We start from the raw sequence: 55,932 nt of genomic DNA on the forward strand, positions 1-55,932 counted from the left end.
GGTTCGACATGATCAGGTGTCTCGCGCATCACGGTATCGTAATCGAGCGGGATATGCATATGGGTCAGGATCGCCCTTTTGGGAGAAATCCGTTCGATCCAGTCCAGCGATTGCTCAAGCGACAGGTGGCTCGGGTGATAACGATACTGCAGCGCGTCGATCACCAGCACATCAAGCCCGGAAAGCTTCGGCAGCGTTTCAGCCGGAAAATCGCTGACATCGGTGCAATATGCGACGTTCCCGACGCGGAAGCCCAGCGAATGCACGTCGCCGTGCTGCTGCATGTGGGCGTGGAAGGCGATCGGCCCGCCGGCGCCCTTGATCACCACCGGTCTAGTTATGTCTTCGATCAGATGTGGCTGAACGATAGGCGGATAACTGCTGCCCGGCGGCGTTTCCAGGCAATAAGCGAAACCCTCGCGGATACGCTTCATCGTTACCGGATCAGCCCATATGGGAATGCGGCTTTTCTGGATGGCGAAATAGATGCGCAGGTCATCGATACCGTGAAGATGGTCCGCATGTGCGTGCGTATAAAGCACCGCATCCACGGATTCCACTTTTGCAGCGATCATCTGTTCGCGAAAATCGGGGCCGGTGTCGATGACGACGATGGTTTTTCCACCATTCGGCGCGATCTGTTCCACCATGAAGGCGGCACGCGTTCTGCGATTTTTCGGGTTGTCGGGGTTGCAGGCGCCCCAGTCACCGTTGATACGCGGTACGCCGGGCGACGAAGCGCATCCGAGCACGGTAAAACGGCGCCGATAGCCTGCCACGCCTTACACCCTAGCCATCTTGGAAAAGCAACGGAAAGCATTTTCCGTGGTGATCTCGGCCATGCGCTCATAGGAAACGCCATGCACCTCGGCCAGAACCTCCGCCGTATTGACGACGTAGGCTGGCTCGTTGCGTTTGCCACGCCAGCGCTTCGGCGCAAGGTAAGGCGCATCCGTTTCCACGAGCAGCCGGTCAAGCGGTACGGTCGCGGCGATATCTCGGATATCCTGCGATTTCGGAAAGGTCAGAATGCCGGAGAAGGAGACGTAGCCGCCCAGTTCCACACCCGCTCTGGCAAGATCGGGACCAGCCGAGAAACAATGCAGGATGAAGGGGAATGCCCCCTTCCCGCTTTCCTCGGTCAGGATCGCGATCATGTCGTCGTCGGCGCTGCGGCTGTGAATGACCAGCGGCAGTCTGGTGACGCGGGCAGCATCGATATGGCGTAACAGGCCGGTTTTCTGGTCTTCCGGCTTCTGCGTATCGTAGAAATAATCGAGCCCAGCCTCTCCGATCGCCACGATCTTGTCATGGCTGTTCGCCAGCCGGATCAACTCGTCTGTCTGGATGTCCAGTTCTTCATCGGCATTGTTCGGATGCGTACCGACCGAACAGAAGACGGACGGGTATTTCTCGACGATCTTCAACAGTTCAGGAAGACGCCGCACCCGTGTCGAGATCGTCACCATCTGGCTGACGCCGGACGCGTGAGCGCGGGCGATGATGTCGTCGCGCTCAGCCTCGAAGTCGGCAAAATCCAGATGGCAATGGGTATCGATCAGCATGGCGCTCAAGCCTCGGGCGCCACGTAACGCGGGAAGACCGGCTTCGGCGCTTCAAGCGGCGTGCCCGGCACCAGGCGGCCAGCCTCACCAAGCGCTGCGAAGTCGCGCTTGTCCGCCGGTGCGGCCACCAGATCGAGCAGCTTTTCGCAGGAATCCGGCATGAACGGCTGCAGCAGAATGCCGATCTGGCGCACCACCTCTGCCGTTACGTAAAGCACGGTACCCATGCGCTCCGGGTCGGTCTTTTTCAGCGCCCAGGGCTCCTGGCTAGCAAAATAACGGTCTGTTTCCGAAACGACGGCAATAATCGCTGCAAGCGCGCGATGGATAAGCTGCTTGTCCATTTCCTCACGGCAGATCGCCAGCAGACCATCGGCAGATGCCAGCATCGCCTTGTCTTCATCGCTGAAAGCGCCCGGCGTTGGGATCTGGCCGTCGCAATTCTTGACGATCATGGAGAGCGAGCGGCTGGCTAGGTTGCCAATACCGTTCGCAAGATCCGCATTGATGCGGGTGGCGATGCCCTCTTCGCTGTAGCTGCCGTCCTGCCCGAAGGAAACTTCGCGCAGGAAGAAATAACGCACCTGGTCCAGCCCGAAATGGTTCACCAGATTGACCGGATCGACCACGTTGCCGAGCGACTTCGACATCTTCTCGCCCTTGTTGAGCAGGAAGCCGTGCGCATAGACGCGCTTGGGTAGCGGCAGACCGGCGCTCATCAGGAACGCGGGCCAGTAGACCGCGTGGAAGCGGATGATGTCCTTGCCGATGATGTGAACGTCGGCCGGCCAGTATTTCGCGCGTGGACCGTCCTTGTCTTCGATGTAACCGGTCGCGGTGATGTAGTTGGTCAGTGCATCGACCCACACATACATGACATGCGCAGGATCGTTCGGCACCTTGATGCCCCAGTCGAAGGTCGTGCGCGAGATCGACAGATCCTTCAGGCCCGATTTGACGAAGGAAACGATCTCGTTGCGGCGTTCGGCCGGACCGATGAAATCCGGCTGGTCTTCATAGAGCTTGAGCAGCTTGTCCTGATATTCCGACAGCTTGAAGAAGTAGCTCGCCTCTTCTACCCATTCGACCGGCGTCCCCTGCGGTCCGTAGCGAACGCCGTCGGCGCGCACTTCGGTTTCGTCTTCGGCGTAATAGGCTTCATCGCGAACGGAATACCAGCCGGCATAGCTGTCCTTGTAGATGTCGCCGCTTTTCGCCATCAGGTTCCAGATGTTGCGCGACGTCTCGTGGTGACGCTCTTCCGTTGTGCGGATGAAGTCGTCGTTCGAGGCGTTGAGCAGCTTGCCCATTTCGCGGAACTGGTCGGAGTTGCGCTGCGCCAACTCTTCCGGCGTTATACCTTCGGCGCGGGCCGTCTGCTGCATCTTCTGGCCGTGTTCGTCCGTCCCGGTCAGGAAGAAGACATCCTTTCCATTCAGGCGCTGAAAACGCGCCATGGCATCGGTCGCAATCAACTCATAGGCATGGCCGATATGCGGCTTGCCGTTAGGGTAGGAAATTGCGGTGGTGATGTAGAAAGGTGTCTTGTCTGTCATGACGCTCGATCGGCTTTGCGGACTGTTTTTTGGATAGACCGCTCTTAAACCATTGTTCGCACCAGCGAAAGCGAAAGCCGCACGATTTGTACGATCTGTTGGCTTCAGACGTTGCGAATGTCTTCGAGGATGGACAGTACCATCTGCTTCTTGTCGAGGTTATAGGCCGTCGCGACCGTAATGCGCTCCGAAAGCGTGGAGGAAAGCCGCGCATGACGTTCTGCAGCATCGATATCACCGGCCATTGCCAGCGCCCTCGCCCGATCCATCAACGCTTCGGTGGCGTGCTCCATGAAGAAGCCCAGGATGACATCGCCGTCCTTCTGCGCCAGCACTTCGGCCAGCTTGTGCATCAGCTTGCGCGCAGCCGGTCCCTCCGCGGTCATGACATCCGAAAATGCCTCCACGATATCGCTGCCGCCGTAGTTCACCAGCTTCAGCGCCTGCGCGACACTGCCTTTCGACGCTGCCAGCAGCGCCTCGCGCTTTTCAATGCTTCCGCTGATGCCCAGATTGTCGAGTGCATGAACCATGTTCGCGTCGGACAGAGGCAACATGCGCAGCGGCATGCAGCGGGACCGGATCGTCGGCAGCAGCTTGCCTGGCGCGTGCGAAAGCACCAGGAAAAGCGCCCTCTTCGGCGGCTCTTCCAGGATCTTCAGGATGGCGTTTGCGGCGTTGCGGTTCAGATCGTCAGCCGGATCGATGATGACGATGCGCCAGTTGCCGGTGCCTGATGTCTGCGAAAAGAAGTGCCCTGCCCGCCGCACCTCGTCCACCGTGATGGCGGATTTCACCCGGCCGGTTTTTTCATCGACCGGGCGTGTCAGATGCAGAAGATTATGCGAGGCGCCGGAGGTGATCTGGCGGCTGACAAGCGATTGGGGATCCGGATCGACCATCTCGGCCGGTGCAAGCGCCGGGTCCGGGTGGCTCAGCACATGATTGGCAAACCGGAAGGCAAGTGTCGCCTTGCCGATGCCTTCAGGGCCTTCGATCAGGATGGCGTGGTGGCCTTTGCCTGAACGATAGGATTGCGCCAGAAACGCCTCCGCTTCCGCATGGCCGAACAGTTTCGTGTTCTGCTGCGGCGCGATGGCGCCGTCGAGAACGCCCTGAACCTCGCTCATGGCGCTTCGCCCGCGGCTTCCTTGAAGCGCTCCAGCAGAGGCTCGACGAAGGACATGACGTCTTCCGAAACACGGTCTTCCGGCTGATCAGCATTAACGATGCGGCAACGCCGCGGCTCGGCGAGCGCAATGTCGAGATAGGCTTCGCGGCGTTTTTCGTGCGTCTCGATCTCTTCTTTTTCGAACCGGTCGGGCGTTGCCCCCTCATCGGCACGTTTTCTGGCGCGTGCCAGCCCCTTTTCAGCGGCAATGTCGAAGATCAGCGTCAGGTCAGGGATCACACCATCGATGGCGATACGCTGCAACGTCTCGATGAAGTCCGGCTCAAGATTGCCAGTGGTACCCTGATAGACACGGGAAGAATCAAGGAAACGGTCGCAGAGTACGACCGCGCCCTTCTCAAGCGCCGGACGAATGACCTCTTCGACGTGATCGTTGCGCGCTGCTGCGAAAAGGACGGCTTCCATGCGAACGCCGAATGATTCCGCAGCGCCGGACAGCAGAACATGGCGTACCGCCTCAGCCCCGGCAGATCCACCCGGTTCTCGTGTCACGATCACATCGAAACCACGCTTGCGCAGTGTCTCGGCAAGCGTGCGAATCTGCGTCGACTTGCCGGCTCCTTCGCCGCCTTCAAAGCTGATGAACAATCCGGTCTTTTCGGACAAAGCGATTTCCTGTGCAGTCTTCTTTTTTGAATCCGGGTTCTGTTTAGACCATATCGCCGACTTGTAAAACAGCCGCCTTCAAAGCCAGAAGAGCAGCAGTTCTTTAAGGGCGCCCGTTGCATTCTGGGTCAGGGTACCCTTGCCCACCGCCGAGGTGGCGTAAAGCGGCACTTCGCGCAGTAGGCGCTCACCTGAAAAGACCCGGAGCGTGCCGGCATTGGCACCGTTTTCCAACGGCGCGCGAAGCGGCCAGTTATAGACGATGCGGCCGGAAAGCCGATCGGGATTGTTGACCGGCACCAGCACGCTGACCTCTTCGGCCGGTGCGAGTTCGATGTGCGAGACATCGCCGCCATAGACGCTCACGGAACCGACGGCCTCACCCTTCGCAAAGAGGCGACGCTTTTCGAAGTTCGTCAGCCCCCAGTCAACCACGCGGCGGGCTTCTTCCTGACGGGTCTTTTCGTCAACAATGCCAGCGAGCGCTAGATAGACGCGCCGTCCATCACGCGCGGCCGAAACCACAGCGGCATAACCGCTGCCCTCGGCAAAACCGAGACCCATGCCGTCAATGCCGACGCCGAGGGCAAGAAGCGTATTCTTGTTGCGCTGAAAAATCCGGTTCCACTCGAAATCTGGCTTGGTGAAAAGCCCGTACTGATCCGGATAGGTATCATGCAGATGCTGGGCGAGCCGCACCATGTCCTTTGCCGTGGTCTGGTTGCCGGGATCGGGCAAGCCTGTCGAATTGGCAAAGACGCTGCGGTTCATGCCAAGTTCTGAAGCACGCGTGGTCATGCGCTTCGCAAAGGCCGCATCCGATCCCGCCATGCCCTCGGCGACGATGATACAGCCGTCATTGGCGTTCTGCACGATGATGCCGGTCAGAAGGTCGTTGATGCCGACGGAGGATTTGAGCTGCGCGAACATCGTCGAGGTTCTGGAAGGCGCCCCGCCCGTCCGCCAGGCATACTCGGAAACCGGATATTGCGTCTCGGCGGAAACCTCGCCTTTCTTGAGGGCATCCAGCATCACCTCCACCGTCATCAGCTTGGCAAGCGATGCGGGAGGAAAGTTCTGGTTTTCGTTCTGGGCCAGAAGCACCGTGCCGGTTTCGGCATCGATCATGTAGGCCTGTTCGGCCTTGGCAATGAAGGGTGCCGTCTGGGCGCCAACGCCCGTGCTGCTCGCAACAGCGACGGCAAGCACAACGGAAAGCCGGACGAATGACCGTTGAAATGCCTTGCCAAGATCGCCGCGCATGTCGCCCCGCATGGCCGCCGTTCAGATAACGGCAGCAGAAAAACCAGTCTGACCGTCAGCGCTTCGCGTTCTGACGCTTTACGTAAGCGAGAATGGACTCTTCGTTGAGCGCGCCGCGATCGGTCAGAACGCTGTCGAAGGCCTGAGATGCCTTGGAAACGGACGCTTCCTCGGAATAGGCGGCGGCATATTTGGACGATGGCGTCGGAACGCGCAGGTAATGACCGCCGGGATCGCTGGGCGCACGAAGGAAGTCACCATCAGGGCGCTCGGCTAGGAACGGACCGATTTCCGGCAGAACGGCGAACTGCTCAAACGTCTGCGGCGCGCTGTTGACCAGCGGCATGGCCTGCAGGGCGGCATTCTTCTTGGAACCCACCAGTGCCGTCTGGGTCGAGCCGCTGTAAGAAGGGCTGGACGCCGGAACCGGAACGAAATTCGGCGAGGCCGAAGCCACCATAACGCCGGTCGCGATCTGGCCTTCAGGTGCGACGCCCGGTGCGCGCGACCCCTTCGGAATGTAGGAAGCCATCAGGTAAGGCATGTCGTGTCCGTCAAGCGGCGCACGCCCGGCATATTGCACGCGCACATTCGCCGTACCTGTTCTCTTCATATCGAGGAGATCGGCAGTTTTGCTGGATACGTCGATCAGGCGTCCTTCGTGGAAAGGTCCCCGATCGTTGACGCGAACCAGAACCGAGGAGCCGTTTTCCATGTTCGTGATGCGGGCATAGCTGGGCAGCGGAAATGTCGGATGCGCGGCAGACAGATGTTCCTTGTCGTAGACTTCGCCGTTCGCCGTCAGGCGTCCGTGGAATGCGGAGCCGTACCAGGATGCAAGTCCGGTCTTGTTGTAGCCCGGCTCTTCCTTCGGGAAATAACGACGTCCCTTCACCGTATAGGCGTTACCGACCAATTCGCGGCCGCCGCCCTTTGGAATATTGTGGCCATCAGCCACACGTGGGCTGGCCTTCACGCCGTATTCCGATTCAGAGAAGTACTCTTTGCTGCGCTTTTGTTTCGGCTTGGTTTCTGAGGTCGTGGTCGAGCATGACGCCGCCGCGGCGCACAGCACGGAAATCGCAAGCAACTTGACGCCCGACTTGGCGTTGATGCCGAGTTTCTTAACTGTAGAATTCAAATCGTCTGTCCCACGCTGCTTGCGGGTCGGCGAACCGCCCCCTCTTTTGCCTCGATTGCATTGCCCCTGCCATCGAAGCACCTAACAGTCGTTTAATCTTGTGCATAACGTGGCGAAAATGCGAGCGGCTTCTGCAAAATCGATAAAATTGTAATGAACGTGGTTAACGATACATTGCCAAGCGAGCCGCCTCAGCCATGGCGGCTCATGCATAAAACCCTACAAAAACAGTCAGTTTGGAAGAATTGCAGCCTATTCCGTTATCCCAGCCGACCGGACGGGATTTCTCGCCCACACAGAGTGGGATAGGGCTGGCGACGCCTTATTTCGATGTCGCGGCGTGAAGACGGGCCACCAGATAGTCGTAGCTTTCCATCACCTGCACACGGTCGTTCGGCCCACGCACGATCATCGCTCCCTGCGCCAAAGGCAGGATTTGCAACACGTGATCGAAATTGATAGCGAACTTCTGATTGTTGCCAACAGCGGTGACTTCAATCCACATAAAAATCCCAACCTTTCGAGAATCACATTTCTCGGAGATTTATAAAGGCAGGATCAAAACTCTCAAACGGTTATCATCGTTGCCATCGCGGTCATCCTGCGATTGTTTCGACAGTTGGCGATAACCGTCAAAACGGGGGTTCTCAGGTCATCGATGACAGTGAGTTTTAGCGACACGTTACAGATAATCGCCAGCGCTTCACGCAAATTACCGTAGTTCGGATTGTGAGAAGTGGCGACGGCCGGCTCCAAACATCGTCGTGATGGCTGGCGGATGGGGTGGGATTCGAACCCACGGTAGGCTCGCACCTACGCCGGTTTTCAAGACCGGTTCCTTAAACCACTCGGACACCCATCCCGTCGTGGTGAGGCTTTATAGCGTTTTGAAAAAAGCCGTCAATCCCGATCGCGACGAGGTAGTCCGGTAGTGTTACTGCGCAGGTGCCGTTTGCGAAGGAAGGAGCGAGCCGTCCTCAGCTGGAATCGCTGGCAACTGCGGACGACCCTCAAGGAAAGCGAGGCTCAAAACAATCGCGACCAGCACAAGCAGCAGCCCCACAAAAAATAAGCCCGACTTGTCGATCCGTCTGCGCATGGCAAAAATTGTAAGTTTAAATGTGTGAAAATAGAGGCGACGGAACAAATTCCCGTACAAACGCCATGCCCGACGAACGGTTCAATCCTCTAGGGCGTCACTTCGTTCTGGTTGGCCGGTTTGCGGTTAGAAACGGGCTTAGATGCGAGATAGAGAACATATTCATCGGCGGCATCCGCCAGTGCAAGCGCTGCCTCCTCCTCTCGCCAGCCATTTGCAACGGCGTTGACGATAAGCGACCTCGCGGCGGCAACAAACGTCTCGCGACATTCGGCGATCCGGGCCGTCTGATCAACTGCAAAACGTGGGGGTTGAATTTGCTGCATGACGGCAGATTGCCATTAGTCCCGCACTTCCGCAAGCCATTGATTAAGCGTTAGTTAATATATCAAATTGCGACACATAGTTGTTTCATGATGGGACACAGTCATACATCCCATCGCCATACGGCAAGGCCTCGAACCACAAAGGCACATCCGCGGAAACCAGTCTTGGTGGATGGAGCGGGTCTGCTGACATGTTTTTTAGCGAAGCGTACCGATTGGGACGGATGTGACCTATCTCGGCCGCGACATAATGGGGTATTCATCATTCATCGCTCCCGGGCATTGCCCAACTTTCCCCGAGCGATCAACCTGCCCCGCGTTCCGCGGGGCTTTTTTATTTGGAACGCCTGGCTCCGGTCAGCCAGCACCTTATACGTCGATACCCGGCCTGTGACCGTCGTCGCGCAGAATATCCTGGAAAAGATCGATAATGGCAGGTGGCAGGACATCCGAAATCTCAGCGATGATCTCGGTCGCCCGGTTATAGGAATAGATCGCGCAGAGCGTCAGAACCAGAAGCACGATCCACGGCCACAACGGCTTCTTTCTTGGTTGCCCGGGATCAGGCGGGCCTTGCTCGATAGCCATTCTGCTATGCCCTTCGTTCAGTAACGATTATTGCGCCCTTGCTCGCGGTTCGCCGCCCGGCGCATAAGCCGTCCTTTGCAGGAAGCGGAATATATTGCCGCATTGCCCACAGCGTATCATAAATTCCGCCGGATTGCCCGAGGAGCGCTCCGCACGAAACCCTCTCGGCATCTCGTCAACGCGAAAATCCACATCCGGCGACCTTTTGTCATCGGACTCCGAGGCCTCGGCAAAACCCTGATGACCACACTTCGAACACTCGAGCTTTCGGGAATATCTGTCGCGCGCCGCCATCTGTCGTCCTTTTTACTACTGAAGGTCAGGTAGCAGTGACCAAAAGGCATTTCAATGTCTGCAGGTAAACCTCGGCAGTAAAAACGCCGTATCCTGCGCCTGACGAAGTCGGCGAACAGGATGCACCGGTCCAGGGAATCGGATATTCCGGCACAGATGCATAACGACGCACCATTGATGTCTTTCCGTTTCCGTCGCGCGCTTGCGGGTCTGGGCGGATTGTTCGTGACCATTGTTGTCGCAATCTGGCTGGCGGCCGGATGGTATGGCGAAAAAATCAAGAGCGCCGGATACACCACCTCAACAGACCCCGTGAGCATTACCATAGGCAACGACAGGCTGGTGCTCGCGAAAAACACCATTCGCGTTCCCTCTCAACGAGAGAATGGAGACGCTGAGCGCGTTGATCTCTACCTGACATGGCCTGACCTGCAAGGATATGGCAACGACAACCGCAGCCTGTTCGACGACCCGCAAAAAAACACGAACCTGATATTCGTCCAGCTATCCCGAAGCACCATGTCTGAGGATATGTCCGGGCGCTTCGCCCCCATCTATTCGCGGTTGGCGGAAGGTGAGCCCATACCTCTGCGTTACGGTTTGTCGTTGCATAGGCTGAGAGCCGATTCCGGTTACGGAAAGGAAGTCATACTGACCGCCAGACGCGACGGTGAGAGCGATTACGTCGTACGCTGCCTCCTGCCGGAGACACCGGACGAATCGACCGGCAACGATTGCCAGCGGGATATCCGTGCCGGACAGGATCTCACGGTCTTCTACCGTTTCTCCGCGCACCAGCTGCCGCAATGGCAAACACTCGACGCAGCCCTGAAGAATTACGTCGAGGCACGCCTCAATAAAGGCTGAATGGTAGGGGAATTCCCCCAACCGCAATGCGCTGGAAAAGTCGCATTTTAGGGAATCCGGACACCATTCATAAACCACTTGGTAACGCCATCTCGATAAAGTTCTTTCCCATGAGCGTTTGGGCGGGGCGTGCCCGGACGAATTGTGAATATGCGATTGAAGAGTTCAGCGGTGTTGAAAAGTCTATCTGGAGCACATGTGCGCAAAGCGGGTGTGAAGTCTTTCGTCAGGTTTGTTGCGTTGACCCTTGCTGCGGCGTTCATGGCCGCAACAACCGTTCAGACGGCTCAGGCAGAACCGAAATATGCCGGCATCGTCATCGATGCGAAAACGGGCAAGGTTCTGTATGGCGAAGACCCGGATGGTCTGCGCTATCCGGCGTCCCTTACCAAGATGATGACGCTTTATCTAACGTTTGAAGCGCTGTCGTCGGGCCGCATCTCCCTCGATTCGAAAGTTCCGGTGTCGGCCAATGCCGCCAAGGAACCGCCTTCCAAGCTCGGTGTTCGCGCCGGTGGCAGCGTTACGGTTGAACAGGCCATCCTGGCACTTGTCACCCGCTCCGCCAACGACATTTCGACGGCTCTCGGCGAGTATCTCGGCGGCTCGGAAGACCGCTTCGCCCGCATGATGACGGCAAAGGCCCGTGCGCTTGGCATGACCCGCACAACCTATCGCAACGCCAACGGACTGCCTAACACCGCGCAGATGACCACGGCGCGCGATCAGGCCCGCCTCGGCATCGCGCTTCGCCAGCACTACCCGCAATATTACGGTTACTTCAACACCCGCACCTTTACATTCGGCAAGCAGGTCATCGGCAACCACAATCGTCTGGTTGGCACGGTCAAGGGTGTTGATGGCATCAAGACCGGTTATACCCGCGCTGCAGGCTCCAACCTTGCGACCTCGGCACAGCTGGATGGCCGTTCCATCGTTGCGGTTGTGCTCGGCGGACGTTCTAGCGCTGCTCGCGATGCCACCATGCGCAAGCTGGTCGCCACGTATCTGCCGCAGGCTTCGCGTGGCGGAAACTCCAACCTGATCGCCCAGACCCGTTCTGCACCGATTGAAGAGCCGGTTGCCGTTGCCGCGGCTGTCCCCTCCGCTCCGGTTGCAGCTTCTGCCGGTCTGCCGCAGGCTGGCCCGGTTCCGCAGGCCCGTTATGGCGAAGAAGCGCCGGTCAGCGCCTTTGCAGGCTCCTCCTCCAATGCCGCCGTCAATGCCATGGAAATGGCGACGACCCGTCAGAAGGGCAAACAGGCACCGGTTCCCGTTGCACCTATCGCGCCGGATCGCAGCCTCATCACGAATTCCACCAAGGTCGACAACATCGTCACCGCTTCCGTTGCAGCATCCACGGCAAAGCCGGCCATTGCGCCAAAGATGGAAGCGCCGGCAAGTGGCTGGGTCATTCAGATCGGTGCGTCACCTGATGAAAACTCGGCTCGCAACCTGTTGCAGTCGGCTCAGGAAAAAGGCGGCGCGGCACTGCGCTCTGCCAAGCCCTTCACCGTCGCTTTCAACAAGGATGGCTCGCAGTTCTACCGCGCCCGTTTCGGTGGCTTCGATGGCCAGAATGCCGCGGTCAATGCATGCAACGCATTGAAGAAGAAAGGTGTGAGCTGCTGGGCCTCGGCGCAGTAGTCATCACCATGAAACGGGTGGCGTCTGAAATGGCGACGCCTCCCAAATCCCCTCGAATTTGTATTGTGTAACGAGGCGTTCAAAGATGGCAATCAACGAGAACTTTTCGGACATTGCAGCAGTAAACGGACAGGGCAGTCTTTCCGTTCTGCATCCCATTCATGAGGCCGCAATGCGCATCGCCGATATCGGCCTCAACCGCTCCCGGCATAAGACACGCGATCTGGTCAACCTTCTGCTCTCGCACGGCGCCCGCGCCTGGCGCAGCAATCAGCCGGAAGCGAAGATCCATCTTCACATTTCCAGCCGCTCGGGCCGCGCGCCCATCCACATGAAATTGCGTTGACGCGTTGATCAACGGGTGACAGCCAAAACCCCGCGGCGCCATCGCTCCGCGGGGTTTTATGTTTCGAGAAATCACTCGCGCAATGTATCTGCGACAAGGGCATTGGCATGACCGTGGCCCATGCCGTGCTCCTGCTTGAGCCATGTAACCAGCTCCATGTTGCCACCCTCGCTGAGGATGAGTTCCTTCCACTCCGCAATGGGACGGCCATATCTGGCTTCGATGGATGGAAAATAGGATTGGGGTCCTTTCACCGGATTGGTTGCCATGACACCTCCCGATAGCAACGTTTCGTATGGAAAGAGATACCATGAAAGCGGAAGATGTCACCGTGTGCGGACGCAGGTAGCTCTTATAGGAACCGCCACAAGATAGCAGAAACCCCGCGGCGCCATCGCTCCGCGGGGGTTTATTTTTCAGACATTGAGAGACGGCTGGCTTACACGTCGCCTTCCGGCTGCTCGGTGACCTGGTCTTCGACCTCGGTACCATTGCCGTTTTCAGCGTCATCCTCGCCTTCCGGCTCGTTGATGCGCTCCACCGAAACGACCTTTTCATCCTTGGCCGTCGAGAAGATCGTGACGCCCTTCGTAGCGCGGCTGGCGATGCGGATACCCGCGACCGGCACGCGGATCAGCTGGCCGCCATCGGACACGAGCATGATCTGGTCATTGTCTTCAACCGGGAAGGCTGCAACCAGTTCGCCGATTTCCGCCGTCTTGGAGGTGTCCGTGGCGCGAATACCCTTGCCGCCACGGCCGGAGGTGCGGAAGTCGTAGGACGAAGAACGCTTGCCGAAGCCCTTTTCGGAAACCGTCAGCACGAACTGTTCGCGTGCCTTGAGTTCCTGATAACGATCTTCACCGAGTTCGCCTTCTTCCGTCACTTCTTCGCCAACCAGCGCGATATCTTCTTCATCGACACCGGCTGCACGACGTTCAGCTGCGGAACGCTTGAGGTAGGCTGCACGCTCCCACGGAGCTGCGTCGCTGCTGCCAACGATCGTCATGGAGATGATGCGGTCACCCTCGCCCATGTTGATGCCGCGCACGCCTACCGAGTTGCGGCCCGCAAAGACGCGGACGTCATCCACCGGGAAGCGTATGCACTGTCCCAGAGCCGTCGTGAGGAGCACGTCATCGCGATCGGTACAGGTTTCGACGGAGAGGATTTCATCGCCCTCCTCGTCCAGCTTCATGGCAATCTTGCCGTTGCGGTTGACCTGCACGAAGTCGCCCAGCTTGTTACGGCGTACCGTTCCGCGCGTCGTAGAGAACATGACATCAAGGGTTTCCCAGGTCGTCTCGTCCTCGGGCAACGGCATGATGGTGGTGATGCGTTCGCCGGGTTCCAGCGGCAGCATGTTGATCAGCGCCTTGCCCTTGGACTGCGGCGTGCCGATCGGCAGACGCCATACCTTTTCCTTGTAGACGATACCACGCGAGGAGAAGAACAGCACCGGCGTATGGGTGTTCGCCACGAACAGACGGTTGACGAAATCCTCGTCGCGCGTTGCCATGCCCGAACGGCCCTTGCCGCCGCGACGCTGTGCCTTGTAGGTCGTCAGCGGCACGCGCTTGATGTAACCGAGATGCGATACGGTCACGACCATGTCTTCACGGGCGATGAGATCCTCATCGTCCATGTCCGGGCCGCCCTCGACGATTTCCGAACGGCGCGGCGTACCGAATTCGTCACGAACAGCAGCAAGCTCATCCTTGACGATCTGCTGGATGCGGACGCGCGACGACAGGATTTCGAGATATTCGCTGATTTCCGCGCCGATCTTGTTCAGCTCGTCGCCGATTTCATCACGGCCGAGGGCCGTCAGGCGGGCCAGACGCAGTTCGAGGATGGCGCGTGCCTGCTCTTCCGAGAGGTTGTAGGTGCCGTCTTCGTTGATGCGGTGACGCGGATCGTCAATGAGACGGATGAGGCTTTCAACGTCCTCTGCCGGCCAGCGACGGGTCATCAGCTCTTCGCGGGCAGATGCCGGGTCAGGAGCATGACGGATGACGCGGATGACTTCATCGATGTTGGCGACAGCAATGGCCAGACCCACCAACACATGCGCACGATCGCGGGCCTTGCGCAGCAGGTACTTGGTGCGGCGGCTGACGACCTCCTCGCGGAAGGATACGAAAGCGCGCAGCATGTCGAGCAGCGTCAGCTGTTCCGGCTTGCCGCCGTTCAGCGCCACCATGTTGCAGCCGAAAGAGGTCTGGAGCGGCGTATAACGGTAAAGCTGGTTCAGAATGACTTCGGCATTGGCGTCACGCTTCAATTCGATAACGACGCGGTAGCCCTGACGGTCCGATTCGTCACGCAGGTCGGAAATGCCCTCGATGCGCTTGTCCTTGACCAGTTCGGCCATCTTCTCGATCATCGTCGCCTTGTTCACCTGATAGGGAACTTCGGTGATGATGATCTGCTCGCGGTCGCCGCGCATCGGTTCGATGGTGGCGCGGCCACGCATGATGACGGAGCCGCGGCCCGTCTCGTAGGCCGAGCGGATGCCCGAACGGCCCAATATGAAGGCGCCTGTCGGGAAATCCGGACCGGGAATGATCTGCATCAGTTCCGGCAGTTCGATGGCCGGATTGTCGATGAGCGCGATACAGCCGTCGATCACTTCCGAAAGGTTGTGCGGCGGAATGTTCGTCGCCATGCCGACCGCAATGCCGCCTGCACCGTTGACAAGAAGATTTGGGAATTTGGCAGGCACTACGACGGGTTCGGACAGCGTTCCGTCATAGTTGTCGCGGAAATCGACGGTTTCCTTGTCGAGGTCGTCCAGCAGCGAATGCGCCGCCTTTTCCAGACGGCATTCGGTGTAACGTTCGGCCGCCGGCGGGTCACCGTCGATGGAGCCGAAGTTGCCCTGACCGTCGATCAGCGGCAGACGAAGCGACCAGTCCTGCGCCATGCGGGCAAGAGCGTCATAGATCGCGGAGTTGCCGTGCGGATGGTATTTACCCATCACGTCCCCGGTGACGCGGGCGCACTTTACGTATTTCTTGTTCCAGTCGATGCCGAGTTCGGACATGCCGTAAAGGATGCGGCGATGAACCGGCTTCAGGCCGTCTCGAACATCGGGAAGCGCGCGGGACACGATAACGCTCATGGCGTAATCGAGATACGACCGCTGCATTTCCTCCATGATGGAAATCGGCTCGATGCCTGGCGGAAGCTTTCCGCCGCCGGGGGGACTTTGGTCAGTCAAAACGGATCACATTCTCTGTTAAGAATCGGATGGATTTTTATAGCGGAAACAGCGAGGTTAAGCCAAGTTCCCGGCAAGTTTTGAACAGTCTTTTGCGTCAAATGCAAGACAAACAGTGCTTTTCTCGCCTTGATCGGGCAAAAGCGTCGCTCCTCACTTTCAAACAGGCATGGACTTGCGTAGGCTGGCGGTCAAAACAACGTAATTCGGGGAAAAAATGGCTGGCAGCGAAACGCTAATCAACGCGCTTACCACCCTTTTGGTCACGCTCGATCCACCCGGCCTCGCCCCCGTATTCCTTGCGCTGACGGTGGGCATGACCCGCGACCAGCGCAAGCAGGTGGCGTTGCGCGGCTCGCTGATCGCCTTCGGTATTCTCGCCGTCTTCGCCCTTTTCGGCCTTGCCATCCTTAATCTGCTCGGCATCTCTCTTGGCGCCTTCCGAATTGCCGGTGGCCTGCTGCTGTTCTGGATCGCCTTCGAGATGATTTTCGAGAAGCGTCAGGAGCGCAAGGAAAAGACCTCGGAGATCGCCATCACGAAGGACCATTTGCACAATCTGGCGGTCTTCCCTCTGGCACTGCCGCTGATTGCCGGACCGGGCGCCATCTCGGCCACCGTGCTTCTGGCCGGTTCGATGAAAACCACGGTCGAGATGGTCGTGCTCATTCTGATTCTCGCCTTTGCCATGGTGCTGGTCTATGCGGCGCTGATCGTCGCGGAGCGCATGGATCGTTTTCTCGGCAATACCGGCCGGGCTATCCTGACGAGATTGCTGGGTGTACTTCTAGCGGCGCTCTCCGTGCAATTCGTGGTGGATGGAATAAGGTCCGCCTTTGCCATTTGAACGATGGTTTCATCGGGACGTTTTGCAACAAAATCCCGCAATAGGAACACGGGCGGAAATTCCGTTCTTTGATTGAAACGCATGCCCGGGTTACAAGGCGGCCATCGAACAATCGGAAGTGCCTCCCATGCGATCCATGCTGCGCCGTCTCATCCCGGATGCCGCCCCACCCAGCGCCAAGGAGCGCCTGCGCGCCGCGTTTGGCGCCTTGGTCGGAATTCTTATCACCGGGCTTCTTGGCAGTATCGCCTATCGTTTTAATCCGGCACTGCCCGCCATGATCGCGCCGCTGGGTGCATCCGCCGTGCTGCTGTTTGCCGTACCCTCCAGCCCCCTCGCGCAACCTTGGTCGATCCTCTGTGGCAATCTGGTAGCGGCCTTCGTCGGCGTGACCGTTGTGCTTCTGGTACCGGATGTTTTCTTTGCGAGCGCGCTGGCCATCAGCCTTGCCATTGCGGCCATGATGGCGCTGCGTTGCCTGCACCCGCCAAGTGGTGCAGTCGCGCTGACCGCAGTGCTCGGCGGCCCTGCCGTTCACGATCTGGGATATGGCTTCCTGCTTTGGCCGGTCGCGGGCAATTCCCTGATCCTGCTCGCTGTCGCACTGCTTTATAACAACATCACGGGCCGCCCCTACCCGCATTCCATCAAGCCGGTGGCTTCAAGCCATGGCGATGGAAATCTCGGGGCGATCCAGAAGATTGGTTTTTCATCGAGCGACCTGGACGAGGTTCTGAAGGAGTACGATCAGGTTCTCGATATCGACCGTGATGAGCTGGAACTGATCCTGAGGAAAACGGAACTGCGGTCCTATCGCCGCCGTGCAGGCCATCTCGATTGCGCAAGCGTCATGACCCGTAACGTCGTTGCCGTCGCGCCGGAGGATTCGCTGGCCCAGGCCCATGCGCTGATGCGCGGCCACCACTTCAAGGCGCTGCCTGTAACCAATGACCGTGCCGAAATCGTCGGCATCGTCACACAGACGGATTTTCTCGAAAAGGCAAGCTGGAACAAGGGTCGCCCCGCAATCGGCTTCGGTCAGCGCCTGCGCCTCATTCTCTCCGGCGCAAAGGCGCCGAACGACACCGTCAAGGATATCATGACCTCGCCGGTGAAGACCGTCAGGCCCGATATGGCCGTGGAGGAAGCCATCATCCGTTTTGCCGAGGAAGGGCTGCACTACCTGCCGGTGACAGATCACAACGGCAAGATGGTGGGCATTGTTTCCCAGTCCGACGTCATGGTGTCAATGCTTGCCGACAAGGCCGCCGCCTGACCCATACAGGCAATAAAAAAGGTGGCAGCCCCTGGGCCGCCACCTCGTATTTCCGAGCCTGATAAATCCGGTTCTCAGAACGGGATATCGTCGTCCATGTCGTTGGAGAAGCCGCCCGAAGGCTGGCCACCACGGGCAGCACCGCCGCGCGACGGCTGCTGGTCGTAACCGCCACCGCCGTAGCTCGAACCGCCACCGCTGCCACCGCCAAACGAACCGCTGCTGCCGTAATCGCCGCCGCCGAAGTCACCGCCACGGCTGGAGCCGCCGCCTTCACCGCGGCCATCCAGCATCGTCAGGGTCGAGTTGAAGCCCTGCAGAACCACTTCCGTCGAATAACGGTCGTTACCGTTCTGGTCCTGCCATTTGCGCGTCTGCAACTGGCCTTCGATGTAGAGCTTGGCGCCTTTTTTTACATACTGCTCGACAACCTTGCACAGGCCTTCGTTGAACACCACGACAGTGTGCCACTCGGTCTTTTCCTTGCGCTCGCCGCTGTTGCGGTCGCGCCAGGTTTCCGAGGTGGCAATGCGCAGGTTTGCAATCGGGCGGCCATCCTGCGTCCGGCGAATTTCGGGATCGGCGCCCACGTTTCCGATCAGAATTACCTTGTTTACGCTGCCAGCCATCTCTTTATCCTGTCCGCCGGTTGTTTTGCCCGGCCTTTGCATTTCAAAAAATTCCGTTCACAATAACCACCACGGCCTCCGAAAGGCACCGCAGACGGGAAACTATCCACAACGAATAATCCCGTTCAGATCGACGCGACATTGCCGCTTGATTTTTGTTCTTTTTTTGTTCTATTAAACCCTGAAATTCGAGTCAAGAGAGCCCAAAAGCAATTGACCGATTGGGAATAGACCTCGACTCCTTCGGTCGCGTGCCTACATAAGGGACCGCCCCACCAAGCCCGTTATCAATGTCCGAGCCTTGTCATGAGTGAACTGAAGACGATTTCCATCCGTGGCGCCCGCGAGCACAATCTCAAGGGCATCGATCTGGATCTGCCGCGCAACAAGCTGATCGTCATGACCGGCCTTTCCGGCTCGGGCAAATCCTCGCTCGCCTTCGACACCATCTATGCTGAAGGTCAGCGCCGTTATGTCGAGAGCCTTTCGGCCTATGCGCGCCAGTTCCTCGAGATGATGCAGAAGCCGGATGTCGACCAGATCGAAGGTCTGTCGCCGGCAATCTCCATCGAACAGAAGACGACCTCGCGCAACCCGCGCTCGACGGTCGGCACTGTGACGGAAATATACGACTACATGCGTCTTCTGTTTGCGCGTGTCGGCGTTCCTTATTCCCCGGCCACCGGCCTGCCGATCGAAAGCCAGACCGTCAGCCAGATGGTCGACCGCATTCTCGCCTTCGAGGAAGGCACGCGCCTTTATATTCTGGCGCCGATCGTGCGCGGCCGCAAAGGCGAGTACAAAAAGGAACTCGCGGAGCTGATGAAAAAAGGCTTCCAGCGCGTCAAGGTTGACGGGCAGTTCTACGAAATCGCCGACGTTCCAGCCCTCGACAAGAAATACAAGCACGACATCGATGTGGTCGTCGACCGTGCGGTGGTGCGCGCCGACATGGCCGCACGCCTTGCAGACAGCCTCGAAACCTGCCTCAAACTCGCAGATGGGCTCGCCATCGCCGAATTCGCCGACAAGCCGCTGCCTGCAGAGGAAACGGCGGCCGGTGGATCCGCCAACAAGTCGCTGAACGAAACCCATGAACGGGTGCTGTTTTCCGAAAAATTCGCCTGCCCTGTCTCCGGTTTCACCATTCCCGAGATCGAGCCACGCCTATTTTCATTCAACAACCCCTTCGGCGCCTGCCCGACCTGCGACGGCCTCGGCTCACAGCAGAAGGTCGATGAAAACCTGATCATCCCGGAACCCGCCCGCACCCTGCGGGATGGCGCTGTTGCGCCGTGGGCCAAATCCTCGTCGCCGTATTACAATCAGACGCTGGAAGCGCTCGGCAAGGCCTTCGGTTTCAAGCTGTCCAGCAAATGGTCCGATCTTTCCAGAGAGGCGCAGAACGCCATCCTGCACGGCACGGAAGAGAAGATCGAGTTCCAGTATCAGGACGGCGCCCGCTCTTATAAGACGGTGAAGAATTTCGAGGGCATCGTTCCCAACCTCGAGCGCCGCTGGAAGGAAACAGACAGCGCGTGGGCGCGTGAGGAAATCGAGCGTTACATGTCGGCAGCCCCCTGCCCGGCCTGCGCCGGTTATCGCCTCAAGCCTGAAGCACTGGCCGTCAAAATCAACAAGTTGCACATTGGCGAAGTCACCGAAATGTCGATCCGGACTGCACGTGACTGGTTCGAAACCCTGCCGGCAACCTTCAATGCCAAGCAGAATGAGATCGCCGTCCGTATCCTCAAGGAAATCCGCGAGCGCCTGCGCTTCCTGAATGACGTGGGGCTGGACTATCTCAGCCTGTCGCGTAACTCCGGAACGCTTTCGGGCGGCGAAAGCCAGCGTATCCGCCTTGCCTCGCAGATCGGCTCGGGCCTGACCGGCGTTCTCTACGTTCTGGACGAACCGTCGATCGGCCTGCATCAGCGTGACAACGCCCGCCTGCTGGAAACGCTCAAACACCTGCGCGACATCGGCAACACGGTGATCGTTGTCGAACATGACGAAGACGCTATTCTGACGGCGGATTATGTCGTGGATATCGGCCCTGCCGCCGGTATCCACGGCGGTCAGGTGATCGCCGAAGGCACGCCGCAGGACGTGATGGCCAACCCGAATTCGCTGACCGGCAAATATCTCTCAGGCGAAATGGGCGTCGCCGTTCCGGCTGAACGTCGCAAGCCCAAGAAGGGCAAGGAAATCAAGGTCGTCGGCGCACGCGGCAACAACCTCAAGAATGTCACGGCCTCCGTGCCGCTTGGCGTGTTTACGGCTGTGACGGGTGTTTCCGGCGGAGGCAAGTCCACCTTCCTTATCGAGACGCTCTACAAGTCGGCGGCCCGCCGTGTCATGGGCGCGCGCGAAATTCCCGCTGAACACGACCGCATCGATGGTTTCGAATTCATCGACAAGGTGATCGACATCGACCAGTCGCCGATTGGCCGCACGCCGCGCTCGAACCCGGCAACGTACACCGGTGCCTTCACGCCGATCCGCGACTGGTTTGCCGGTCTGCCGGAAGCCAAGGCGCGCGGTTATGCGCCCGGACGCTTCTCCTTCAACGTCAAGGGCGGGCGCTGCGAAGCCTGCCAGGGCGATGGCGTCATCAAGATCGAGATGCACTTCCTGCCGGACGTGTATGTCACCTGCGATGTCTGTCACGGCAAGCGTTACAATCGCGAAACGCTCGACGTGCATTTCAAGGGCAAGTCCATTGCCGACGTGTTGGACATGACAGTCGAGGAAGGTGTCGAATTCTTCGCGGCCGTTCCCGCCGTGCGCGACAAGCTGCAATCTCTGTTTGACGTTGGCCTCGGTTACATCAAGGTCGGCCAGCAGGCGAACACGCTGTCGGGTGGTGAAGCCCAGCGCGTCAAGCTCGCCAAGGAACTGTCCAAGCGCTCAACCGGCCGTACCCTTTATATTCTCGACGAGCCGACCACTGGCCTGCACTTCCATGACGTGAAGAAGCTTCTTGAAATGCTGCATGCGCTGGTGGAACAAGGCAATTCGGTGGTGGTCATCGAGCATAATCTCGAAGTCATCAAGACGGCCGACTGGGTGATCGATATCGGCCCCGAAGGCGGCACGGGTGGTGGCGAGGTTGTCGCGACCGGCACCCCGGAGCAGATCGTGAAGGAAAAAAGGTCCTATACCGGCCATTTCCTGAAAGAGCTTCTGGAACGTCATCCAGCGGGAAAGCAGGTGGCGGCGGAGTAACCGTCGCCCCCTGAAAAGATCACAGGCAAGGCATTCCAGGGAGGAAGCACCGCATGGCCACGTCAGGCACAATCCGCACCGGCATAGGCGGCTGGACCTTCGAACCATGGGAAGGCACATTCTACCCTGAAAAGCTGGCGAAGAAGCGCCAGCTTGAACATGCCAGCCGGCAACTGACGGCCATCGAGGTCAACGGCACCTATTATGGCAGCCAGAAACCGGAAACCTTTGCCAAATGGGCATCGGAAGTGCCGGATGATTTCATCTTCTCGCTGAAGGCCAGCCGCTTCGTCACCAACCGCAAGGTGCTGGCCGAAGCGCAGGAGTCCATGACCAAGTTCCTGACGCAGGGCTTGACGGAGCTGGGCGACCATCTGGGGCCGATCCTCTGGCAATTCGCACCGACAAAGAAATTCGAGCCGGATGATTTCGCTGCTTTTCTCGCGCTGCTGCCGGAAAAGCAGGACGGCATAAAGCTGCGTCATGTGGTGGAGGTTCGCAATCCGACTTTCCAGGTGCCGGAATTCATAGAGCTTCTGGCGAAACACAACGTCGCGGTCGTCTGCGCCGACCATCACGACTACCCGCTGCTGCCGGACGTGACTGCCGATTTCGTCTATTGCCGCCTGCAGAAGGGCGAGGATGATATTCCGACCTGTTATACGCCTTCGGATATCGACCACTGGGCAAAACGCATCAAGACCTATGCGGCGGGTGGTGCGCCGGACGATCTGCCGATGATTGCACCGGATAGAAAGGCCGAAAAGAAGGCCCGTGACGTTTTCGCGTTCTTCATCACCGGCGGCAAGGTCAACGCGCCGAACGGCGCACAGGCGCTTCAGAAAATCGTTTGAGCTTCGGCAACTCGCCTGCGGCTTCACCTAGGAGGATACTCAAGACGTGCCGGGAAATCTCGTTAACCGGCCAGCTCTTTTGACGGATTGAAATCGATGGCCGCGAAGGCCGCCTCGATCACTTCCGCTCCGGCACCCGGACGGGTGGCGTCACTGGACAGGATTTGCCGGAACCGGCGTGCGCCCGGCATGCCCTGAAACAGTCCGACCATATGGCGCGTGACGTGGTTCAGACGCCCGCCCGCGGCAATGTAATCTGCGGCATAGGCCATCATGGTGTCGCGCAGCGCCATCCAGTCCGGCGCCCTTGCCTCTTCACCGTATATGCAGTGATCGACATCGGCCAGAATCGAGGTGTTGTGATAGGCGGCACGGCCGAGCATCACGCCATCCATATGGTGTAGATGCATCTCCGCCTGATCGAGATCGGAAATCCCACCGTTGATACCGATGAAGACATCTGGGTTTTCCCGCTTCATGCGGTAGACAAGCTCGTAGTCGAGCGGCGGAACCTCACGGTTCTCCTTGGGCGACAGTCCCTGCAACCACGCCTTGCGCGCATGGATCCAAACTGCATCCGCACCGGCAGCGATGACGCGCTTGAGAAAATCCGGCAGAACCACCTCCGGCTCCTGATCGTCCACGCCGATACGGCATTTCACGGTCACCGGAACCGAGGCGACGGTTTTCATGGCCGCCACGCAGTTCGCGACCGTTTCCGGCTCGCGCATCAGACATGCACCGAACGTGCCGGACTGCACCCTGTCGGAAGGGCAGCCGACATTGAGGTTGATTTCGTCGTAACCGTAGTCATCCGCAATCCGCACAGCTTCGGTAAGCTTTGCCGGATCCGAACCGCCCAGTTGCAGCGAAACGGGATGCTCCTCGGAATGATATCCAAGCAGCTTCTCACGCTGGCCATGGATTATGGCATCGGCCACGATCATTTCCGTGAACAGCAGCGCACGCCTCGACAGCTGCCGGTGCAAAAATCTGCACCTCGTATCCGTCCAGTCGATCATCGGAGCCACGGCGAAGATTTTTTCGCCGCTTGCGAGCGCTTGTTTGTACATGCGAATGTGAAACCTCTTTTGCCCGGCTTCTACATCAAAGCGCAACAAAAGGCCAGTTTGGCCGGCACCGCGATTTTTGAACTGGAATTACATCCGGAATCGCGGGACAAGACTGGCAGCAGATGTCAATCCGAGGAAATTTCCCATGGTCGCGACCGTCATTCCCACACCGAAACCCGTCCTTCTTCCGGTTGAAGGCACAAGCGAGACGTTTCCGGTGCGACGCGTCTATTGCGTCGGTCGCAACTACGCCGACCATGCCATTGAGATGGGCCACGATCCGTCGCGTGAGCCGCCCTTCTATTTCCAGAAAAACCCGGACAACCTACTGCCGGCCGGGCAGGATTTTCCGTACCCATCCCTTTCTTCCAATGTCCACTACGAGGTGGAATGCGTCGTTATGCTGAAGAGCGGCGGTGCGGATATTCCTGCAAGCGAAGCACTCGATCACGTCTGGGGTTACGCGGTCGGCATCGACATGACGCGCCGCGACCTGCAGGATGGCCTGAAGAAGATGGGCCGTTCCTGGGAAGGCGCCAAGGCATTTGAATTTTCAGCACCCGTGTCACCCGTCGTGCCGGCATCGAAAATCGGCCATCCATCCACCGGAACCATCTGGCTCGATGTGAACGGCGAGCGCAAGCAAACCGGCGACCTCGCACAGATGATCTGGAAGGTACCGGAAGTCATCGCCGAACTGTCCAAGCTGTTCACGCTTGCGGCAGGCGATGTCATCATGACGGGCACGCCAGCCGGCGTCGGTCCGATTGTACGCGGCGACCTGATCGAGTGCGGCGTTGAAGGTGTCGGAACGCTGTCCGTCAAAATCGCGTAACGTAATCCGGGAGGAAAAACGGATGCCGCTTTATCGCCTGGGGGAAAGAACACCCGAACCCCCTGCCCCTGATCGTTACTGGCTGGCACCCGATGCCAATGTCATCGGGTCAGTCGTACTTGGCGAGGATGTCGGCATCTGGTTCGGCGCGACGCTGCGCGGCGATAACGAGCCCATCACGGTCGGGCGCGGCACGAACATTCAGGAAGGTGTGATGGTGCACAGCGATCCCGGCTTTGCCGCGACGATCGGTGAAATGTGCACCATCGGCCATCACGCCATCGTTCATGGATGCACCATAGGCGACAACTCGCTCGTCGGCATGGGCGCAACAGTCCTGAATGGAGCGAAAATCGGCAGGAACTGCCTTGTCGGCGCCAATGCGCTGGTCACGGAAGGCAAGGAATTTCCGGATAATTCCCTGATCGTCGGATCACCGGCGAGAGCGATCCGCACGCTGGATGACGAAGCGATCGCGAGTCTTCGGCGGTCGGCGGAAAAATACATCGAAAACTGGAAACGGTTTTCGAAGGATCTGCAGCGTATCGAGGAATAGCAAGCGGCACATCAGGCCGCACCGGGCCTTTTAAGCCGCGCAGGCCGCGCAAAGGCCGCGAATTTCGATCGTCGTTTTTTCCGCCTTGAACTTGCTGTCCTTGACCCAGCGCTCGAGGCGATGATCGATTTCGTGATCGTGGAACTCCGTCACCTGCCCGCAGGATTCGCAGATGGCAAACGCAACGGTACCATGATGATGCGTGCAGCATTCCGCCTGTGTATGGGTGCAGGCAACGAAGGCGTTCAGGCTCTCCAGCCGGTGAACGAGCCCGAATTCGATGAGCTTCTCCAGAGCACGATAAACCTGCAGCGGCGCACGGAAACCGTCATCCCGCAACTTGTCCAAGATCATGTAGGCGCTGAGGGGAGCATGCGCATTGGAGAGGGCATTCATCACCAGAGTCTGGTTCTTTGTCAGGTTTTGCGCATTCATGACTTGCCTCCCTCGTCAGCCGCACGAGAGAATCCCGTTAACGGCAACAGGCTTACAACGAACAGAACGACGGCGGCAACCACGATCGATGGTCCGGACGGCGTATCGTATGTCAGGGACCCCATCAGCCCGCCGACAACCGCGATGGCGCCTATCAGCGAAGCGATGACCGCCATTACCTCAGGTGTCGCCGAAAAACGTCTGGCGGTCGCGGCCGGTATGATGAGCAGCGATGTGATCAGCATGATGCCCACCACCTTCATCGCAATGGCGATGACAAGCGCCATCAGAAGCGTGAACATCAGCTTGGCCCGCTCGGGTCGCAACCCCTCCGCTTCGGCAAGTTCGGCGTTCACTGTCGACGCCAGAAGCGGCCTCCACAATGCGATCATGGCAGCAATAACGACCAGACCGCCTCCCCAGATCAAGGCGATGTCCGTCGTGGTGACGGCAAGAATGTCACCGAACAGGAAGGACACGAGGTCAATGCGGACCCAGGTCATGAAGGCAACGATCACGAGGCCGATCGCCAGCGCCGAATGGGAGAGTATTCCCAGCAGCGCATCAGCTGAAAGCGCGCGTCTGCGCTGAAGAACGAGCAGCAGAAGCGAAACGACGGAAGCCACCAGAAAGACGCTGAGCGTCAGGTTGATCTGGAACAGCAGCGACAGGGCGACGCCAAGCAGCGCGGAATGCGCCATGGTGTCGCCGAAGTAGGCCATACGGCGCCAGACGACGAAACACCCGAGAGGACCGACGGTCAGCGCCACACCGATACCGGCGATCATGGCGCGAATGAAAAAATCGTCAAACATGCCGCTCCCCATGCTTTGTGTCGGAGGTTACGGCATCTGCCGAATGATCGTGTCCACAGCCGCATCCATCATGATCATGGTCATGGTGGTCATGGCCATGATCATGCTCTGAATGTGGATCATGATGGTGATGTCCGTCATCCGGATGGCAATGATCTGTCACGGAACCATCCGCATGCTGTACGCGGCCATCGGGCAGATGTGTGTGGTCGTGATGATGGCTGTACACGGCGAGAGCCTTCGCCGCGGCACCACCGAAAAGACGGGTATATTCCGGACTTTGGCTGACCGTCTGCGGTGTCCCACGGCAGCAGACATGGCCGTTGAGGCAGATGACGGTATCGGTCTCAGCCATGACGACATGCAGATCATGCGAGATTAACAAAACTCCGCAATCAGTTGAATTTCTGATATTTTTTATCAGATCGTATAAAGCGATCTCGCCGGAGAAATCCACTCCCTGAACCGGCTCGTCAAGAACCAGAAGGTCGGGTTTTCGCGCGATGGCGCGCGCCAGAAGCGCTCGCTGAAACTCGCCGCCGGAAAGATGTTGCACTTCTGCGTTGGCAAGGTGAGCGATGCCCGTCGCATTCAGCGCCGCATCGATTTCCCGCGCCGGAAGCGGCCCGGTCAACGTCATGAGGCGCCGTACCGAAAGTGGCATGGTCCAGTCGACGGAAAGTTTTTGCGGCACATAACCCACCCGCAATCCATCGATGCGTGCCACCTCTCCTTCAGACGGCTTCAACACACCGATCGCCATTTTCGCGCTGGTCGACTTGCCCGATCCGTTCGGACCGATCAGCGTCACGATCTCGCCCTTGCTGACGGAAAAATCCACGCCGCGCACCAGCCAGCGGCCACCGCGCTGAATACCGGCATTGGAAAGGGACACGAGTTTATCATTACCCTTGTGGGCAGAATGAAGCATGGGATTATCCGATTGGCGATGTTGCCTACCGCTATCGCATACGTTATAGCGTTACGCAATAAATGTAATAACATAACCATATTCTTCAAGTGGAGTGACCTGTCATGAGACAAATCCTGATCGCGCTTGCGGCGTCCGCGTCGATGGCGGCAATGGCTTCCAGCGCGATGGCCGCCCCCAATGTCGTGGTCTCCATCAAGCCGGTCCATTCCCTCGTTGCGGCCATCATGAAGGGCGTGAGTGAGCCACAGCTGATCGTCGAAGGCGCGGCCTCTCCGCACACCTACAATCTAAGGCCGTCCCATGCCCGCAGCCTTGAAAAGGCTGACGTGGTTTTCTGGGTCGGTCCTGGCCTGGAAGCATTTCTGGAAAAACCGCTCGAAACGATTGCCACCAAGGCGACCGTCGTGGAGCTGGATGATGCCGAAGGCCTCGAAAAACTTCCCTTCCGTGAAGGCGGCCCGTTTGAAGCACACGACCACGGTGATCATGCGGGACACGAGCACGATGCAGAAGAAGCCCACGCCCATGAAGGCGAAGAGCATGCCGAAACCCACAAGGATGACCATGGGCATGATCACGGGCACGACCACGCCCATGGCGAATACGACATGCACCTCTGGCTCGACCCGGCAAATGCCAAGGCCATGGCCCGCTCGATAGAGGCAGCCCTTATCAAGGCCGACGCAGGAAACGCCACCGCTTATCAGGAGAACACCCGCAAGCTGCTGGTAGATATCGACGCGCTCGACACGGAACTGGCGGAAACCGTGAAGCCGATCAAGGACAAGCCCTTCATCGTCTTCCACGATGCCTACCAGTATTTCGAACATCGCTACGGCGTTAATACGGTTGGCTCCATCACCGTCAGCCCCGAAACCATGCCGGGAGCGGATCGAGTCAGGCAGATGCAGCAGAAGATCCGGCAACTCGGTGCGACCTGTGTGTTTGCAGAACCGCAATTCGAGCCGAAGCTGGTCAACGTCGTTATGGAAGGCACGGACGCCAGGTCCGGAACGCTTGACCCTGAGGCCGCAACCCAGACACCGGGCCCTGATCTTTACTTTGAAATGATGCGTGGCATAGCCAAATCGCTCAAGGATTGCCTGTCCTGATACCGAAAGTGGCGCTCAGGGTTTGGGCGCCATCAAGGACCAAACCGGCTGGCTGACACTCTGTAGACGTTCTGCTGGCTCGCCATTGATGCGTGCCAGCAGAGCTCTGGCAAGCTCCCTGCCCGCCAGCTTGATGTCCTCGTTCACGGTATGAACCTGCGGCTTGATCCAGTTGAGGAACTCGGCCGACTGCTTGGACACGATGTCGATATCCTCACCGATCTTCACACCCGCCGCTTCAAATCCGGCCATCAGCGCGATCGTGCTGCTGCCACTGATCGAGACAATGCCATCTGGACGATCAGCCGACGACATCAGCTGCTTGCCGAAATCGCGCAACTGGTCGAGTGGCGTTTCGATCGTCACCGCATCCAGCGGAAACTCGGAAACACCGAAGTGCCGGATCGCCCGGGTAAATCCTTTGCGGGCATGGTCGTGGAACGAAAACCGTGAAGGCGGCACAACGATCGCGATCTTCTTGCGTCCGCACTGCACCAGCCGCTCCACGGCCTCGTAGGCATAGGCCTCATTGTCGAAATCATGATAGGCATGCGCGATGCCCATATCGCTGCGGCCATGCGTGACGAAAGGCATGTTTCGTTCCGTCATGAAGCGAACACGCGGATCGTCCGGCTGTATTTTCGAAATGATCACGCCGTCCGCCGATCCCGTATCGAGAATGTAGCGGATCGGAACCATCGAATCCTTGGCATGCGTATGGGGCGTGACGACGAGATGGTACTGGGTCGATGCCAGAACTTCCGTGATGCCGAACACCATCTGGCTGGTGAACCCCATCAGCTCTTCATCGACGCTCAGCACCAGCGCTATGACGTTGGTCTTGCCGGTACGCAGGCGTACGCCCGCACGGTTTGGCTGATAGCCGATCTGTCGGGCGATCAGCCGTACACGCTCCTTGGTGTCTGCGCCGATATCGGGAGCATCCTTGAGCGCCCGTGAAACCGTGGTGATCCCGAGGCCCGTCATGAACGCGATTGTCTTCAACGTCGGCCGCTCACCCGCGGGTATCGAAACGTCGTTGTTATCGGTTTTTCCAGTATCGTTCATGTCATTTCGCCACGCTTTATTGCTAACGATCATAGATAGCTTTTACCATCTTGCAAAGGCAGGCGGCGTGTGTCGCAAGCGGCGGCGCCGAGATTCTTTATTCGTCATACTGCAACGATATAGTTCGTTAAAATATATGCGATGCGCAAGAGGAAAATTGCCTTAACGTTGAAAGGCACTCACCAAAGGAACGGCATAAAATATAATAAATAAAATTAGAAAACGGATACAAACATCTGATTTATATTTTGTAATATACATATCTAATTTAGCCATTTTGTTCGGTTGGATTGCATATCGACAATAAACGCAGCGGCGACGGAAACGCATGACGTCGCACCATTTTTACGGTAACGTTGCCGTTGGGAGGACTGTCCGAAGATAACAAGAACCGGTTTTGCCGGTCGTCTTTTCGAGGATATCGTCGCCCGAGATTCAGATACCGGCTTGCATGACAATGCCGTGCACCACCGAAACGTGACTGCACGAAAAACAGGGTCCAACCATGGTTTCGTTTTCTTCGCCCGACACCCTCATCGATCTTTCCGGGCTTTGGTCACTGTCATCCGAGGAAGGAGATCACCAGGCCGAAATCCCGATACCGGGCGACATTCACACGGCGCTTAAAAATGCAGGTATCATTCCGGACCCCTATCACGGACGCAACGAAAATGCCGTGCAGTGGGTCGCCCACAGAGACTGGCTTATCGAACGGACCTTCGTCATCGAGGAGGTCGACGCAAGCTGGTATCTCGATATCGACTATCTCGATACGGTCGCCATCGTCTTCATCAACGACGTGCCGGTGCTGACGAGCGACAACTGCTTCCGCCGTTATCGCCCCGACGTTTCGGAAGCTTTGCGCCCCGGCGAAAACACCATTCGCATTCGCTTCCATTCCAATATTTTAGCTGGCGCGGAACGGCAGGCGCGGCAACCATTCTACATTCCTTATCACGAAGGCAATTCTCCCATCGCCAATGGCAACATGCTGCGCAAGCCGCAATGCCATTTCGGATGGGACTGGAACATCGCCATCGCCCCACTCGGCCTTTATGGCACTATTGCCTTGAAGCGGCTCGACACGGCACGGATCGAACATGTCGTGACGTCGCAGCATCACGTCGATGGCGGTGTAGAGCTGCATGTGTCGGTCACGCTTTTTGCCGATGGCCCGGCAAGCGTGACCCTGCACCTGTCGCTGGATGACGAACGGTTGCGGCTGGATTGCGGTGTCGGCGCTGGTGAGACGACGGTGCAGCATGTCTTCTTCCTTGAAAACCCCAGGCTCTGGTGGCCGGCCGGTAGCGGTGAGCAGGCTCTCTACACATTGACTGTCGAACTTCCGGATGAAACCGTCACGCGCCAGATCGGCCTTAGAACTGTAGAGCTTCTGACGGACAAGGACGAGGCAGGCAGCCGTTTTGCCTTCCGCATCAATGGACGCGAAATCTTCTGCCGTGGCGCGAACTGGATTCCTGCCGATGCTCTCCACTCCCTGACCAGCCGCGAAAAGACAGAGGATCTTCTCTGCTCCGCCGCGGAAGCCAACATGAACATGATCCGCGTATGGGGCGGCGGCTTTTACGAGCAGGACTGGTTCTACGATCTCTGCGACCGGCTCGGCCTGATGGTGTGGCAAGACTTCATGTTCGCCTGCAACCTCTACCCGTGCAGCGAGGATTTTCTGGAAAATGTCGAGCACGAGGTCACCTATCAGGTGCAGCGGCTTTCCTCTCATCCATCGTTGGTCCTGTGGTGCGGCGACAACGAACTGGTCGGTGCGCTGACATGGTTCGAGCAGTCCCGCAACAACCGCGACCGCTATCTCGTGGCTTATGACCGACTGAACCGAACCATAGAACGCGCTCTGAAGAAGGCCTCCCCCGAAGCGCTGTGGTGGCCCTCCAGCCCCGCCTCCGGTTATCTGGATTATGGCGATGCGTGGCATGCGGATGGCTCGGGCGACATGCATTACTGGTCGGTCTGGCACGAGAACAAGTCGTTCGACAATTACCGCTCCGTCAAGCCGCGCTTCTGCTCGGAGTTCGGCTTCCAGTCCTATACCTCCATGCCCGTCATCCGGACCTATGCGGAGGAAAAGGACATGAACATCTCCTCCCCGGTCATCGAACTTCACCAGAAGAATGCCGGCGGCAACGAGCGTATTGCCGGAACCATGTTCCGCTATTTCCGCTTCCCGAAGGATTTTGCGAGCTTCGTCTATCTCAGTCAGGTGCAGCAGGCCGTGGCGATCCGCACGGCTGTCGATTATTGGCGCTCGCTGAAACCGCATTGCATGGGCACGCTTTATTGGCAGCTCAACGACACCTGGCCGGTCGCGTCCTGGTCGAGCCTCGATTACGGCGGCAGCTGGAAAGCCCTGCACTACGCCGCACGTCGTTTCTTCCAGCCGGTCACGGTTGTTGCCATCCCGTCCGAAGACGGCAAGACGATCAGCTTCTCAATGGTCAACGACAATGGCGAGGACGTTGAGATCGATATCAACATTCTCGCGCTGACGATGGAGGGAAACCGTATCCCGCTGAAATCCGCCAATGGTACATGCGGACCGGATGCAGCAGTCGTGCTGACCGAAATAGACCTCACCAAGCTGCCGGACGGCGCGCTGCTTGCGTGGAACTTCATCGCCTCCAACGGCATGACGGGCGAAGGCCATCATGTTCGCGACACCTACAAGGCGCTCGAGCTTCGGCCCTCTGGCCTCACATTCGCCACCACGGCACTTCCAAACGGACAGTTCGAGATCGAAGTGACGGCGAAGGGACTTGCCCTGTTTGTCATGCTCGAAGCCGATCTGCCCGGTCGTTACTCGGACAACCTGTTCGATCTGGCGGCGGGCGAAACACGGCGTGTGCTGTTTACGCCGAAAGACGAGAACAGGCATGGCAGACAACCGCATTTCACCATTCTAGACCTTCAATCCTGCTAGGTCATCGACACCGTATTGAAGGTGACAGGCAAACACTCTAACCATTTCAATGACGACCAATCTCGCCTCACGGCGGGCTTGTCTCATCCAGTTCAAAGGTTGCCGGTGTCTTCGGCAACTCTCATCAGCAAGTGGAGGAAAGACATGGCTTGGCAACCGGCCGAAAACCGTTATGCGTCCATGAAGTACAATCATTGCGGCCGTTCGGGCCTCAAGCTTCCGGCAATCTCGCTGGGGCTATGGCACAATTTCGGCAACGATACGCCCCATCATACGAAGCAGGCGATCTGCCGCCGTGCGTTTGACCTCGGCATCACCCACTTCGACCTCGCCAACAACTACGGCCCGCCACCCGGCAGCGCCGAGATCGCCTTTGGCGAAATTCTGAAAACCGATTTTGCCGGATACCGTGACGAACTCATCATCTCTTCCAAGGCCGGTTACAATATGTGGCCCGGCCCTTACGGCGAGTGGGGCAGCCGTAAATATCTCATCGCCTCCTGCGACCAGAGCCTGAAGCGGATGGGCCTCGACTACGTCGACATCTTCTATTCGCATCGCTTCGACCCGAACACGCCGCTCGAAGAAACCTGCGGTGCTCTGGATCAGATCGTCCGCTCCGGCAAGGCGCTTTATGTCGGCATTTCCTCCTACAACTCCAAGCGCACCCGCGAGGCTGCTGCGATCCTGAAAGAACTCGGCACGCCGTGCATCATCCACCAGCCCAGCTACTCGATGATCAACCGCTGGATCGAGGAAGACGGCCTGGTTGATACGCTCGAGGAACTCGGCGTCGGCTCCATCGTCTTTTCGCCGCTGGCGCAGGGCATGCTAACGACGAAATATCTGGGTGGCGTCCCGCAGGGCAGCCGGGCGACGCAGGGCAAATCCCTGAACCCCGCCTTCCTGAATGACCAGAACGTCGAAAATATCCGCGCTCTTAACCGCATCGCCGAAAAGCGTGGCCAGACGCTGGCACAGATGGCGATTGCCTGGGTTCTGCGTGGTGGCCGCATCACTTCGGCCCTGATCGGCGCAAGTCGTGTGGAGCAGGTCGAAGATTGCGTGAAGGCTCTCGACAATCCCGATTTCACCGCAGAGGAACTGGCGGAAATCGATCGTTACGCCCGTGATGCCGACATCAATCTGTGGGCTAAATCCGCCGAGCGCAGCTGATTGAAAACAACGACCGCCCGGCTTTTCCGGGCGGTCTTCTCATCTTGAAAAGCCTCCAAACAAAAGATTAACAACCGCCAATAACCATCAACAATCATTACATAATTGTAATTTTAAATTCATTCTCCATTCATTCGCATATTCGTAATTTCCCCTCATCGAAACACGAGAGGAAATACCAATGAAAAAGTTCATCACCGTTCTTCTGGCAGCGACTGTTCTCGCTGCACCGATGGCTCAGGCGCAGAGCCGCCACGACGACCGTCATCGTAACGTCAGGATCGAACGCGAAGTCACCACCAAGAAAGTCATCGCCAAGAAGCATCGCTGGGATCGTGGTCAGCGCCTCTCCGCCGGTGAACGCCGCAACATCATCGATCGTCGCGATTACCGCCGCTACCGTCTGTCCGAGCCGCGCCGTGACCAGCGCTGGGTTCGCGTCGACAACCAGTTCCTGCTCATCAACGCCGTCAGCGGCCTGATCGTTGGCCTAGCTGCAGCACGTTAAGGCAAGCATCGGCGTCAAAAGAAAAGGCCCGCTTTCGCGGGCCTTTTTTTGTTGGTCATTTTCAGCCGATCAGAAAATGTCGGCGCCGCTGCCCCACGGGCCATGCGGCTTGTCCACACCGTCGGTGCGCTCAAAGCCGTGCGCCCCAAAGAAGTCACGCTGCGCCTGGATGAGGTTCGCGCTGCCACGGCCACGACGGTAAGCGTCGAAGTAACCGAGAGCTGAGGCCAGAGCAGGAACAGGCAGGCCGGACAGTACGGCATAGGAAACGACGCGGCGCAGAGGCGCATCGGTGTCCTTCACCATGGTGGAGAAGGCCGGAGTAACGATGAGGTTGGCCACATGCGGGTCCTTCGTGAAGGCCGAAGTGATCTCATCGAGGAACTGCGAGCGGATGATGCAACCAGCGCGCCAGATGCGGGCGATCGTCGGCATCGGCAGGTTCCAGTTGAACTCCTTGGAGGCTGCCGACATGATCGCGAAGCCCTGCGCGTAAGCACCAATCTTGGCGGCCAGAAGCGCGCTTTCCAGATCTGCAATGAAAGCCTTCTTGTCAACCGGAGAATCGACGAGGCCAGGCAGGCCGAAGATCTTCTCGGCCGCTTCGCGCTCGTCCTTCTGCGAAGACAGGATACGGGCTGCAACAGCCGCTTCGATAGCGGTGGCGGCAACGCCCATATTCTGCGCTTCGATGACCGACCACTTGCCGGTGCCCTTCTGGCCGGCCTTGTCGAGGATCAGGTCGACCATCGGCTTGCCGGTGATCGGGTCTGCGGCGCGCAGAACCTTCTCGGTGATCTCGATCAGGTAAGAGTTGAGGCGACCCTTGTTCCACTCGCCGAACACGTCAGCGATTTCAACGGCGCTCATCTTCAGGCCGTCTCGCAGGATGCCGTAGATTTCGGCGATCATCTGCATGTCGGCATATTCGATGCCGTTGTGAATGGTCTTGACGAAGTGGCCTGCGCCATCGTTGCCGAGCCATGCAACACACGGGTCTTCGTTGTACTTGGCGGAAATGGAGGTCAGAACCTTCTCAACGCGCTTCCAGCTGTCTTCCGTGCCACCGACCATGATCGACGGTCCGTGACGGGCGCCTTCTTCACCACCGGAAACACCCATGCCGATGAAGGTCAGGCCGCTGTCCTTGAGGTTGTCGAAACGGCGGATCGTATCGCGGAAGTTCGCATTGCCGGCGTCGATCATGATGTCGCCGTTGGCCAGGTGCGGCTTGAGGATTTCCATCTGCTGATCGACCGGATCGCCGGCCTTGATCATAATGATGATCGGGCGTGGAGGACGAATGGCGGCGACGAATTCCTCAATGGTTTCGCACGGGATCAACTGACCCTGCAATTCGCCGGCCTCGGCGTAAAATTTTCTCGTAGCGTCCGGGGTCCGGTTGAAAACGGCAATCTTGTTGCCCTTTTCCGCGATGTTCAATGCCAGGTTCGAGCCCATGACACCGAGACCGATCAAACCGATTTCTGCCTGTTCCACGGATGTGCCTCCATCTTGCTTTTTGAGTGGTCGTGTTGTGGCACTGTAATGCTCAAACGGCAAGGCTGAGCTGGGCTGAAACGATTAAATTTTGATGACGCAAGTCAGCTTTGCATATTTGCTTGAGGTCCATAAGCAAGAGCTATGGCGGGTTGGCGGCATCATGTCAGGACGGTTTCGGCCGGTCGTCACCGTCCTCGAGCACGCGCCACGCCGCTCCATCCATATCGTCATACTGACCCGCTTTCAGCGACCAGAGAAAGGCGAAAAGACCGAGACCACCAAGAAACAGTGCCACAGGTATCAGGTAGATCAGCATGTTCATGCCGCCTGCACTCCCCCTTCCATCGCCATGCTTTCTGCCCCTTTCCGTTCAACGAGTGTCTTATCCACTCCCGCAAGACGCAGGGCATTGGCGACGACGATCAAGGACGACGTCGACATGGCGATCGCCGCGATCATCGGTGTGGCATAACCGGCAATGGCAACAGGCACGGCAATGATGTTGTAACCGATCGCCAATGCAAAGTTCTGGCGGATCAGTTGCCCTGCCCGTCGTGCAGTTTCGATGGCGAAGGGCACGGCCTCCAGGCTTTCATGCATGAAGACGAAATCGGCCGCCTGCCTGCCGATATCGGCGGCGGTCGCCGGTGCCATCGAAACATGCGCCGCAGCAAGCGCTGGCGCGTCGTTGATCCCGTCGCCCACCATCAATACGCGTTTTCCCTCGCCCGCAAGCGTCACGCAACGCGCCGCCTTGTCCCTGGGCGAAAGCTCCGCGCCCCACCTGTCGATGCCAAGCCGCTCTGCCAGCAGCCTCACCGCAGTCTTGCGGTCACCGGACACGACTTCGCTGCTTATGTGCCAGGCACCGAGCCGGTCGAGTACATCAGCTCCACCGGGTCGCAGACTGTCCTCGAATGCGAAAGCAGCCAGCAATTCTCCATCCTGCGACAGCACCACCTCGGAGAGCGTCCCCGCATCGTCGCCCCCGATGTCGGAGGGGCATGCGAAACGGCGATTGCCGAGCCTGTAGGTGACGGATGCGGTGACGGCCTCCACCCCGGAACCCGGAATTTCGCTGACCGTGTCATATGAGGGAATAGAGCCCTGATGTGCATCGTAAAGCGCCCTGGACAACGGATGGTTCGAATGGGCGGCAAGCCCCGCAGCAATCGCCATCGTCGTGTCAGGCACATTGGTGGAACCGACGAGACGTGGCCTTCCTGATGTCAACGTTCCGGTCTTGTCGAACAGTACGGTGTCGATTTCCGCCAGTCGTTCCATGGCCGAACCGTCCTTGACCATCACACCGCGCCGGAAGAGACGGCCAGCGGCGACCACCTGAACGACAGGCACGGCAAGACCGAGCGCGCATGGGCAGGTGATGATGAGGACGGCAATGGCGATCAGCATGGCCTGCTTCCAGTCACCGCCGAAAATCCCCCAGCCGAAAAACGTCACGAGCGCCAGAAGATGCACGACGGGCGAATAATAGCTGGCGGCGCGGTCGGCGATGCGGCGATAACGCGCCCTGCCCCCCTCGGCCGCCTCCATGAGTGCAATCACTTCCGAAAGGAACGATTGTTTCGCCGAAGCCGTGACGCACGCTGTCAGTGAACCGGTGAGGTTCAGCGTACCGGCCTGCAGATGATCGCCGCTCTCCACGCGGCGCGGCGCGCTTTCGCCATTGACGATGGACATGTCGATATCGCTGCTGCCGCTTGTAACCGTCGCATCGACAGGCACCCGGTCTCCAGCCACGATCGCAATCGTGTCGCCCGGTTTGATCTCATCGAGTGCCCGGTAATCGCGCGATCCGTTGACGTTGACCAGCATTGCCCCACGCGGCGAAAGCCTTGCCAGCCCGGCAATGGCCGAACGCGCCCTGTCGCGCATGATGTGATCCAGCGTGCGGCCGATCAGCAGGAAGAACAGCAGAGACACGGTGGCATCGAACCAGGCATGTGCACCGTGATGGATCGTTTCCCCAAGCGAGACGGCGTAGGAGAGCGTGATGGCCAGCGCAATCGGGACGTCCATGTTGGTCCGGCCGTGTTTCAGCACATTCCAGGCCGAGCTGTAAAAGAAGCGACCGCCATAGATCAGCGCCGGTGCGGCAATCATCGCCGAGATCCAGTGAAACATGTCGCGGGTCGCCGCATCCGCACCCGACCAGACGGATACGGACAAAAGCATGATGTTGGCAGAGGCAAAACCGCAGAGTGCCACAGCCCGGATGAGCTGCTTGCGCAGTTCATCTGAGGCATCCAGACTGGCCGAAAACAGATGCGCCTGATAACCGGTTGACTGGATAGCGCCGACAAGCTCGGCCGGATCGGTCGTGATACCCGCAACGGCTTCCTTCCAGACGATGGCCACACGCCGCGAGGAAAGATTGACGCGGGCCTGCTCTACCGCTGGATGTCCCCGCAACACGCCTTCAATGGTGGAGATGCAGGTGCCGCAATAAACACCCGGCACGCTCAGATCCGTCTGACGAAGGCCATGCCCCAGATCGCGGCTTGCCAGCAACAGCTCTTCGGCAGATGGCGAACTGCCGCCATTTAACGCAAGGGAGCCTTCCGTTCCCGGTGCGCAGCAGCTCATTTGCGCCCCCTGACAATCGCGATGCGTGTGCCTTCGTGAACGATCACCCGGCCATCCCTGACGGCGATAACCTCGACGATCCATTGACCCGGCAACACGTTGTGAGCCCCGGTGAAGACGCCCCTCGAAACGGGTGTTAGCTCCATGTCGAAATTCTGGCGCTCGCCGACCGGACGACGGAAATGCGCCGTGATCGCGTCGGCTTCGACCGGACCGGTTTCGGGATGGAACACCTCATATCGAACGCTCGTATCGTTGACGGAAAGCTTGCCTTCGATGCCGGTCGCTGCCCTCACCTTTGCCGCCTCGGCCTTGCTGTTGAACTGTTGGCTGGCGACGTAGGTGTTCGGCACGACCAGACCGCTCCAGCTGGAGATGGCATTCCACGCCATGATGACGTTTACGGTGATGATGACGCCGAAAAACAGCACCATGACACCGGCCATGTGCCAGCCGGTAAAGACAAAGGCCGAGGCATGCGATTTCTGAACAGTCATTTCTTCACTCCCGGGCCGTTGAACACCGCGTCGTAACGCGCCGTTTCATGGCCTTGCCCATCGCTGACGATGAATTCGAAATTCTCCGACGCCCGCGAGACGTCCTCTCCCGGCAGGGTGACGAACACCTTCAGCGCCGTTGCCTCGTCCGGCTCCACCAGCACATCGAACGCGCGTGACGGCATAGTCTGCATGCCGTTGATCTTCATCACCGCATTCGGAATACCCTCGATGGTCAGGCTGACCGTGCGCGGCTCCGGCACCATGTTGAGAATACGCACCGTATAGCCGTTGCGGATCGAACCGTTCGATTCCAGCACATATTGCGGATTGCGGTCGTGCAGAACATTGACGGCCAGACGGTCGCGTGTGGCCAGCGCCACCAGCATGCCGATCCCGACCACAGCCCAGACAACGGTATAGAGAATGGTGCGCGGGCGAAAAATGATGCGCCAGTCGAACTGGCGAACGGTAGCATTGAAAATGCCATCCGCGCTCCGCACATTTCCGGGTCGTATCGCATGGCGTCCGCCACCGGTCGCCAGCGCCATGTTCGACTGGTATTCGGCAAGCGTGGCATAGGCGATCAGGCCGCGTGGCTTGCCGGTCTTGGCCATCACGCCGTCACAGGCATCGATGCATAGCGCGCAGGTGATGCATTCGAGCTGCTGCCCGTCGCGGATGTCGATGCCCATGGGACAGACCGCGACGCACGCGTTGCAATCCACACAGTCCCCAACCGGATCACCCCCTGCCACCGCCTTTTTCGCATGGCGCGAACGCGGTTCGCCGCGCCAGTCATTATAGGTCACGACCAGCGAATTCTCATCCAGCATCGCCGCCTGGATGCGCGGCCACGGACACATGTAGGTGCAGACCTGCTCCCGCATCAGCCCGCCGAAAACATAGGTCGTGGCCGTCAGGATCGCGACAGTTGTGTAAGCTATCATCGCCGCCTGTCCGGTCAGGAACTGCATCGCGAGCGTCGGTGCATCCGCGAAGTAGAATATCCATGCACCGCCAGTCGCAACACCGATCACCAGCCATATGCCATGTTTGAGGACGCGCTTGCGGAGTTTGTCGAACGTCCAGGGCGCGGCATCAAGCTTGATGCGGGCATTTCTGTCGCCCTCTACGGCACGCTCCACGACCAGAAACAGATCGACCCACACCGTCTGCGGACAGGTATAGCCACACCATGCGCGTCCCACCGCCGAGGTGACAAGGAAAAGCCCAAGCCCGGCCATGACAAGCAGCCCGGCTATGAAAAAGAACTCCTGCGGCCATATCTCGATAAACAGGAAATAGAAGCGCCGGTTGGCGATATCGATCAGCACCGCCTGATCCGGGGCAAAAGGCCCGCGATCCCACCTGAGCCAGGGTGTCAGATAATAAATGCCGAGCGTCACCAGCATCACAAGCCACTTGAAACGCCGGAAGCGCCCTTCCGCCCGTTTGGGAAAGATTTTCCGGCGTGCCTCGTACAGCGGTTTGCGGACTTTTGCCGAATTGACCGCTTCTGCCTCGAGCCTCTCTACGGATGGCCCGCCACGATCCTGTCCAGCGCGATAGATATTCATGATGCAAGACCCGTTGCTGCTTCTTGCCTTTTCCCATCTGGCCGGGGAAATATCCTTGACTTGCATCAAGCGAGGACAAAGTGGCGCAGGCAGAGCATACGCCGCAAAATGGGAGGCCCACATGCCCGTCATGCCATCGAAGATCGTTCACCTGTCGATCGATAAACCTTGGGAAGAAGTCTGCGACTTTGCATCCAATCCTGAAAACATGCCGCTCTGGGCGGCCGGCCTCGCCAGCGGTCTGACCCACGACGGCGACGAATGGATCGCGGATGGCGGCCCCCTCGGCTCGGTGCGTGTGAGCTTTGCCGCGAAGAACAATCTCGGCGTTATCGATCATGTCGTGACCATGCCGGACGGTCTGAAGGTCTATAACGCCCTGCGGGTCACACCGAATGGCGATGGTGCGGAAATTGCCTTTACCCTACTGCAACTTCCCGGCATGACAGACGATGATTTTGCACGCGATGCGGGTCTGGTGAAAGCTGATCTCGAGACGCTGAAATCGATCATCGAAAAGAGCTGAGGGAGGAGCAGATGAGCGAAACCGAAAACAACAGACGGATCGACTACGTCGAATTCAATGTGTCCGACATCGAAGTGAGCAAAACCTTTTACGGCAGCGCTTTCGGCTGGACCTTCAAGGACTACGGTCCGCAATATTGCGAATTCTCCGACGGACGCCTGACCGGCGGCTTCACGACGACAGCACCTGTTACCGCCAAGGGCGGACCCCTGGTCATTCTCTACGCGTCGGACATCGAGGCAGCACAGGGCCGAGTCGAAGCGGCCGGAGGAAAGATCAGCGCGCCGACTTTCGAGTTTCCCGGCGGACGCCGTTTTCATTTCACCGATGCGGATGGCTATGAACTGGCCGTGTGGTCTAAAGCCTGATCGGGAGATGCACTCAACATGACCGCGACAACACCGCCCTTCTCGCTCGTCGGCCTCGATCACGTTGTCTTCATCGTTGACGACATGGCGCGCGCCCTCGACTTTTACCGCGATGTGCTGGGATGCACCAACGGCTACACCTATCCGGCACTTGGCATGGAACAGGTTTGGTGCGGAAATTCCCTGATCGTTCTTTGGGATGTGACCCATCCCGGCGGCACGAAAGCGGCTCCCCCGGTCGCCGGTGGCCGCAATGTCGATCACATCTGCATTGCGACCGGACCGCTGAACCATGAGGCACTTCGCGCGCATCTGGCAAAATTCGACGTGACCATCGAACAGGAAGCCTACCACGGTGGCGCGCGCGGAATGGGGCACTCCTTCTATTTCCGTGACCCCTTCGGCAACAAGATCGAGCTGAAAGGACCGGCCGAGTATCCGGATGGCCGTGCTGCCTGACGATATCGACCAGACGAAAAAAGGGCGCTTGGAGCGCCCTTTCTCTATTCTATGGTCTGCTGCCTCTTATTCGCCGCCACCCAGCGAATGCACGAAGATGGCAAGCTGTTTGACCGCGATGTCGCCCAGACGACCGCCCCATGCGGGCATGACGCCGTGCTTGGGCGATCGGATCTGCGTGACGATGCCCTGCTCGCCCGCTGCTTTCAGCCAGATGGCGTCAGCAAGATCGGGAGCGCCGAATTCGCGGTTGCCCTTGGCATCCTCCCCGTGGCACGCAGCGCAATTGTCGGCGAAGACCTGCTTGCCTGGCTCCACCAGCGCCGGATTGGAAGGCGTGCCAGTCAGGCTGACGACATAGGCCGCCACCTCGCGGATTTCCGATGCCTCGAGAATATCGCCGAACGCCGGCATTTCCGAAATACGCGTATCCGCATCCTCGACAAACCGAACGCCGTGGTTGATGGTGGTGTAGATATCCTCAACGCTACCGCCCCACAGCCATTCGTCGTCATTGAGGTTGGGATAACCTTGGCTGCCTTCAGCACCCGAACCGTGGCACTGGATACAGTTGACCTTGAAGGCGGCGGCGCCACCCGAAAGCGCAAACTGCATCAATGTGTTGTCGGCCTGTATGTCGGTTAAGGACGCGCTGGCGATCCTGTCGAGATAGACACTCTGCGCATCTTTCGCGGTGGCGATTTCGGCGGTCATGTCAGCGCGGCTGCTCCAGCCGAGGACACCCTGCGTCGCATCGTTGATCAACGGCCATGCCGGAAATGCAATGGTGTAACCGATGGCCCAGACAATGGTGACGTAGAAGGTCCACACCCACCACCGGGGCATCGGATTGTTGAGTTCGCGAATGCCGTCCCATTCATGGCCGGTCGTTTCGACACCGCTTATTTTGTCAATGTTTTTGTCGGCCATAGCCTAGTCCTCCTTCAGAGGGATGCTGGCGGCATCGTTGGCCGCCTTCTTGCCGCCGGGACGCAGGGTGAAGAGCACGACGCCGACGAAAAACAGCGCCATGGCAAGCAGACCCCAGCTATCGGCGAAGTGACGCATGGCTGTGTAGGTTTCCATGGCCTCTCCTCACCGGTATCCGGCTGCATCGTCATAGGTCGAAAAATCGACCAGCGTGCCGAGCATTTGGAGATAGGCAACCAAAGCATCCATCTCCGTCAGTCTGGCCGGATCGCCATCAAAATCGCCGATCTTCGCCTTCGGGTAGCGTTGCAGCACGCCGTCGGCATCCGCATTCGGATCCGCCTGCGCGGCAAGGTCGGCTGCGGCAAGGTCGATCATCTCGTCGCTATACGGCACACCGACGGCGCGGTTGGCCTTTAGCTCCATCGAAACGTCTGCCACCTTGAGCGGCGTGGTCTTCAGGAAGGCGTAGGACGGCATGATCGATTCCGGCACCACCGAGCGCGGATCGGCGAGATGCTGTACGTGCCATTCGTTCGAATAACGGTCGCCGACGCGGGCCAGATCAGGCCCGGTACGTTTTGAGCCCCACTGGAACGGATGGTCGTACATGCTCTCGGCCGCGAGGCTGTAGTGGCCGTAACGCTCCACCTCGTCGCGGAACGGGCGGATCATCTGGCTATGGCAGACGTAGCACCCTTCGCGGATGTAGATGTTACGTCCCGCAAGCTCAAGCGGCGAATAGGGCCGCATGCCCTCCACCTTCTCGATGGTGTTTTCGAGATAGAAGAGCGGTGCGATTTCCACGATGCCGCCGATCGATACGACGAGCAGCGAACCGACGAGAAGCAGGGTGGCGTTGCGCTCTATGAGCTGATGTTTATCAAGAAGCGACATGGGTGCTCCTCCTTATTCGGCCGGCTGCGCAACGAGGGGATAGCTTCCTGCAATCGGAGCCTCTTCCCGTTCGTAACCGCGCGCGGTCATGTAGACGTTGTAGGCCATGACGAGGCCACCGCAGAGATAAAGCCCCCCACCAACGGCGCGCAGGACGTAATACGGGAACAGCGCCGATACCGATTCTGCGAAGGAATAAACGAGGAAGCCCTGCGCATCGTATTCGCGCCACATCAGCGCCTGCTGGATACCCGCGACCCATAGAACGGCGGCGTAAATGACGATGCCGAGCGTTGCGAGCCAGAAGTGCCAGTTGACCATGCGCAGGCTGTAGAGACGATCTCGGTTCCACAGCTTTGGCGTTAGGTAATAGACGGCCCCGAAGGTGATCATGCCGACCCATCCAAGCGCGCCCGAATGAACGTGGCCGATGGTCCAGTCCGTATAGTGGCTGAGCGAGTTGACGGCCTTGATCGACATCATCGGCCCCTCGAAGGTCGACATGCCGTAGAAGGCGATGGCAATCACCATCATGCGGATGATCGGATCGGTGCGGATCTTGTCCCATGCGCCCGAAAGCGTCATCAGGCCGTTGATCATGCCGCCCCACGACGGCATCCACAGCATGATGGAAAACACCATGCCAAGGGTCTGCGCCCAGTCGGGCAGCGCCGTGTAATGAAGGTGGTGCGGGCCGGCCCAGATATACATGAAGATCAGCGCCCAGAAATGGATGATCGACAGGCGGTAGGAATAGACCGGGCGACCGGCCTGTTTCGGCACGAAATAATACATCATGCCGAGGAAGCCGGCTGTCAGGAAGAAACCGACGGCGTTGTGGCCGTACCACCACTGCGTCAGCGCATCCTGCACGCCGGCAAAGGCCGAGTAGCTCTTGACGCCGAGGAAAGACACGGGAACCGCCAGATTGTTGACGATGTGCAGCATGGCAATCGTCACGATGAAGGCGAGATAGAACCAGTTCGCCACATAGATATGCGGCTCCTTGCGCATCAGGACCGTGCCGAGAAACGCCAGCAGGTAAGCGACCCAGACGATTGTCAGCCAGATATCGACATACCATTCCGGCTCGGCATATTCCTTGCCTTGCGTAATACCGAGCAGATAGCCCGTTGCCGCCATGACGATGACGAGTTGGTAGCCCCAGAATACGAACCAGCCGAGGCTACCGCCGAACAGGCGGGCGCGACAGGTTCTCTGGACGACATAGAAGGACGTCGCGATCAGCGCATTTCCCCCGAAAGCGAAGATCACCGCCGATGTGTGCAGCGGCCGCATACGGCCGAAATTGAACCACGGCGCTACATTGAGATCCGGGAAAGCAAGCTGCAGCGCCACAACCACGCCAACCAGAAAGCCGACGACGCCCCAGAACACGGTCGCGACCACGCCGTATTTCACAACTTCATCGAAGTATTCGGATTTGCGCTGCACTTTCGCCACTTGATTGACCGGCGCGAACGAAACACGGCGCAGCAAAAGAACGGTGCCGACGAGCAGCGTGAAGAACAGGACCCACATATGGGCCGCAAAAAGACTGTCATGGGCAAAGGCCGCCCCGAGCAGCGCGAGAAAGGCGCCAAAGGCGACCATCGCAATTTCCAAGGTGTAGTTCATTGTTGGTTTCCCCCAACGTCAAGCGGATCGACGCGAGGCGCGAGCGGCTTTCGAAGCGGAAAACGGGCCTTTGCGTCGTGTGGAGCATTGCCACCGACCGCAGGAAACAACCTTGATTCAGATCAACGGAAAAAAGCCGTGAGGAGCGGCCTAGCCCTTCATTTTGAGAGGAAGACCGGCGGCGATGAAGTAGACCTCGCCTGCGATGGCTGCGACGCGCTGATGCAGCCTTCCGGCATGGTCACGAAATTCCCGCGCCATCCTGTTTTCCGGTACGATACCGAGGCCCACCTCGTTGGAGACGAAGATCAGTTTCGCGCTGCTTTTCACGATCTGCGCCTCGAGATCTGCGAAGGCCGCGTCCATATCGGCCTCCTCCATCATCAGGTTCGTCACCCAAAGCGTCAGGCAGTCGATCAGAACGACATGATCCGGTCCATCGATGTCACGAAGCGTCGAAACGATATCGACCGGCGCCTCATGCGTGATCCATTCGCCGCCACGCCGTGCCTCATGATGCGAAATGCGGTCGCGCATTTCATCGTCCCACGCCCTGCCTGTCGCGACATAATGCGCCTGCCTGCCCGCCCCCATCACCATTTCCTCGGCGAATCGGGATTTTCCGGAGCGCGCGCCGCCAAGAACGAGAACAGTGCGGGAAATATCAGTCATGTAAACCGTGGGGGAAAGCAGAAAGAGCCAGTGCCATTGTGGTCATGCCGGACTGGCATACCACAAGCCGTTGACGTCACGCCATGAAAAGAGAACGATTCGTAGATAAGGAGGCGTTCTCCCGGTCGATCATGCCGGACAGTCACGATACCGCGTCATGAAGTCGAAACCCGCCCGCACCGTGCGGGCAACAAAGCATCGTCTTCGATAAAAACGGAAACACCGGACTCTTGCAAAAAAGCTAGGTCCGAAAGCTGGTTCTGTCAATCGGCCACGCGCCACGACGTGCCATAAGGGTCATGTCAGCTACAAAAAACACGCGTCAACGTCAGCCACTCTAACCTGTTGATTCGGTGCGTCGTTCCAGTGAAACCGATTCCGGTTATGCTGCCGATACGCTAATCTTCCGGCAGGTTCGCGTACAGATTCGCAAAACAGCTTGAGGGAACGCCCGTGATGACGACCATGGATTATGTCGCATTCATCTTCTTCATCCTACTGTGGGTCGCCTATACGCATGTCACGACGAAATCGACGTGGTTTTCACGAACAAGCCTCAACCGGGCAATGGCGGAGCGCCGTCGTGACTGGATTCACAACTCACTCAAGCGCGATCTGAAAATGATCGATACGCAGATCATGGCGGGTCTGCAGAACGGCACGGCCTTCTTCGCGTCGACATCGATCTTCGCCATCGGTGGCTGCTTCGCCCTGCTTGGTGCGACGGATCAGGTCGAATCGGTGTTTCGTGACATGCCCTTCGTGCACTATGGCGGTCGCACGGCCTTCGAGCTGAAGGTCATCGGCCTGACCTGTCTTTTCGGTTATGCCTTCTTCAAGTTCGGCTGGTCCTACCGGTTGTTCAACTATTGCACCATCCTCTTCGGTGCCATTCCAATGGTGCACGATGCAAATGCCGATCAGGCCGCGGCCGAACGCGCCGCCGAAAACGTGATTCGCATGAACATCATCGCCGCCAAGAACTTCAACGATGGCCTCAGAACGATCTTCCTGTCGATCGCGTATCTCGGGTGGTTCATCAGCTCGTATGTTTTCATCGCCACGACAAGCATCATCGTCATCGCGCTCCTGCGTCGGCAGTTCTTCTCCGCGGCACGACTGGCGATCATGGATGAATCGAAGCCTTGAAATCGCCTTACTTCGGAGGCCAAGCCCGAAGTATCAAACATCTGATCTGAGCAGCACCGGACATGGAAACAGAGACAACGGCCAATGAGGTTCGTCCCAAGGGACGCATAGGAGGGCTGGATACCCTTCGCGGCGTGGCGTTGCTCGCCATGGCATCGTATCATTTCACATGGGATCTGGAGCTTTTCGGCTATATCGAACCGGGTACGGCGACCACCGGGCTCTGGAAGCTCTACGCCCGCGCAATTGCGTCGTCCTTCCTGTTCCTTGCCGGGTTCAGCCTGTTTCTCGCCCATGGTAAAGGCATGAACTGGCCTTCATTCAACAAGCGTTTCGCCATGGTGGCTGGCTCAGCCATGCTCATTACCGTTGCGACCGTCTTCGCCTTCCCCGATAGCTTCATCTTCTTCGGCATCCTGCACAACATCGCTGCGGCAAGCCTTGTGGGCCTTCTGTTCCTGCGTGCGCCTGCCATCGTGGCGCTGATAGCCGCCGTCGTCGCTGCCGCCATTCCGTTTTACGTCCAGTCGGAAGCCTTCGACAGCAGATGGCTCGCATGGATCGGCTTGGCGACGATACCGCCGCGCTCGAACGACTACGTTCCGCTTCTGCCATGGCTTGCGCCATTCCTGCTCGGAATGGCATTCTCGAAGATCGCCGTGCCGCGGGGATGGCTGGACCGTTTCCGCAAGCCCAGCGCACCGAAAAACCTGCTGGCGCTGGCTGGACGCCATAGCCTGCTCTTTTACCTTGTGCATCAACCGCTGCTGCTTGGTATCGTCTACATCGCATCGCTGATCGCCCCGCCTCCGCCGGTCGATCAGGTCGAGCTTTACAAGTCCAGCTGTGAAAAAAGCTGCGTCGAGCAGCCGAACGGTCTGGAACTATGCCAGCGCTTCTGCGGCTGCACGCTCGAAAAGCTGCATGCCGAAAATCTCTTCGATCAGGTGATGGAAGGCAGCCTGTCAACGCAACAGCAGTCGAAGGTCAGCGAAGTGGCGCAACAATGTTCCGTGGAAGCGCAATAGCGCTTCCAGCCGGTTAATAAGCGACCAGTAGCGTGGTTCAGGTGCCGACGCCGATTTCGGCAAGACGCGTCAGGCAGGCTTCCTCTACATTGTCGAGTTCCGCCAGAGTTTCCTCGATGTCCTTGCGCTTCTGGCGAAGGTCAGCCCGCTTTTCGTCGACCTTCTTCATCAGAAGTTCGAGCTGGCCCGCCTCGCCCGGCGGCTCCTTGTAGACGTGAATGATTTCGCGGATTTCGGCAATCGTGAACCCGATACGGCGACCACGCAGGATTTCCTGAATGAGATGCCGGTCCGCCGACCTGAAAAGACGGGTCCGGCCACGGCGCTCAGGATGAATCAACCCCTCGTCCTCGTAAAATCGCAAGGTACGGGTGGAAACGCCGAATTCACGTGTCAGTTCGGTTATGCTATAATACTTGTTCACGGGCCTATCCGATTCATAACCGGATTATTATTATTTGACCTTAACGTAAAAGTCAATTTTGACGTGCCGTCCTACCTAACCTGAAATCCCGTACCACCACGTCGCAATGCCCAGAAAGGCAAAAAAGCCGACGATATCGGTGATAGCTGTCACGAAAACGGCAGACGAAACGGCGGGGTCCGCGCCGAACTTGTCGAGAACAAGCGGGATGAGAATGCCAGCCAGCGCCGCCGCCAGCATGTTGAGACACATGGCCGTGGCGATGATGCCGCCGATGTGAATATCCTGAAACCAGATACCCGCCACGACGCCGATTGCAGTGCCGAACAGCATGCCGTTCAGGATCCCTACCCCGGCTTCACGCCGGATGATACGTGCGGCATTGTGAATATCGAGGCTCTTCGTCGCAAGGGCGCGCACCGAAACGGTCATGGTCTGCGAACCGGCATTTCCCCCCATGCCCGCGACGGCCGGCATCAGGATTGCAAGGGCGACGATCTGCTGGATCGTGGCGTCGAACAGGCTGATGACCGACGCCGACAGAAACGCGGTGATGAGATTGACCGCCAGCCACGGCACGCGCGAACGCGACGTGCTGGCGACAGAGTCCGAAAGCTCTTCGTCGCCGACACCACCGAGGCGCAGCAGATCTTCTTCCGCTTCTTCCTGGATGACGTCCACCACGTCGTCGATGGTCAACACACCCACCAGCCTGCCATTATCGTCCACGACAGCCGCAGACAGAAGGTCGTACTGTTCGAAAAGCTGCGCTGCCTCTTCCTGATCCATTTCGGCCGGAATGGAGTGGTTCGTCTCATGCATGATAGTCTCGACCTTCACCTGACGCTTGGTGCGCAGCACCCGGTCAAGGTCGAGAGCGCCAACCAGCTTGAAGGTCGGGTCGATGACGAAAATCTGCGTGAAGCTGTCCGGCAGCTCTTCCTCTTCACGCAGGTAGTCGATGGTCTGCCCGACGGTCCAGAACGGTGGCACGGCCACGAACTCCGTCTGCATGCGGCGACCCGCAGAGCTTTCCGGATAATCCAGCGCCCGCATGAGCCGGACGCGCTCGGTAAACGGCAACTGCGAGAGAATGTCCTCGCGGTCCTCATCGTCGAGATCTTCGAGAATGTAGACGGCATCGTCCGAATCCAGCTCGCCGATGCCGGCGGCGATCTGCTCGTTCGACATCTGTTCGACGATGTCGAGGCGGATACCCTCGTCCACCTCAGTCAGCGCCGTCATGTCGAAGTCGGAGCCAAGGAGGCGAACGAGCGCGTGGCGCTGTTCCGGCAGAATGGATTCGATCAGGTCGCCAAGTTCGGATTCATGCAGCTTCGCGACGTTCCGGCGCAGGAAAAGCAGATCGCGATCGGCGATCGCGGCACCCACCATGGCCAGAAAATCGGAGCGGATCGAGCCGTCTTCCGCATAGATATCGGAGGGTACGTCCGGCACCTTGTCATTTTCGGGCGCGAGAAGATCGTCGTCACGGTCTGTCATCTTGCGTCCCCTTAGTTTGTAAAATGCCGCAGTGCACGATTTGGCAGGAGAATGGCGTTTAAAAGCATATTGTCAACAACCGGATAGCGGGAAACCGGCAAGCTTCGGAACCACGACGCAAATGTCACAGATATCCGTCGTCAACGGAGATATTCGACGTCAGCGCAACGCCCGACCACAGTGGGCCGTTCCATACAATCGGGGAAAGATAAGCGTTGACATATACGCCCCGGAGGCGATTCTGGAACGGGTGATAAAGGGCTAAAAACCATGAATCGCAGCATCCAGCTTACGGGCATGCGATTGAAAACAGGCGTCAGGAAAGACGGTTACAATGAGCAAGACGGATTTCATCGGCAAGGCCTCCTCCGCTGCGGGTGGCTGGGGGGCACTGAAGAGCGTCGGCAAGCGGCTGATGGAATCAGGCGCGCCAATCTCAGGCGCCAGAACACTGCTCAAGGCCAACCAGCCCGATGGTTTTGACTGTCCGGGCTGCGCATGGGGAGACCCCGAACACGGCTCCTCTTTCGAGTTTTGCGAAAATGGCGTAAAGGCAGTCGCCTGGGAGGCGACGGAGGCCCGCGTACCACCGGACTTCTTCGCGCACCATACTCTGTCCGATCTCCGCAAATGGTCGGACTACGAACTGGAAAAGCAGGGCCGCCTTACTCACCCGATGCGGTATGACCGCGCGTCTGACAAATACCTTCCCGTATCCTGGGATGACGCGTTCGCCGAAATCGGCGGAATCCTCAAAAGCCTCGACAGCCCGGATCGCGCTGAGTTCTACACCTCCGGCCGTGCCTCGAACGAGGCGGCATTCCTTTATCAGCTGATGGTCCGGTTGTATGGCACCAACAACTTTCCGGACTGTTCCAACATGTGCCACGAGGCCAGTGGCGTCGGCCTGAAGGCATCCATCGGCGTTGGCAAGGGAACCGTGCTGCTGGAGGACTTCGAGCAGGCGGACGCGATCTTCGTGATTGGCCAGAACCCCGGCACCAATCATCCCCGCATGCTGGGAGATCTGCGCCGCGCAGCGCTTCGGGGCGCGAAAATCGTCGTCCTCAATCCGATCCGCGAAAAGGGACTGGAGCGTTTTGCCGACCCGCAGGACAAGATCGAGATGATGACCGGCGGCAACACCAGGATCGCCACCAATTATTACCAGCCCAGGCAGGGCGGCGACATGGCGGCCATCCGCGGCATGAGCAAAGCGGTCTTCGCCGCGGACGACGCGGCGAAAGCGGCCGGCAACCCGGCCATCATCGACGACGACTTCCTTGCCGAACATGCGGCGGAGTTTCAGGCATACCGCGCGGCTGTGGAGGCGACGAGCTGGGAAGACATTCTCGACCAATCCGGCCTGACACGTGCCGAAATCGAGGAAGCGGCAAACATCTACATGCAGGCGAACGCCGTGATCGCCACCTGGGCGATGGGCATCACGCAACACAAGCATTCCGTCATCACGGTTCGAGAAATCGCCAACTTCATGCTGCTGCGGGGCAATATAGGGCGTCCGGGCGCCGGTCTGTGCCCCGTTCGCGGCCATTCCAACGTACAAGGCGACCGCACCGTCGGCATTGATGAAAAGGCGCCGCCTGCCCTGCTCGATGCGCTGGAAAAGGAGCTGGGCGTGCCCATGCCGCGCAAGCGCGGTCACAACACGGTCGAAGCGATTGCCGCCATGCTCGAGGGATCGGCGGAGACATTCATCGCGCTCGGCGGCAACTTCCTGCGCGCAACGCCGGACAGCCCGCTTATCATCGAGGCGTTCAGCAAACAGAAACTGACGGTCAATATCGCCACCAAGCTCAACCACTCGCATCTGGTTCCGGGCGAAACCTCCTTTGTTCTGCCATGTCTGGGACGAACCGAGATCGACCGCAATTCGAAAGGCCGGTCGCAGATCGTCACGGTCGAGGATTCCATGAGCATGGTGCATGGTTCAGGCGGCATCAATCCGCCCGCCTCCGAAGACCTGCGTTCGGAAGTGGCGATCGTGGCGGGCATCGCGGCCGCCACTCTGGGCAACGCGCATGTGAACTGGCAGGCGATGGCGGATGATTACGACCTCATCCGCGACATGATCGAGCGTGTCATCCCCGGATTCAACAATTTCAACGAACGCGTTCGTGTGCCGCGCGGATTTCACCTGCGCAATGCGGCGGCTGAACGTGAATGGAATACTCCTGCCGGAAAGGCGACGTTCTACACCGGCCAGCTCCCCGAACGGACGGAACACCAGCAGGCGCTTGGCCATGGCGATCTCTTCGTATTGCAGACGTTCCGAAGCCACGACCAGTACAACACGACGATCTACGGCATGGATGACCGTTATCGTGGCGTCTATGGGGAACGCCACGTCATTTTCATGAACCCCAAGGACATGGAAGCCCTAGGCGCCCATTCCCGCCAGCGTGTCGATGTCATCGGAGAATATGAAGACGGTCGCGAACGCATCGCAGAAAACTTCCGCCTAGTTCCTTATAATATCCCCAGAGGCAGCGTCGGCGGTTATTACCCCGAACTCAATGTACTTGTTCCCTTGAGCAGCTACGGCGATGGCAGCTTCACGCCAACATCGAAATCGGTACTTGTGGCGATTAAGCTGCGCGGAGAATCCGAAGCCGCATGATGGAAGATGATGAGGCCGCGGCCGCATTCCTGGCTGCGGTGCAGGATATCACGCGGCGTGCGCCCGATGTTTTGAACGCAACCGGAGCCGCCATCCTTCTCGCCACCCATCTTGGATTGGCCACGGACAGCCGAAGCATCGCCAGGCGGCTGGGGCTTGCCCATGCCCTTGTTCTGCGCGAAATAGCCGCTGCGTGTCCACGTTTCATCAGAGTGGCGAAACGCGACAGCCGGACACAAAGAACCTGGGTGGAATTGACCGAAGAAGGCAGCCGGCTTGCAGGCGCATCGGTTTCGAGCTGAACACGAATGGAGACACGCATTGGCGATCAGGCCGATTCTTTTCTATCCGCATGCGGGACTTTCCGAAATCTGCGCACCCGTTACGGTTTTCGATGACGCGCTGAAAACGCTGGTCAATGACCTGATCGATACGATGCGAGCCGCACCCGGTGTCGGCATTACGGCGGCGCATGTCGGCGCCAGCCAGCGGGTTTTCGTGCTGGAGCTGACACCGGATACCGTCCTGACCTATATCAACCCCGAAATTATCGCCTTTTCGTCCGAAACCATCCGGCACGTCGAAGGCAGCGTGTCCATGCCGGGCTTCACCGATGAAGTCGAACGCCCGTCGACCGTCAGGGTACGATATCAGGACGTGAATGGCGGCACACATGAAGAAACTGCGACAGGCTTCCATGCGGTCTGCATTCAGCATGAGGTGGATCAGCTCGACGGCATGTTCTGGCTGAAGCGCCTGTCGAAACTGAAACGGGACCGCCTCGTGAAGAAGTGGGACAAGTCGCACAGACCATAAAGCTAGTGCACGTTTGCCAGAACGATTTCCACCTCACCCTTCAGCGTGTTGCTGACGGTGCAGATCTCTTCCGCCTTGTGTGCTATCGCATGGCGTGTCTCGGCGTCAAAATCGCCGCTGATATCGATATGAACATCGAACCGCATGACGCGATACGGTTCGTTCTCCGTCTTTTCACCTGACAAGCTCACGGACACCCTTTGGAACCGGTCGAGGACACCCATCTGGCTTGCGGCAATTCTCGCGCTCAGCGCAAGGCACCCCGCAAGGGACGCATACATCAGGTCCAGAGGATTGAAGCCGGGCTCGGAGGCGCCAGTGACGACCGAAAGGCTTCCGCCTGTGGCACTCTCGACAAGTGGGTGTCCAAGCCGATTGAGACTGGCCGTTGCGCCGGTCGGTCTTTTCTTCACTCTCGGCCCGCTCATGTTTCACCATCTCCAGCGTTCGATACGATGGAACCAAATTAATTGTGCGCAGTTATTCACACAACGGTGAACGACCGTTGAAATGGTTGAAAAAGGGAGCTGGACCATATGGTTACATCGACGCTCGTGAGCATTCTGATTACTTTCCTGGTAATCGTCCTCGTCCTGTGGCTCATCGCACGCCTGCCTGTCGGCGGCGGCGCAAAACAGATCGCACAGGTGATCGTCATCATCATCGGCATCATTTCGCTTCTAAAATATCTTGCTGTTTTCTGATATTTTCTGGTGACTTGAAAACGGAAAAAGGCGGCCATGTGCCGCCTTTAAGTTTTTCGTGCATGCTTCCGTATCCAGACATCACAAAAGTATCATTCCGAATCCAGCAGGCGCGGTCGCCTTGACGTAACGTCACGTACGGCACCCAACCCCAGAAACGGCGAATTGTCAGAATCGAAGATCGCCCTGCCCTTGGCGACAATCCACCGGACAGATCTGTCCGGCAACCTCACCTTGTAGTGCTGATTGAAAAACACGCCAGCAGTTATGCTTTCCATGATGGCATGAGCGACCCGATCCCTCATTTCGATATCGATCCTCTCGAGGATCTCTTCGATTGTAACCCCCTGCGATCCAACTTCCGTAGTGAAACCATGGCATTCGGATGTAACCGCATCCATGATGAGCCTGTTATCGGCAATGCTCCACATGTAGTAGCCAAGCCCGTTGTCCGAGTCTGCGCTGTCCCCCAACAAGTTCGCCTCCAGACCGCATTTTGACAAAAGCTAACATTCAATCCATCATATTCCACCCCTCTGTTTAGAGGGGTTACTGCCGAGTAACTCTTCCTCGGACAGAAAATCCACTGAAATTTTGGATTGTGCGCATCCAATCAGGAAACAATTCACAACGATTTTTGTTTCACGCACGAGAAAGTCATGGTGCGCCGATACCTCTTGGCGCCAGCGCATGTGCGGGAGACGATAATGCTGGAAAAATTGCGGCTGCGGTCGAACTGGAATGCACAAATGCCGCCTTGGACGAACGGTCGATAGCCAGGAGGGACGCTGGCAACTCCGATGGCTCGCCAGCCATGCCGAAGGTATCCCAATACCCATCATTAAGCGCCTCTTCGGGCGCCTTAAAGCGGCTGATCGAGCGCTTGCATGCAGACATCACTGAGAGAAGTATTACGCGGATACCGCTTGAGGCAGAACTTGAGAGCCAACCGGCAACAAACTGATAGAAAAAGAAAAACCCGCCGAAGCGGGTTTTCTTTTGGTGCGGTCGAGAAGACTCGAACTTCCACGGGTTGCCCCACAGCGACCTCAACGCTGCGCGTCTACCAATTCCGCCACGACCGCATCGTGGTAGGCGTCAACTTGCGTCGACGGAGGTGCATGTAGCAAAAGGATTTTCGGTGCACAAGAGCGTCGTGACAGTTTTTTGAAATTAAAAATCGATGTCACCGTTCCTATATCCAGGAAGCCCGCAAATGCAGGGGTTGCCGCCTGATCGTCATTTTGCGAGAAGGCTGTGGAAAGGACATTTTTCATGCTCACACGGACCGATCTGCAAACAAATATGCTTCCGACCGCCGATTCACCTCCGGTTCGGTGGCGAATCTCCGATGGATTCGTTTCCTATGAAGAAGCGATGGAGGACATGGAACGCGAAGTCGCTGCAATCGCCGCGGGCGAAGCGGACGAACTCGTGTGGCTGCTGGAGCATCCGCCGCTCTACACGGCAGGAACCAGCGCCGAAGCGTCGGATCTCATAGAGCCGGATCGTTTTCCGGTCTTTTCCACAGGCCGAGGCGGCGAATACACCTATCACGGACCGGGGCAGCGCGTCGTTTACGTCATGCTGGACCTTAAACGCCGCCGCCAGGACGTACGCGCCTATGTCGCAGCGCTCGAGGAGGTCATCATCCGTACGCTGGACAAGATGAACGTGCGCGGCGAGCGTCGTGAGGATCGGGTCGGCGTCTGGGTGCAGCGGCCCGAAAAACCCCGTCTTCTGGATGGCAGTGTCAGCGAGGACAAGATTGCCGCGCTTGGCATCCGTCTGCGCAAATGGGTAAGCTTCCATGGACTGTCAATCAACGTCGATCCGGATCTCGGCCATTTTTCGGGAATCGTCCCTTGCGGCATCAGCGAATATGGCGTGACCAGCCTTGTCGATCTGGGATTGCTGGTTATGATGAGCGACGTCGACGTTCTGCTGCGGGAAGCATTTGAGGAAGTGTTCGGCCCGA

At 58.4% G+C, this 55,932-nt stretch carries 57 protein-coding genes and 2 tRNA genes (2 of these 59 only partly in view); 23 read left to right on the plus strand and 36 right to left on the minus strand.

Annotated features, from left to right (window positions below):
* The 12 genes from N7578_RS16005 to N7578_RS16060 all read right to left on the minus strand — a co-directional run.
* A protein-coding gene (locus tag N7578_RS16005; protein ID WP_311111270.1) for an MBL fold metallo-hydrolase crosses the window boundary here: on the minus strand, positions 1-779 show its 5' portion. Its footprint begins 46 nt before the window's first position; the window shows 779 of its 825 coding nt (coding positions 1-779); it begins with the start codon at positions 777-779; its stop codon lies beyond the left edge, outside the window.
* A gap of 3 nt (positions 780-782) precedes the next feature.
* The gene (locus tag N7578_RS16010; RefSeq protein ID WP_311111271.1) at positions 783-1,565 is read right to left on the minus strand and encodes a TatD family hydrolase; all 783 of its coding nucleotides are present in this window, start codon (positions 1,563-1,565) and stop codon (positions 783-785) included.
* Positions 1,566-1,570: 5 nt separating this feature from the next.
* Positions 1,571-3,121, minus strand: coding sequence for a methionine--tRNA ligase (metG, locus tag N7578_RS16015; protein ID WP_311111272.1), 1,551 nt, complete (start codon positions 3,119-3,121; stop codon positions 1,571-1,573).
* 104 nt (positions 3,122-3,225) lie between these two features.
* Complete coding sequence (locus N7578_RS16020; RefSeq protein WP_311111273.1) at positions 3,226-4,251, minus strand: DNA polymerase III subunit delta'; 1,026 nt, start codon at positions 4,249-4,251, stop codon at positions 3,226-3,228.
* A complete protein-coding gene (tmk, locus tag N7578_RS16025; RefSeq protein WP_311111274.1) occupies positions 4,248-4,919 on the minus strand; it encodes a dTMP kinase in 672 nt (223 codons plus the stop codon). Before tmk ends, N7578_RS16020 begins: the two co-directional genes overlap by 4 nt.
* A 78-nt stretch (positions 4,920-4,997) precedes the next feature.
* Complete coding sequence (locus N7578_RS16030) at positions 4,998-6,182, minus strand: D-alanyl-D-alanine carboxypeptidase family protein (protein ID WP_311111275.1); 1,185 nt, start codon at positions 6,180-6,182, stop codon at positions 4,998-5,000.
* 55 nt (positions 6,183-6,237) lie between these two features.
* Positions 6,238-7,323 carry a septal ring lytic transglycosylase RlpA family protein gene (locus tag N7578_RS16035; RefSeq protein WP_311111276.1) on the minus strand — a complete coding sequence of 362 codons (1,086 nt, stop codon included), beginning with the start codon at positions 7,321-7,323 and terminating at the stop codon, positions 6,238-6,240.
* 322 nt (positions 7,324-7,645) lie between these two features.
* Positions 7,646-7,828 carry a hypothetical protein gene (locus N7578_RS16040; protein WP_311111277.1) on the minus strand — a complete coding sequence of 61 codons (183 nt, stop codon included), beginning with the start codon at positions 7,826-7,828 and terminating at the stop codon, positions 7,646-7,648.
* 267 nt (positions 7,829-8,095) lie between these two features.
* Positions 8,096-8,185 (minus strand) — tRNA-Ser (locus N7578_RS16045).
* A gap of 326 nt (positions 8,186-8,511) precedes the next feature.
* Entirely contained in the window at positions 8,512-8,748 is a 237-nt protein-coding gene (locus tag N7578_RS16050) for a hypothetical protein (protein ID WP_311111278.1), read from the minus strand.
* Between the two features lie 369 nt (positions 8,749-9,117).
* Complete coding sequence (locus tag N7578_RS16055; protein WP_311111279.1) at positions 9,118-9,336, minus strand: hypothetical protein; 219 nt, start codon at positions 9,334-9,336, stop codon at positions 9,118-9,120.
* Between the two features lie 27 nt (positions 9,337-9,363).
* Positions 9,364-9,630: a hypothetical protein gene (locus tag N7578_RS16060; RefSeq protein ID WP_311111280.1), complete on the minus strand. Its 267-nt coding sequence runs from the start codon at positions 9,628-9,630 to the stop codon at positions 9,364-9,366.
* A 156-nt stretch (positions 9,631-9,786) separates the two neighbouring features.
* Here N7578_RS16060 and N7578_RS16065 point away from each other — a divergent pair, with 156 nt between their 5' ends.
* The 3 genes from N7578_RS16065 to N7578_RS16075 all read left to right on the plus strand — a co-directional run bounded on the left by N7578_RS16065 (position 9,787) and on the right by N7578_RS16075 (position 12,490).
* On the plus strand, positions 9,787-10,497 hold the full coding sequence (locus N7578_RS16065; protein ID WP_311111281.1) for a hypothetical protein: 711 nt from the start codon (positions 9,787-9,789) through the stop codon (positions 10,495-10,497).
* Between the two features lie 150 nt (positions 10,498-10,647).
* Complete coding sequence (locus N7578_RS16070; protein ID WP_311111282.1) at positions 10,648-12,144, plus strand: D-alanyl-D-alanine carboxypeptidase family protein; 1,497 nt, start codon at positions 10,648-10,650, stop codon at positions 12,142-12,144.
* 85 nt (positions 12,145-12,229) lie between these two features.
* Complete coding sequence (locus N7578_RS16075) at positions 12,230-12,490, plus strand: hypothetical protein (protein ID WP_311111283.1); 261 nt, start codon at positions 12,230-12,232, stop codon at positions 12,488-12,490.
* A 71-nt stretch (positions 12,491-12,561) separates the two neighbouring features.
* Here the strand turns inward: N7578_RS16075 and N7578_RS16080 are convergent, their stop codons facing one another.
* Both N7578_RS16080 and gyrA read right to left on the minus strand, forming a co-directional pair.
* Positions 12,562-12,759: a DUF4287 domain-containing protein gene (locus N7578_RS16080; RefSeq protein ID WP_311111284.1), complete on the minus strand. Its 198-nt coding sequence runs from the start codon at positions 12,757-12,759 to the stop codon at positions 12,562-12,564.
* 170 nt (positions 12,760-12,929) lie between these two features.
* Positions 12,930-15,713, minus strand: a complete 2,784-nt coding sequence (gyrA, locus tag N7578_RS16085) for a DNA gyrase subunit A (protein WP_311111285.1) — start codon at positions 15,711-15,713, stop codon at positions 12,930-12,932.
* 217 nt (positions 15,714-15,930) lie between these two features.
* Here gyrA and N7578_RS16090 point away from each other — a divergent pair, with 217 nt between their 5' ends.
* Both N7578_RS16090 and N7578_RS16095 read left to right on the plus strand, forming a co-directional pair.
* Positions 15,931-16,560 (plus strand): MarC family protein, encoded by a 630-nt coding sequence (locus tag N7578_RS16090; RefSeq protein ID WP_311111286.1) that lies wholly within the window; start codon positions 15,931-15,933, stop codon positions 16,558-16,560.
* Positions 16,561-16,687: 127 nt separating this feature from the next.
* Positions 16,688-17,836 carry an HPP family protein gene (locus N7578_RS16095; RefSeq protein ID WP_311111287.1) on the plus strand — a complete coding sequence of 383 codons (1,149 nt, stop codon included), beginning with the start codon at positions 16,688-16,690 and terminating at the stop codon, positions 17,834-17,836.
* A gap of 74 nt (positions 17,837-17,910) precedes the next feature.
* On the opposite strand, the gene N7578_RS16100 is transcribed toward N7578_RS16095, so the two are convergent.
* Positions 17,911-18,465, minus strand: coding sequence for a single-stranded DNA-binding protein (locus tag N7578_RS16100; protein ID WP_311111288.1), 555 nt, complete (start codon positions 18,463-18,465; stop codon positions 17,911-17,913).
* A gap of 306 nt (positions 18,466-18,771) precedes the next feature.
* Here N7578_RS16100 and uvrA point away from each other — a divergent pair, with 306 nt between their 5' ends.
* The gene (uvrA, locus tag N7578_RS16105) at positions 18,772-21,693 is read left to right on the plus strand and encodes an excinuclease ABC subunit UvrA (protein WP_311111289.1); all 2,922 of its coding nucleotides are present in this window, start codon (positions 18,772-18,774) and stop codon (positions 21,691-21,693) included.
* A 53-nt stretch (positions 21,694-21,746) separates the two neighbouring features.
* Positions 21,747-22,547: a DUF72 domain-containing protein gene (locus tag N7578_RS16110; protein WP_311111290.1), complete on the plus strand. Its 801-nt coding sequence runs from the start codon at positions 21,747-21,749 to the stop codon at positions 22,545-22,547.
* A 62-nt stretch (positions 22,548-22,609) separates the two neighbouring features.
* On the opposite strand, the gene dusA is transcribed toward N7578_RS16110, so the two are convergent.
* A complete protein-coding gene (gene dusA, locus N7578_RS16115; protein WP_311111291.1) occupies positions 22,610-23,620 on the minus strand; it encodes a tRNA dihydrouridine(20/20a) synthase DusA in 1,011 nt (336 codons plus the stop codon).
* A 145-nt stretch (positions 23,621-23,765) separates the two neighbouring features.
* Here dusA and N7578_RS16120 point away from each other — a divergent pair, with 145 nt between their 5' ends.
* Together N7578_RS16120 and N7578_RS16125 are read left to right on the plus strand one after the other, a co-directional pair.
* On the plus strand, positions 23,766-24,455 hold the full coding sequence (locus tag N7578_RS16120; protein ID WP_311111292.1) for a fumarylacetoacetate hydrolase family protein: 690 nt from the start codon (positions 23,766-23,768) through the stop codon (positions 24,453-24,455).
* A gap of 22 nt (positions 24,456-24,477) precedes the next feature.
* Complete coding sequence (locus tag N7578_RS16125) at positions 24,478-25,011, plus strand: gamma carbonic anhydrase family protein (protein WP_311111293.1); 534 nt, start codon at positions 24,478-24,480, stop codon at positions 25,009-25,011.
* A gap of 30 nt (positions 25,012-25,041) precedes the next feature.
* Here N7578_RS16125 and zur read toward each other — a convergent pair whose 3' ends face one another.
* From zur to znuC, 3 genes are read right to left on the minus strand one after another with little or no spacing between them, the layout of a single operon-like run.
* The gene (gene zur, locus N7578_RS16130) at positions 25,042-25,446 is read right to left on the minus strand and encodes a zinc uptake transcriptional repressor Zur (protein ID WP_311111294.1); all 405 of its coding nucleotides are present in this window, start codon (positions 25,444-25,446) and stop codon (positions 25,042-25,044) included.
* Positions 25,443-26,261 carry a metal ABC transporter permease gene (locus N7578_RS16135; protein ID WP_311111295.1) on the minus strand — a complete coding sequence of 273 codons (819 nt, stop codon included), beginning with the start codon at positions 26,259-26,261 and terminating at the stop codon, positions 25,443-25,445. Before N7578_RS16135 ends, zur begins: the two co-directional genes overlap by 4 nt.
* The gene (gene znuC, locus N7578_RS16140; RefSeq protein ID WP_311111296.1) at positions 26,254-27,192 is read right to left on the minus strand and encodes a zinc ABC transporter ATP-binding protein ZnuC; all 939 of its coding nucleotides are present in this window, start codon (positions 27,190-27,192) and stop codon (positions 26,254-26,256) included. The genes N7578_RS16135 and znuC overlap by 8 nt, the downstream gene beginning before the upstream one ends.
* A 104-nt stretch (positions 27,193-27,296) precedes the next feature.
* Here znuC and znuA point away from each other — a divergent pair, with 104 nt between their 5' ends.
* Positions 27,297-28,307, plus strand: a complete 1,011-nt coding sequence (znuA, locus tag N7578_RS16145) for a zinc ABC transporter substrate-binding protein ZnuA (RefSeq protein WP_311111297.1) — start codon at positions 27,297-27,299, stop codon at positions 28,305-28,307.
* 15 nt (positions 28,308-28,322) lie between these two features.
* Here znuA and N7578_RS16150 read toward each other — a convergent pair whose 3' ends face one another.
* Positions 28,323-29,375, minus strand: a complete 1,053-nt coding sequence (locus N7578_RS16150; RefSeq protein WP_311111298.1) for a LacI family transcriptional regulator — start codon at positions 29,373-29,375, stop codon at positions 28,323-28,325.
* A 505-nt stretch (positions 29,376-29,880) separates the two neighbouring features.
* On the opposite strand from N7578_RS16150, the gene N7578_RS16155 reads away from it, so the two are divergent.
* From N7578_RS16155 to N7578_RS16165, 3 genes are all read left to right on the plus strand, one after another.
* Complete coding sequence (locus tag N7578_RS16155) at positions 29,881-32,328, plus strand: glycoside hydrolase family 2 protein (RefSeq protein WP_311111299.1); 2,448 nt, start codon at positions 29,881-29,883, stop codon at positions 32,326-32,328.
* A gap of 144 nt (positions 32,329-32,472) precedes the next feature.
* Positions 32,473-33,504, plus strand: coding sequence for an L-glyceraldehyde 3-phosphate reductase (mgrA, locus tag N7578_RS16160; protein ID WP_311111300.1), 1,032 nt, complete (start codon positions 32,473-32,475; stop codon positions 33,502-33,504).
* A gap of 181 nt (positions 33,505-33,685) precedes the next feature.
* Positions 33,686-34,012: an RcnB family protein gene (locus tag N7578_RS16165; protein ID WP_311111301.1), complete on the plus strand. Its 327-nt coding sequence runs from the start codon at positions 33,686-33,688 to the stop codon at positions 34,010-34,012.
* A 69-nt stretch (positions 34,013-34,081) separates the two neighbouring features.
* Here N7578_RS16165 and gndA read toward each other — a convergent pair whose 3' ends face one another.
* From gndA to ccoG, 5 genes are all read right to left on the minus strand, one after another.
* The gene (gene gndA / locus N7578_RS16170; RefSeq protein ID WP_311111302.1) at positions 34,082-35,512 is read right to left on the minus strand and encodes an NADP-dependent phosphogluconate dehydrogenase; all 1,431 of its coding nucleotides are present in this window, start codon (positions 35,510-35,512) and stop codon (positions 34,082-34,084) included.
* A gap of 166 nt (positions 35,513-35,678) precedes the next feature.
* The gene (gene ccoS, locus N7578_RS16175) at positions 35,679-35,837 is read right to left on the minus strand and encodes a cbb3-type cytochrome oxidase assembly protein CcoS (RefSeq protein WP_311111303.1); all 159 of its coding nucleotides are present in this window, start codon (positions 35,835-35,837) and stop codon (positions 35,679-35,681) included.
* Entirely contained in the window at positions 35,834-38,122 is a 2,289-nt protein-coding gene (locus tag N7578_RS16180) for a cation-translocating P-type ATPase (RefSeq protein ID WP_311111304.1), read from the minus strand. Before N7578_RS16180 ends, ccoS begins: the two co-directional genes overlap by 4 nt.
* Positions 38,119-38,619: a FixH family protein gene (locus N7578_RS16185; RefSeq protein WP_311111305.1), complete on the minus strand. Its 501-nt coding sequence runs from the start codon at positions 38,617-38,619 to the stop codon at positions 38,119-38,121. Before N7578_RS16185 ends, N7578_RS16180 begins: the two co-directional genes overlap by 4 nt.
* A complete protein-coding gene (gene ccoG, locus N7578_RS16190; protein WP_311111306.1) occupies positions 38,616-40,199 on the minus strand; it encodes a cytochrome c oxidase accessory protein CcoG in 1,584 nt (527 codons plus the stop codon). Before ccoG ends, N7578_RS16185 begins: the two co-directional genes overlap by 4 nt.
* A 121-nt stretch (positions 40,200-40,320) precedes the next feature.
* Between ccoG and N7578_RS16195 the strand changes: the two genes are divergently transcribed.
* The 3 genes from N7578_RS16195 to N7578_RS16205 are packed head-to-tail and all read left to right on the plus strand — an operon-like array spanning position 40,321 to position 41,552.
* Entirely contained in the window at positions 40,321-40,725 is a 405-nt protein-coding gene (locus N7578_RS16195; protein ID WP_311111307.1) for an SRPBCC family protein, read from the plus strand.
* Positions 40,726-40,736: 11 nt separating this feature from the next.
* Positions 40,737-41,093 (plus strand): VOC family protein, encoded by a 357-nt coding sequence (locus N7578_RS16200; RefSeq protein ID WP_311111308.1) that lies wholly within the window; start codon positions 40,737-40,739, stop codon positions 41,091-41,093.
* A gap of 18 nt (positions 41,094-41,111) precedes the next feature.
* Positions 41,112-41,552: a VOC family protein gene (locus tag N7578_RS16205; RefSeq protein WP_311111309.1), complete on the plus strand. Its 441-nt coding sequence runs from the start codon at positions 41,112-41,114 to the stop codon at positions 41,550-41,552.
* Positions 41,553-41,618: 66 nt separating this feature from the next.
* On the opposite strand, the gene ccoP is transcribed toward N7578_RS16205, so the two are convergent.
* The 5 genes from ccoP to cobU form a co-directional block, all read right to left on the minus strand.
* Entirely contained in the window at positions 41,619-42,482 is an 864-nt protein-coding gene (ccoP, locus tag N7578_RS16210; RefSeq protein WP_311111310.1) for a cytochrome-c oxidase, cbb3-type subunit III, read from the minus strand.
* A 3-nt stretch (positions 42,483-42,485) separates the two neighbouring features.
* Entirely contained in the window at positions 42,486-42,638 is a 153-nt protein-coding gene (locus N7578_RS16215) for a cbb3-type cytochrome c oxidase subunit 3 (protein ID WP_311111311.1), read from the minus strand.
* Between the two features lie 9 nt (positions 42,639-42,647).
* Positions 42,648-43,379: a cytochrome-c oxidase, cbb3-type subunit II gene (gene ccoO / locus N7578_RS16220; protein ID WP_311111312.1), complete on the minus strand. Its 732-nt coding sequence runs from the start codon at positions 43,377-43,379 to the stop codon at positions 42,648-42,650.
* A gap of 12 nt (positions 43,380-43,391) precedes the next feature.
* Positions 43,392-45,017: a cytochrome-c oxidase, cbb3-type subunit I gene (gene ccoN, locus N7578_RS16225; protein ID WP_311111313.1), complete on the minus strand. Its 1,626-nt coding sequence runs from the start codon at positions 45,015-45,017 to the stop codon at positions 43,392-43,394.
* A 150-nt stretch (positions 45,018-45,167) separates the two neighbouring features.
* The gene (gene cobU / locus N7578_RS16230; RefSeq protein WP_311111314.1) at positions 45,168-45,689 is read right to left on the minus strand and encodes a bifunctional adenosylcobinamide kinase/adenosylcobinamide-phosphate guanylyltransferase; all 522 of its coding nucleotides are present in this window, start codon (positions 45,687-45,689) and stop codon (positions 45,168-45,170) included.
* Positions 45,690-46,145: 456 nt separating this feature from the next.
* On the opposite strand from cobU, the gene N7578_RS16235 reads away from it, so the two are divergent.
* Together N7578_RS16235 and N7578_RS16240 are read left to right on the plus strand one after the other, a co-directional pair.
* Positions 46,146-46,838: a DUF599 domain-containing protein gene (locus N7578_RS16235; protein WP_311111315.1), complete on the plus strand. Its 693-nt coding sequence runs from the start codon at positions 46,146-46,148 to the stop codon at positions 46,836-46,838.
* 62 nt (positions 46,839-46,900) lie between these two features.
* Positions 46,901-47,866, plus strand: coding sequence for a DUF1624 domain-containing protein (locus N7578_RS16240; protein WP_311111316.1), 966 nt, complete (start codon positions 46,901-46,903; stop codon positions 47,864-47,866).
* Positions 47,867-47,903: 37 nt separating this feature from the next.
* Here the strand turns inward: N7578_RS16240 and N7578_RS16245 are convergent, their stop codons facing one another.
* Both N7578_RS16245 and mgtE read right to left on the minus strand, forming a co-directional pair.
* Entirely contained in the window at positions 47,904-48,290 is a 387-nt protein-coding gene (locus tag N7578_RS16245; RefSeq protein WP_311111317.1) for a MerR family DNA-binding transcriptional regulator, read from the minus strand.
* 75 nt (positions 48,291-48,365) lie between these two features.
* Positions 48,366-49,793 (minus strand): magnesium transporter, encoded by a 1,428-nt coding sequence (mgtE, locus tag N7578_RS16250; protein WP_311111318.1) that lies wholly within the window; start codon positions 49,791-49,793, stop codon positions 48,366-48,368.
* Between the two features lie 334 nt (positions 49,794-50,127).
* Here mgtE and N7578_RS16255 point away from each other — a divergent pair, with 334 nt between their 5' ends.
* Genes N7578_RS16255 through N7578_RS16265 form a run of 3 tightly spaced genes read left to right on the plus strand, consistent with a single transcriptional unit; the run spans position 50,128 to position 53,250 of the window.
* Positions 50,128-52,434 (plus strand): FdhF/YdeP family oxidoreductase, encoded by a 2,307-nt coding sequence (locus tag N7578_RS16255; RefSeq protein ID WP_311111319.1) that lies wholly within the window; start codon positions 50,128-50,130, stop codon positions 52,432-52,434.
* A complete protein-coding gene (locus tag N7578_RS16260) occupies positions 52,434-52,736 on the plus strand; it encodes a hypothetical protein (protein ID WP_311112531.1) in 303 nt (100 codons plus the stop codon). Before N7578_RS16255 ends, N7578_RS16260 begins: the two co-directional genes overlap by 1 nt.
* Before the next feature lie 19 nt (positions 52,737-52,755).
* On the plus strand, positions 52,756-53,250 hold the full coding sequence (locus N7578_RS16265; protein WP_311111320.1) for a peptide deformylase: 495 nt from the start codon (positions 52,756-52,758) through the stop codon (positions 53,248-53,250).
* Between the two features lie 2 nt (positions 53,251-53,252).
* Here N7578_RS16265 and N7578_RS16270 read toward each other — a convergent pair whose 3' ends face one another.
* Positions 53,253-53,678: an OsmC family protein gene (locus N7578_RS16270; protein WP_311111321.1), complete on the minus strand. Its 426-nt coding sequence runs from the start codon at positions 53,676-53,678 to the stop codon at positions 53,253-53,255.
* A 108-nt stretch (positions 53,679-53,786) separates the two neighbouring features.
* On the opposite strand from N7578_RS16270, the gene N7578_RS16275 reads away from it, so the two are divergent.
* Positions 53,787-53,954 (plus strand): Thivi_2564 family membrane protein, encoded by a 168-nt coding sequence (locus N7578_RS16275; protein WP_003502827.1) that lies wholly within the window; start codon positions 53,787-53,789, stop codon positions 53,952-53,954.
* Positions 53,955-54,046: 92 nt separating this feature from the next.
* On the opposite strand, the gene N7578_RS16280 is transcribed toward N7578_RS16275, so the two are convergent.
* From N7578_RS16280 to N7578_RS16290, 3 genes are all read right to left on the minus strand, one after another.
* On the minus strand, positions 54,047-54,427 hold the full coding sequence (locus N7578_RS16280; protein ID WP_422646707.1) for a PAS domain-containing protein: 381 nt from the start codon (positions 54,425-54,427) through the stop codon (positions 54,047-54,049).
* Between the two features lie 527 nt (positions 54,428-54,954).
* Positions 54,955-55,039, minus strand: a tRNA-Leu gene (locus tag N7578_RS16285).
* On the minus strand, positions 55,004-55,231 hold the full coding sequence (locus N7578_RS16290) for a hypothetical protein (protein ID WP_311111323.1): 228 nt from the start codon (positions 55,229-55,231) through the stop codon (positions 55,004-55,006). The genes N7578_RS16285 and N7578_RS16290 overlap by 36 nt, the downstream gene beginning before the upstream one ends.
* Here N7578_RS16290 and lipB point away from each other — a divergent pair.
* A protein-coding gene (lipB, locus tag N7578_RS16295; RefSeq protein WP_311111324.1) for a lipoyl(octanoyl) transferase LipB crosses the window boundary here: on the plus strand, positions 55,230-55,932 show its 5' portion. 29 nt of this gene lie beyond the right edge of the window; only the first 703 of its 732 coding nucleotides appear in the window; the start codon lies at positions 55,230-55,232; the stop codon falls past the right edge of the window. The two genes, N7578_RS16290 and lipB, sit on opposite strands and share 2 nt — an antisense overlap.

This window comes from Agrobacterium tumefaciens, from assembly GCF_031801495.1.
GTDB classification, from domain to species: Bacteria; Pseudomonadota; Alphaproteobacteria; order Rhizobiales; family Rhizobiaceae; genus Agrobacterium; species Agrobacterium tumefaciens_K.

What these genes read in the sequence shown, in the direction of transcription:
- N7578_RS16100 (WP_311111288.1), bottom strand. Translation starts at nt 18,465, where the DNA reads ATGGCTGGCAGCGTAAACAAGGTAATTCTGATCGGAAACGTGGGCGCC.
- ccoN (WP_311111313.1), bottom strand. Translation starts at nt 45,017, where the DNA reads ATGAACTACACCTTGGAAATTGCGATGGTCGCCTTTGGCGCCTTTCTC.
- N7578_RS16080 (WP_311111284.1), bottom strand. Translation starts at nt 12,759, where the DNA reads ATGGCAACCAATCCGGTGAAAGGACCCCAATCCTATTTTCCATCCATC.
- znuC (WP_311111296.1), bottom strand. Translation starts at nt 27,192, where the DNA reads ATGCTTCATTCTGCCCACAAGGGTAATGATAAACTCGTGTCCCTTTCC.
- N7578_RS16165 (WP_311111301.1), top strand. Translation starts at nt 33,686, where the DNA reads ATGAAAAAGTTCATCACCGTTCTTCTGGCAGCGACTGTTCTCGCTGCA.
- mgtE (WP_311111318.1), bottom strand. Translation starts at nt 49,793, where the DNA reads ATGACAGACCGTGACGACGATCTTCTCGCGCCCGAAAATGACAAGGTG.
- N7578_RS16255 (WP_311111319.1), top strand. Translation starts at nt 50,128, where the DNA reads ATGAGCAAGACGGATTTCATCGGCAAGGCCTCCTCCGCTGCGGGTGGC.
- N7578_RS16215 (WP_311111311.1), bottom strand. Translation starts at nt 42,638, where the DNA reads ATGGAAACCTACACAGCCATGCGTCACTTCGCCGATAGCTGGGGTCTG.
- N7578_RS16260 (WP_311112531.1), top strand. Translation starts at nt 52,434, where the DNA reads ATGGAAGATGATGAGGCCGCGGCCGCATTCCTGGCTGCGGTGCAGGAT.
- N7578_RS16235 (WP_311111315.1), top strand. Translation starts at nt 46,146, where the DNA reads ATGACGACCATGGATTATGTCGCATTCATCTTCTTCATCCTACTGTGG.
- N7578_RS16270 (WP_311111321.1), bottom strand. Translation starts at nt 53,678, where the DNA reads ATGAGCGGGCCGAGAGTGAAGAAAAGACCGACCGGCGCAACGGCCAGT.
- N7578_RS16060 (WP_311111280.1), bottom strand. Translation starts at nt 9,630, where the DNA reads ATGGCGGCGCGCGACAGATATTCCCGAAAGCTCGAGTGTTCGAAGTGT.
- N7578_RS16050 (WP_311111278.1), bottom strand. Translation starts at nt 8,748, where the DNA reads ATGCAGCAAATTCAACCCCCACGTTTTGCAGTTGATCAGACGGCCCGG.
- mgrA (WP_311111300.1), top strand. Translation starts at nt 32,473, where the DNA reads ATGGCTTGGCAACCGGCCGAAAACCGTTATGCGTCCATGAAGTACAAT.
- N7578_RS16065 (WP_311111281.1), top strand. Translation starts at nt 9,787, where the DNA reads ATGCATAACGACGCACCATTGATGTCTTTCCGTTTCCGTCGCGCGCTT.
- N7578_RS16185 (WP_311111305.1), bottom strand. Translation starts at nt 38,619, where the DNA reads ATGACTGTTCAGAAATCGCATGCCTCGGCCTTTGTCTTTACCGGCTGG.
- dusA (WP_311111291.1), bottom strand. Translation starts at nt 23,620, where the DNA reads ATGTACAAACAAGCGCTCGCAAGCGGCGAAAAAATCTTCGCCGTGGCT.
- N7578_RS16135 (WP_311111295.1), bottom strand. Translation starts at nt 26,261, where the DNA reads ATGTTTGACGATTTTTTCATTCGCGCCATGATCGCCGGTATCGGTGTG.
- ccoG (WP_311111306.1), bottom strand. Translation starts at nt 40,199, where the DNA reads ATGAATATCTATCGCGCTGGACAGGATCGTGGCGGGCCATCCGTAGAG.
- N7578_RS16150 (WP_311111298.1), bottom strand. Translation starts at nt 29,375, where the DNA reads ATGAACGATACTGGAAAAACCGATAACAACGACGTTTCGATACCCGCG.
- N7578_RS16070 (WP_311111282.1), top strand. Translation starts at nt 10,648, where the DNA reads ATGCGATTGAAGAGTTCAGCGGTGTTGAAAAGTCTATCTGGAGCACAT.
- N7578_RS16055 (WP_311111279.1), bottom strand. Translation starts at nt 9,336, where the DNA reads ATGGCTATCGAGCAAGGCCCGCCTGATCCCGGGCAACCAAGAAAGAAG.
- N7578_RS16240 (WP_311111316.1), top strand. Translation starts at nt 46,901, where the DNA reads ATGGAAACAGAGACAACGGCCAATGAGGTTCGTCCCAAGGGACGCATA.
- N7578_RS16195 (WP_311111307.1), top strand. Translation starts at nt 40,321, where the DNA reads ATGCCCGTCATGCCATCGAAGATCGTTCACCTGTCGATCGATAAACCT.
- N7578_RS16290 (WP_311111323.1), bottom strand. Translation starts at nt 55,231, where the DNA reads ATGAAAAATGTCCTTTCCACAGCCTTCTCGCAAAATGACGATCAGGCG.
- znuA (WP_311111297.1), top strand. Translation starts at nt 27,297, where the DNA reads ATGAGACAAATCCTGATCGCGCTTGCGGCGTCCGCGTCGATGGCGGCA.
- N7578_RS16075 (WP_311111283.1), top strand. Translation starts at nt 12,230, where the DNA reads ATGGCAATCAACGAGAACTTTTCGGACATTGCAGCAGTAAACGGACAG.
- N7578_RS16010 (WP_311111271.1), bottom strand. Translation starts at nt 1,565, where the DNA reads ATGCTGATCGATACCCATTGCCATCTGGATTTTGCCGACTTCGAGGCT.
- cobU (WP_311111314.1), bottom strand. Translation starts at nt 45,689, where the DNA reads ATGACTGATATTTCCCGCACTGTTCTCGTTCTTGGCGGCGCGCGCTCC.
- N7578_RS16200 (WP_311111308.1), top strand. Translation starts at nt 40,737, where the DNA reads ATGAGCGAAACCGAAAACAACAGACGGATCGACTACGTCGAATTCAAT.
- zur (WP_311111294.1), bottom strand. Translation starts at nt 25,446, where the DNA reads ATGAATGCGCAAAACCTGACAAAGAACCAGACTCTGGTGATGAATGCC.
- N7578_RS16155 (WP_311111299.1), top strand. Translation starts at nt 29,881, where the DNA reads ATGGTTTCGTTTTCTTCGCCCGACACCCTCATCGATCTTTCCGGGCTT.
- N7578_RS16095 (WP_311111287.1), top strand. Translation starts at nt 16,688, where the DNA reads ATGCGATCCATGCTGCGCCGTCTCATCCCGGATGCCGCCCCACCCAGC.
- N7578_RS16020 (WP_311111273.1), bottom strand. Translation starts at nt 4,251, where the DNA reads ATGAGCGAGGTTCAGGGCGTTCTCGACGGCGCCATCGCGCCGCAGCAG.
- N7578_RS16040 (WP_311111277.1), bottom strand. Translation starts at nt 7,828, where the DNA reads ATGTGGATTGAAGTCACCGCTGTTGGCAACAATCAGAAGTTCGCTATC.
- N7578_RS16030 (WP_311111275.1), bottom strand. Translation starts at nt 6,182, where the DNA reads ATGCGCGGCGATCTTGGCAAGGCATTTCAACGGTCATTCGTCCGGCTT.
- metG (WP_311111272.1), bottom strand. Translation starts at nt 3,121, where the DNA reads ATGACAGACAAGACACCTTTCTACATCACCACCGCAATTTCCTACCCT.
- ccoO (WP_311111312.1), bottom strand. Translation starts at nt 43,379, where the DNA reads ATGTCGCTTCTTGATAAACATCAGCTCATAGAGCGCAACGCCACCCTG.
- N7578_RS16090 (WP_311111286.1), top strand. Translation starts at nt 15,931, where the DNA reads ATGGCTGGCAGCGAAACGCTAATCAACGCGCTTACCACCCTTTTGGTC.
- N7578_RS16205 (WP_311111309.1), top strand. Translation starts at nt 41,112, where the DNA reads ATGACCGCGACAACACCGCCCTTCTCGCTCGTCGGCCTCGATCACGTT.
- N7578_RS16125 (WP_311111293.1), top strand. Translation starts at nt 24,478, where the DNA reads ATGCCGCTTTATCGCCTGGGGGAAAGAACACCCGAACCCCCTGCCCCT.
- ccoS (WP_311111303.1), bottom strand. Translation starts at nt 35,837, where the DNA reads ATGAACATGCTGATCTACCTGATACCTGTGGCACTGTTTCTTGGTGGT.
- N7578_RS16110 (WP_311111290.1), top strand. Translation starts at nt 21,747, where the DNA reads ATGGCCACGTCAGGCACAATCCGCACCGGCATAGGCGGCTGGACCTTC.
- N7578_RS16180 (WP_311111304.1), bottom strand. Translation starts at nt 38,122, where the DNA reads ATGAGCTGCTGCGCACCGGGAACGGAAGGCTCCCTTGCGTTAAATGGC.
- N7578_RS16120 (WP_311111292.1), top strand. Translation starts at nt 23,766, where the DNA reads ATGGTCGCGACCGTCATTCCCACACCGAAACCCGTCCTTCTTCCGGTT.
- uvrA (WP_311111289.1), top strand. Translation starts at nt 18,772, where the DNA reads ATGAGTGAACTGAAGACGATTTCCATCCGTGGCGCCCGCGAGCACAAT.
- N7578_RS16275 (WP_003502827.1), top strand. Translation starts at nt 53,787, where the DNA reads ATGGTTACATCGACGCTCGTGAGCATTCTGATTACTTTCCTGGTAATC.
- ccoP (WP_311111310.1), bottom strand. Translation starts at nt 42,482, where the DNA reads ATGGCCGACAAAAACATTGACAAAATAAGCGGTGTCGAAACGACCGGC.